This window comes from Acinetobacter sp. YH01003 (assembly GCF_013420525.1).
GTDB lineage: Bacteria > Pseudomonadota > Gammaproteobacteria > Pseudomonadales > Moraxellaceae > Acinetobacter > Acinetobacter towneri.
Window position 1 is genome coordinate 115343 of the sequence record NZ_VOXY01000005.1, and the last position, 57671, is coordinate 173013.

At 40.6% G+C, this 57671-nt stretch carries 53 protein-coding genes and 1 tRNA gene (2 of these 54 running past the window's edge); 38 read left to right on the top strand and 16 right to left on the bottom strand.

Going from position 1 to position 57671, the window contains the following annotated elements:
- From cyoB to dnaB, 8 genes are all read left to right on the top strand, one after another.
- Nucleotides 1-1988, top strand: partial view of a cytochrome o ubiquinol oxidase subunit I gene (gene cyoB / locus FTT70_RS06840; RefSeq protein WP_096900904.1) — the 3' portion only. It extends 1 nt beyond the left edge of the window; the window shows 1988 of its 1989 coding nt (coding positions 2-1989); its start codon straddles the left edge of the window (only 2 of its three bases are visible, at nt 1-2); its stop codon occupies nt 1986-1988.
- Between the two features lie 3 nt (nt 1989-1991).
- Nucleotides 1992-2609 (top strand): cytochrome o ubiquinol oxidase subunit III, encoded by a 618-nt coding sequence (cyoC, locus tag FTT70_RS06845; RefSeq protein WP_096900905.1) that lies wholly within the window; start codon nt 1992-1994, stop codon nt 2607-2609.
- Nucleotides 2609-2935, top strand: coding sequence for a cytochrome o ubiquinol oxidase subunit IV (locus FTT70_RS06850; RefSeq protein ID WP_004973158.1), 327 nt, complete (start codon nt 2609-2611; stop codon nt 2933-2935). Before cyoC ends, FTT70_RS06850 begins: the two co-directional genes overlap by 1 nt.
- Nucleotides 2936-2945: 10 nt before the next feature.
- A complete protein-coding gene (cyoE, locus tag FTT70_RS06855) occupies nt 2946-3824 on the top strand; it encodes a heme o synthase (RefSeq protein ID WP_004973155.1) in 879 nt (292 codons plus the stop codon).
- A 354-nt stretch (nt 3825-4178) separates the two neighbouring features.
- The gene (gene rpsF, locus FTT70_RS06860; protein WP_004973153.1) at nt 4179-4568 is read left to right on the top strand and encodes a 30S ribosomal protein S6; all 390 of its coding nucleotides are present in this window, start codon (nt 4179-4181) and stop codon (nt 4566-4568) included.
- Between the two features lie 11 nt (nt 4569-4579).
- The gene (gene rpsR, locus FTT70_RS06865) at nt 4580-4807 is read left to right on the top strand and encodes a 30S ribosomal protein S18 (protein WP_004719336.1); all 228 of its coding nucleotides are present in this window, start codon (nt 4580-4582) and stop codon (nt 4805-4807) included.
- Nucleotides 4808-4816: 9 nt separating this feature from the next.
- The gene (rplI, locus tag FTT70_RS06870) at nt 4817-5263 is read left to right on the top strand and encodes a 50S ribosomal protein L9 (RefSeq protein WP_004973150.1); all 447 of its coding nucleotides are present in this window, start codon (nt 4817-4819) and stop codon (nt 5261-5263) included.
- Between the two features lie 233 nt (nt 5264-5496).
- Nucleotides 5497-6942, top strand: coding sequence for a replicative DNA helicase (gene dnaB / locus FTT70_RS06875; protein ID WP_004973149.1), 1446 nt, complete (start codon nt 5497-5499; stop codon nt 6940-6942).
- Between the two features lie 21 nt (nt 6943-6963).
- On the opposite strand, the gene FTT70_RS06880 is transcribed toward dnaB, so the two are convergent.
- Complete coding sequence (locus tag FTT70_RS06880; protein WP_026438364.1) at nt 6964-7530, bottom strand: hypothetical protein; 567 nt, start codon at nt 7528-7530, stop codon at nt 6964-6966.
- Between the two features lie 466 nt (nt 7531-7996).
- Here FTT70_RS06880 and alr point away from each other — a divergent pair, with 466 nt between their 5' ends.
- The 5 genes from alr to FTT70_RS06905 all read left to right on the top strand — a co-directional run bounded on the left by alr (nt 7997) and on the right by FTT70_RS06905 (nt 13905).
- Nucleotides 7997-9073 carry an alanine racemase gene (alr, locus tag FTT70_RS06885; protein WP_180168436.1) on the top strand — a complete coding sequence of 359 codons (1077 nt, stop codon included), beginning with the start codon at nt 7997-7999 and terminating at the stop codon, nt 9071-9073.
- Between the two features lie 530 nt (nt 9074-9603).
- Nucleotides 9604-10350, top strand: a complete 747-nt coding sequence (locus FTT70_RS06890; RefSeq protein ID WP_004973144.1) for a beta-ketoacyl-ACP reductase — start codon at nt 9604-9606, stop codon at nt 10348-10350.
- A gap of 51 nt (nt 10351-10401) precedes the next feature.
- Nucleotides 10402-10746, top strand: coding sequence for a phasin family protein (locus FTT70_RS06895; protein ID WP_004973142.1), 345 nt, complete (start codon nt 10402-10404; stop codon nt 10744-10746).
- 125 nt (nt 10747-10871) lie between these two features.
- Nucleotides 10872-12644, top strand: a complete 1773-nt coding sequence (locus FTT70_RS06900) for a class I poly(R)-hydroxyalkanoic acid synthase (RefSeq protein WP_180168437.1) — start codon at nt 10872-10874, stop codon at nt 12642-12644.
- 82 nt (nt 12645-12726) lie between these two features.
- Entirely contained in the window at nt 12727-13905 is a 1179-nt protein-coding gene (locus FTT70_RS06905) for an acetyl-CoA C-acetyltransferase (RefSeq protein ID WP_004973139.1), read from the top strand.
- Nucleotides 13906-14071: 166 nt separating this feature from the next.
- On the opposite strand, the gene FTT70_RS06910 is transcribed toward FTT70_RS06905, so the two are convergent.
- The gene (locus FTT70_RS06910; protein ID WP_004973138.1) at nt 14072-14671 is read right to left on the bottom strand and encodes a hypothetical protein; all 600 of its coding nucleotides are present in this window, start codon (nt 14669-14671) and stop codon (nt 14072-14074) included.
- A 398-nt stretch (nt 14672-15069) separates the two neighbouring features.
- On the opposite strand from FTT70_RS06910, the gene FTT70_RS13580 reads away from it, so the two are divergent.
- Nucleotides 15070-16068, top strand: a complete 999-nt coding sequence (locus FTT70_RS13580; RefSeq protein WP_004973137.1) for a YafY family protein — start codon at nt 15070-15072, stop codon at nt 16066-16068.
- A gap of 347 nt (nt 16069-16415) precedes the next feature.
- On the opposite strand, the gene mnmG is transcribed toward FTT70_RS13580, so the two are convergent.
- Nucleotides 16416-18296: a tRNA uridine-5-carboxymethylaminomethyl(34) synthesis enzyme MnmG gene (mnmG, locus tag FTT70_RS06920; RefSeq protein ID WP_096900911.1), complete on the bottom strand. Its 1881-nt coding sequence runs from the start codon at nt 18294-18296 to the stop codon at nt 16416-16418.
- 242 nt (nt 18297-18538) lie between these two features.
- Here mnmG and FTT70_RS06925 point away from each other — a divergent pair, with 242 nt between their 5' ends.
- From FTT70_RS06925 to FTT70_RS07000, 16 genes are all read left to right on the top strand, one after another.
- Nucleotides 18539-18895, top strand: a complete 357-nt coding sequence (locus FTT70_RS06925; RefSeq protein ID WP_004973135.1) for a hypothetical protein — start codon at nt 18539-18541, stop codon at nt 18893-18895.
- A 187-nt stretch (nt 18896-19082) separates the two neighbouring features.
- Nucleotides 19083-19994, top strand: coding sequence for a bile acid:sodium symporter family protein (locus FTT70_RS06930; protein ID WP_178319170.1), 912 nt, complete (start codon nt 19083-19085; stop codon nt 19992-19994).
- An 88-nt stretch (nt 19995-20082) separates the two neighbouring features.
- Nucleotides 20083-20964 carry a bile acid:sodium symporter family protein gene (locus FTT70_RS06935; protein ID WP_004973133.1) on the top strand — a complete coding sequence of 294 codons (882 nt, stop codon included), beginning with the start codon at nt 20083-20085 and terminating at the stop codon, nt 20962-20964.
- 255 nt (nt 20965-21219) lie between these two features.
- Nucleotides 21220-22122: a 50S ribosomal protein L11 methyltransferase gene (prmA, locus tag FTT70_RS06940; RefSeq protein WP_004973131.1), complete on the top strand. Its 903-nt coding sequence runs from the start codon at nt 21220-21222 to the stop codon at nt 22120-22122.
- A 16-nt stretch (nt 22123-22138) separates the two neighbouring features.
- The gene (locus tag FTT70_RS06945) at nt 22139-22993 is read left to right on the top strand and encodes a DUF3426 domain-containing protein (RefSeq protein ID WP_180168438.1); all 855 of its coding nucleotides are present in this window, start codon (nt 22139-22141) and stop codon (nt 22991-22993) included.
- 389 nt (nt 22994-23382) lie between these two features.
- A complete protein-coding gene (fis, locus tag FTT70_RS06950) occupies nt 23383-23652 on the top strand; it encodes a DNA-binding transcriptional regulator Fis (RefSeq protein ID WP_001086304.1) in 270 nt (89 codons plus the stop codon).
- Nucleotides 23653-23744: 92 nt separating this feature from the next.
- The gene (gene purH, locus FTT70_RS06955; RefSeq protein WP_004973127.1) at nt 23745-25319 is read left to right on the top strand and encodes a bifunctional phosphoribosylaminoimidazolecarboxamide formyltransferase/IMP cyclohydrolase; all 1575 of its coding nucleotides are present in this window, start codon (nt 23745-23747) and stop codon (nt 25317-25319) included.
- 170 nt (nt 25320-25489) lie between these two features.
- On the top strand, nt 25490-26773 hold the full coding sequence (gene purD / locus FTT70_RS06960; protein WP_180072547.1) for a phosphoribosylamine--glycine ligase: 1284 nt from the start codon (nt 25490-25492) through the stop codon (nt 26771-26773).
- A gap of 785 nt (nt 26774-27558) precedes the next feature.
- On the top strand, nt 27559-28431 hold the full coding sequence (locus tag FTT70_RS06965; RefSeq protein WP_096900915.1) for a MetQ/NlpA family ABC transporter substrate-binding protein: 873 nt from the start codon (nt 27559-27561) through the stop codon (nt 28429-28431).
- A 74-nt stretch (nt 28432-28505) separates the two neighbouring features.
- Entirely contained in the window at nt 28506-29531 is a 1026-nt protein-coding gene (locus tag FTT70_RS06970) for a methionine ABC transporter ATP-binding protein (protein ID WP_004973123.1), read from the top strand.
- Nucleotides 29528-30223 (top strand): methionine ABC transporter permease, encoded by a 696-nt coding sequence (locus tag FTT70_RS06975; RefSeq protein ID WP_004973122.1) that lies wholly within the window; start codon nt 29528-29530, stop codon nt 30221-30223. Before FTT70_RS06970 ends, FTT70_RS06975 begins: the two co-directional genes overlap by 4 nt.
- A gap of 244 nt (nt 30224-30467) precedes the next feature.
- Nucleotides 30468-34031 (top strand): DNA polymerase III subunit alpha, encoded by a 3564-nt coding sequence (gene dnaE / locus FTT70_RS06980; RefSeq protein ID WP_180168439.1) that lies wholly within the window; start codon nt 30468-30470, stop codon nt 34029-34031.
- Nucleotides 34032-34059: 28 nt separating this feature from the next.
- Nucleotides 34060-34908 carry an RNA methyltransferase gene (locus FTT70_RS06985; protein ID WP_004973119.1) on the top strand — a complete coding sequence of 283 codons (849 nt, stop codon included), beginning with the start codon at nt 34060-34062 and terminating at the stop codon, nt 34906-34908.
- Nucleotides 34901-35698 carry a serine O-acetyltransferase gene (gene cysE / locus FTT70_RS06990; protein ID WP_004973118.1) on the top strand — a complete coding sequence of 266 codons (798 nt, stop codon included), beginning with the start codon at nt 34901-34903 and terminating at the stop codon, nt 35696-35698. Before FTT70_RS06985 ends, cysE begins: the two co-directional genes overlap by 8 nt.
- A gap of 174 nt (nt 35699-35872) precedes the next feature.
- Nucleotides 35873-36775, top strand: a complete 903-nt coding sequence (locus FTT70_RS06995) for an ABUW_2363 family tetratricopeptide repeat lipoprotein (protein WP_154320674.1) — start codon at nt 35873-35875, stop codon at nt 36773-36775.
- Nucleotides 36776-36903: 128 nt separating this feature from the next.
- Entirely contained in the window at nt 36904-38898 is a 1995-nt protein-coding gene (locus FTT70_RS07000; RefSeq protein ID WP_004973116.1) for a triacylglycerol lipase, read from the top strand.
- A gap of 74 nt (nt 38899-38972) precedes the next feature.
- Here the strand turns inward: FTT70_RS07000 and FTT70_RS07005 are convergent, their stop codons facing one another.
- Complete coding sequence (locus FTT70_RS07005) at nt 38973-40040, bottom strand: maleylacetate reductase (RefSeq protein WP_180168440.1); 1068 nt, start codon at nt 40038-40040, stop codon at nt 38973-38975.
- A gap of 235 nt (nt 40041-40275) precedes the next feature.
- On the bottom strand, nt 40276-40455 hold the full coding sequence (locus tag FTT70_RS07010; RefSeq protein WP_096900920.1) for a hypothetical protein: 180 nt from the start codon (nt 40453-40455) through the stop codon (nt 40276-40278).
- Nucleotides 40456-40698: 243 nt separating this feature from the next.
- Here FTT70_RS07010 and FTT70_RS07015 point away from each other — a divergent pair, with 243 nt between their 5' ends.
- From FTT70_RS07015 to FTT70_RS07050, 8 genes are all read left to right on the top strand, one after another.
- A complete protein-coding gene (locus FTT70_RS07015; protein WP_096900921.1) occupies nt 40699-41106 on the top strand; it encodes a rhodanese-like domain-containing protein in 408 nt (135 codons plus the stop codon).
- Between the two features lie 149 nt (nt 41107-41255).
- Nucleotides 41256-41690: a DUF2946 family protein gene (locus FTT70_RS07020; protein WP_096900944.1), complete on the top strand. Its 435-nt coding sequence runs from the start codon at nt 41256-41258 to the stop codon at nt 41688-41690.
- A gap of 145 nt (nt 41691-41835) precedes the next feature.
- Entirely contained in the window at nt 41836-42093 is a 258-nt protein-coding gene (locus tag FTT70_RS07025) for a DNA-binding transcriptional regulator (protein ID WP_004973099.1), read from the top strand.
- Between the two features lie 236 nt (nt 42094-42329).
- Nucleotides 42330-43589, top strand: coding sequence for an OmpP1/FadL family transporter (locus tag FTT70_RS07030; protein ID WP_180062295.1), 1260 nt, complete (start codon nt 42330-42332; stop codon nt 43587-43589).
- A 549-nt stretch (nt 43590-44138) separates the two neighbouring features.
- Nucleotides 44139-46778: a DNA mismatch repair protein MutS gene (gene mutS, locus FTT70_RS07035; RefSeq protein WP_180037649.1), complete on the top strand. Its 2640-nt coding sequence runs from the start codon at nt 44139-44141 to the stop codon at nt 46776-46778.
- A 213-nt stretch (nt 46779-46991) separates the two neighbouring features.
- Nucleotides 46992-47315, top strand: a complete 324-nt coding sequence (fdxA, locus tag FTT70_RS07040) for a ferredoxin FdxA (protein WP_004973093.1) — start codon at nt 46992-46994, stop codon at nt 47313-47315.
- A gap of 142 nt (nt 47316-47457) precedes the next feature.
- The gene (locus tag FTT70_RS07045) at nt 47458-48177 is read left to right on the top strand and encodes a D-Ala-D-Ala carboxypeptidase family metallohydrolase (RefSeq protein ID WP_004973092.1); all 720 of its coding nucleotides are present in this window, start codon (nt 47458-47460) and stop codon (nt 48175-48177) included.
- 151 nt (nt 48178-48328) lie between these two features.
- Entirely contained in the window at nt 48329-48994 is a 666-nt protein-coding gene (locus tag FTT70_RS07050; RefSeq protein WP_180168441.1) for an O-methyltransferase, read from the top strand.
- A gap of 180 nt (nt 48995-49174) precedes the next feature.
- On the opposite strand, the gene FTT70_RS07055 is transcribed toward FTT70_RS07050, so the two are convergent.
- From FTT70_RS07055 to FTT70_RS07105, 11 genes are all read right to left on the bottom strand, one after another.
- Complete coding sequence (locus tag FTT70_RS07055) at nt 49175-50017, bottom strand: universal stress protein (RefSeq protein WP_154320670.1); 843 nt, start codon at nt 50015-50017, stop codon at nt 49175-49177.
- 126 nt (nt 50018-50143) lie between these two features.
- A complete protein-coding gene (locus FTT70_RS07060; protein WP_096900924.1) occupies nt 50144-50770 on the bottom strand; it encodes a DapH/DapD/GlmU-related protein in 627 nt (208 codons plus the stop codon).
- Complete coding sequence (locus FTT70_RS07065; protein ID WP_096900925.1) at nt 50763-51362, bottom strand: YigZ family protein; 600 nt, start codon at nt 51360-51362, stop codon at nt 50763-50765. The genes FTT70_RS07060 and FTT70_RS07065 overlap by 8 nt, the downstream gene beginning before the upstream one ends.
- A gap of 222 nt (nt 51363-51584) precedes the next feature.
- Nucleotides 51585-52352, bottom strand: a complete 768-nt coding sequence (gene lptB, locus FTT70_RS07070) for an LPS export ABC transporter ATP-binding protein (protein WP_004973074.1) — start codon at nt 52350-52352, stop codon at nt 51585-51587.
- Nucleotides 52352-52918: a lipopolysaccharide transport periplasmic protein LptA gene (gene lptA, locus FTT70_RS07075; RefSeq protein WP_180168442.1), complete on the bottom strand. Its 567-nt coding sequence runs from the start codon at nt 52916-52918 to the stop codon at nt 52352-52354. Before lptA ends, lptB begins: the two co-directional genes overlap by 1 nt.
- The gene (gene lptC, locus FTT70_RS07080; RefSeq protein WP_004973071.1) at nt 52908-53450 is read right to left on the bottom strand and encodes an LPS export ABC transporter periplasmic protein LptC; all 543 of its coding nucleotides are present in this window, start codon (nt 53448-53450) and stop codon (nt 52908-52910) included. The genes lptA and lptC overlap by 11 nt, the downstream gene beginning before the upstream one ends.
- A 40-nt stretch (nt 53451-53490) precedes the next feature.
- Entirely contained in the window at nt 53491-54030 is a 540-nt protein-coding gene (locus FTT70_RS07085) for an HAD family hydrolase (RefSeq protein ID WP_180168443.1), read from the bottom strand.
- Nucleotides 54031-54033: 3 nt separating this feature from the next.
- Nucleotides 54034-55011 carry a KpsF/GutQ family sugar-phosphate isomerase gene (locus tag FTT70_RS07090; protein ID WP_004973067.1) on the bottom strand — a complete coding sequence of 326 codons (978 nt, stop codon included), beginning with the start codon at nt 55009-55011 and terminating at the stop codon, nt 54034-54036.
- 403 nt (nt 55012-55414) lie between these two features.
- Nucleotides 55415-55490: transfer RNA gene (locus FTT70_RS07095), tRNA-Gly, on the bottom strand.
- 65 nt (nt 55491-55555) lie between these two features.
- Nucleotides 55556-56977: a cysteine--tRNA ligase gene (cysS, locus tag FTT70_RS07100; RefSeq protein ID WP_004973064.1), complete on the bottom strand. Its 1422-nt coding sequence runs from the start codon at nt 56975-56977 to the stop codon at nt 55556-55558.
- 199 nt (nt 56978-57176) lie between these two features.
- On the bottom strand, nt 57177-57671 hold the end of the coding sequence (locus FTT70_RS07105) for a beta-ketoacyl-ACP synthase III (RefSeq protein WP_154320667.1). Its footprint extends 618 nt past the window's final position; 495 of the gene's 1113 nt are visible here — the last part of the coding sequence; its start codon lies beyond the right edge, outside the window — the gene reads right to left on this strand; its stop codon occupies nt 57177-57179.

Sequence of the window (57671 nt, forward strand, 5' to 3'; positions counted from 1 at the left end):
TGAGCTTATTAGGTAAGTTAGGTCCAGATGCAATTCCTTACGATCCAATCGTATTGGTAACTGTTGCAGCGATGATCTTAGGTGGTCTTGCAGCGATTGCTGGTATTACCTACTTCAAAAAATGGGGCTACTTGTGGAACGAATGGTTCACATCTGTAGACCATAAAAAAATTGGTATCATGTATATCTTTGTATCTGTAGTCATGTTACTTCGTGGCTTCGCAGATGCGATCATGATGCGTCTTCAACAGTTCCTTGCGAAAGGTGGTGGTGAAGGTTATTTACACCCAGAACACTATGACCAGATTTTCACCGCACACGGTGTGATCATGATCTTCTTCGTGGCAATGGGTCTTGTTGTTGGCTTAATGAACATCTCTGTACCATTACAGATTGGTGCTCGTGACGTAGCCTTCCCGTTATTAAACTCTTTAAGCTTCTGGTTATTCGCTGGTGCTGCAGGTTTAATGATGGTTTCACTTGCATTAGGTGAATTCGCTGCTACAGGTTGGATGGCTTATCCTCCTCTATCTGGTATCGAATATTCTCCAGGTGTTGGTGTTGACTACTATATTTGGGCACTTCAGGTTTCTGGTCTAGGTACGCTTCTTACTGGTGTTAACTTCTTCGTTACCATCATCAAAATGCGTGCGCCTGGCATGAAACTTATGGACATGCCTGTTTTCACTTGGACAACATTAGTTACTGCGGTACTTATCATTGCAACATTCCCAGTTTTAACTGCGACAATTGCAATGTTAACGCTTGACCGTTACTTCGGTTTCCACTTCTTTACGAACGACATGGGTGGTAGCCCAATGTTGTATGTAAACTTGATTTGGACATGGGGTCACCCAGAAGTTTATATCTTAGTATTACCAGCATTTGGTATTTACTCAGAAGTAACTGCGACTTTTGCTCGCAAAACATTGTTCGGTTACAAATCAATGGTGTACGCAACTGTTGCAATTGGTGTGTTATCACTTGTTGTATGGGTTCACCACTTCTTTACCATGGGTGCAGGTGCCAACGTTAACGCGTTCTTCGGTATCATGACCATGATTATTGCGATTCCTACTGGTGTGAAAATCTTCTCTTGGTTATTCACCATGTACAAGGGTCGTATTACCTACACTACCCCAATGCTTTGGACACTTGGCTTCCTTGTGACTTTTGGTATCGGTGGTTTAACAGGTGTATTAATGGCAGTTCCACCAGCGGACTTCCTTGTACACAACTCTTTATTCCTAATTGCTCACTTCCATAACGTAATTATTGGTGGTGTAGTATTCGCGATGTTCGCAGGTATCATTTACTACTGGCCAAAAATGTTTGGTTGGAGACTCAATGAAACTTGGGGTAAAGCAGCATTCTGGTTCTGGTTCTTCGGTTTCTACTTTGCATTCATGCCACTTTATATCCTTGGTTTCATGGGTATGACTCGTCGTTTGAATACATATGACAACCCAGAATGGGATCCATACTTGGCAATTGCGTTCTTCGGTTCTGTGTTAATTGCTATTGGTCTATTCTGCTTCGTTATGCAGATTGTGGTTGGCTTCCTACAACGCAACCAACGCTTAGACCTTACTGGAGATCCATGGGATGGCCGTACGCTTGAGTGGGCTACTTCTTCTCCAGCACCGTTCTATAACTTTGCTCACCTTCCAAAGATCAATGGTATTGATACTTTCTGGACTGACAAAGAAAATGGTGTTGCATACGCTCGTCCAACTAAGTATGAAGATGTCCATATGCCAACTAACCGTGCAGCTGGCTTCATAATTGCAATGTTTATTACAACTATGGGCTTCGCATTAATCTGGCATATTTGGTGGCTAGCAATCGTTACGTTCATTGCGGCAATCATCAGCTTCATCGTGAGTTCTTTCACGAAGAAAGTGGACTACTATGTTCCTGCTGCTGAAGTTGAGCGTATTGAAAACGAACGCTATGCGATCCTTGAAAAACACTTGAAGAAGGACTAAGACATGGCTGAAGTACTTCATCACGACAACCACGGACATGATGATCATCACCACGATGATACGGACATCACCGTCTTTGGTTTCTGGACCTACTTGATGAGTGACCTTGTAATTTTCGGTACACTCTTCATCGCGTTCGCTGTATTAAGTAGCCACGTTCCAGTAGGCACTCCAACAGCTAAAGATTTGTTTGGCGAGTCATTAGGCTTCGTTTTAACAGAAACTTTTGCCCTGTTGATTTCTTCTGTAACTTTCGGTTTTGCCGTTTTAGCTGCTTACAAGAAAGATGTTGCTAAAGTTCTAACTTGGTTAGGCGTGACTTGGGTTTTCGGTGCGATCTTTATTGGTATGGAACTTTATGAGTTCAACCATTTAGTTCACGCTGGACATGGTCCAAGTACGAGTGCGTTCTTATCTGCGTTCTTTACTTTGGTTGGTACGCACGGTATTCACGTAACTTCAGGTTTAGTTTGGATGATCGTGTTAATGGTTCAAATCAAGAAATATGGTTTGACTATTCCGAACATGCGTCGTTTAGCTTGCCTAAGCTTGTTCTGGCACTTCCTTGACATCGTTTGGATCTGTGTATTCAGCGTAGTTTACTTGATGGGAGTTCTCTAATGAGTCACGATCACAACTCTGCTGGTGCATCACACGGTAACACTAAGCAATATACGATTGGCTTTATCCTTTCTGTTATCCTTACCATTATTCCTTTTGGTATGGTTATGGCAGGTGGTTTTGGCCGTGGTATTTTGATTACTGTTATTTCGATTACAGCAGTTGCTCAGATTCTTATTCAATTAATTTATTTCTTGCATATGAATTCTTCTTCAGAGCAACGTTGGAACGTGATTGCATTCGTGTATACCATTCTGACCATTGCCATCCTTTTGGTTGGTTCTGTATGGATCATGAACTACCTACACTACAACATGATGATCTAAACTGGTTGTCATGCTGAAAAAGTATTTATTCCTGACAAAGCCAGGAATTCTCTTTGGTAATTTTATTACCACTTTGGGTGGCTACTTTGTAGCTGCCCAAGGTTCTGTAGATTTCCTTCTCCTACTGCTTACTCTGCTTGGTACAACGCTTGTTGTCGCCTCAGGATGTGTGGTCAACAATATTATTGACCAAGACATCGACCAAAAAATGCAACGCACACAAAACCGTGCTTTAGTGAAAAAAACTGTTTCTGTTCCTATTGCGCTGATTTATTCAGTGGTATTGGGCATAATTGGTTTTAGCATTTTATGGTTTGGAGTTAACGCATACGCTTTTCTTTTTGCACTGATTGGTTTCGTGGTTTATGTCGGCTTTTACAGTCTATGGACCAAACGCACAACAATTCATCAAACCATTATTGGCAGTATTTCAGGCGCAAGCCCACCTGTCATTGGTTATACCGCTGTTGCAAATCAATTTGACTTAGCTGCACTACTTATCTTTTTAGGTTATGCACTTTGGCAAATGCCCCACTCTTGGGCGATTGCAATTTACCGTTTTGATGATTACAAAAATGCGGGGATTCCAATTTTGCCAGTTGCTCGTTCAATTTTACGAACGAAAATTGAATCACTAATTTATGTGGTGTTATTTACCGTTGCCATGAATGGACTGTTTGTATTTGGTTATGCAAACTGGCTATATCTGGTTATTTTGAATGCACTTTGTATTTATTGGTTCTATATTGGCGTCATTGGCTTCAAAGCAGAAAATGATCAATTATGGGCAAAACGCTTTTTCCTATTTTCGGTTATTTTAATTACTGTTGTGAGTTTATGTTTTAGCTTTACAGCAACCGCACCAAGCACGCAAATCATACTTTTTTAAAAGATAGAGTTTAGCTCTATCTTTTAATGGAGTGCCTACCCTCTCCACACTTCAATATTTAAATAATAACAATTTATCTGTCTTTGAATTATTCGTCCTTAATAATTTTTGCATTAAACACTCTAAAAGTTAGTGACATACAAATACAAAGTATAAAATTTAAATTCCAATCATAGATGCAAAATATTACATTCCCTTTTTACCCAAGCCGATCTTTTCTTAGACCAAGCCTTGTATTTACTTGGTAAAAGCTCTAAAATTCACGCTTCGCAATTTTGCGACACAACTTCGGTTGTGACTCCTTGCTTCTGGCTCAATTTAGTCAGGGGCTGCATAAACCGTAAGGAGCTGACAATGCGTCACTACGAAATCGTACTTTTGGTACACCCAGACCAAAGCGATCAAGTTGTGGGTATGGTAGAACGTTACCTAACTCACATCAAAGAAGCTGAAGGTCAAATTCACCGTTTAGAAGATTGGGGCCGTCGTCAATTGGCTTACCCAATTAACAAAATTCACAAAGCGCACTACATTCTTATGAACGTTGAATGTGGTCAAACTACGCTTGACGAGTTAGAAGAATTGTTCCGTTATAACGACGCGATCCTTCGTAGCTTGATCATCCGTCGTGAAAACGCTATCACTGAAGAGTCATTATTGGCTAAGAGTGCTGAAGAAAAACGTGCGCGTAAAGCTCAACGTGAAGAAGCACAACACGCTAACCAAGACTCTGCTGAAGCTTAAGGAGAACATCAATGGCACGTTTTTACCGTCGTCGCAAGTTCTGCCGCTTTACAGCTGAGAACGTTACGTACATCGACTACAAAGATATCGATACACTAAAACAGTACATCACTGAAAATGGCAAGATTGTTCCTAGCCGTATTACAGGTACTAAAGCTCGTTACCAACGTCAATTAGCGCTTGCTATTAAACAAGCTCGCTACTTAGCGTTGATCCCTTACACTGACAATCATAAGTGAGGTTGAGCTGTGGATATTATCTTATTACAACGCATTAAGAACCTTGGTAAATTAGGCGATAAAGTTTCAGTTAAAGCTGGTTACGGCCGTAACTACTTGATCCCTCAAGGTAAAGCAGTTGCTGCAACTGAAGCAAACACTGCAGCATTTGAAGCTCGTCGTGCTGAACTTGAGAAGCAAGAAGCTGAAATTTTAGCTGCTGCTCAAGCACGTGCTGACCAATTGAACGAAGTTAACATCGTAATCACTGCTAAAGCTGGTGATGAAGGTAAACTTTTCGGTTCTATCGGTACTCGTGACATCGCTGACGCGTTAACGAATGCTGGTCTTGAAGTTGACCGTGCAGAAGTTCGTTTACCAAACGGTGCGCTTCGTCACACTGGTGAATTCAACATCGCAATCCAATTGCACCATGATGTTGTTGCTGAAGTTCTCGTTACTATCGTATCTGAGTAATTTTCTGCAAAAGAAAAGAGCATGCCTAATCGCATGCTCTTTTTTTGTCTTTAGAATATACAGTTAGTACAATTTTCCTAAATCGATCTATACGCTTTGACTTATCCTTCACCAAAATCTACTCGCTTTTTTTTCTAGAGGGCGTATCATCGGGAAGTGGAAAGAATATGAGTTTCAAGTTCTATCCCCCGTGCATTATTCAGCATTTACTGTTTTAAAAATCAGGGATTTATATGTCACAGGCGACTGCTAGCGCAAAGCAACATACTGCAAAGTCTGATCTAAAACCAAATGAGAACAGCCCGCTTAAAGAGTTTCGTACCCCACCGCATAACTTAGCCATCGAACAAGCTGTTTTGGCTGCGTTGATGACTGTAGCCGAATCTTTTGAACAAGTGGGTGATGTATTACAAGAATCTGATTTTTACGCGACACGCCACAAATATATTTTCCGCGCTATTGATTCTTTATCTAAAGAAAACTCACCTTATGATGCTGTTTTGGTGAATGACTGGCTGATTAAACAAAATTTACTCGAAGCTGCGGGCGGTGAAGAATATTTAATGCAGCTCATGGCAGACTCACCTTCTAGTTTTTATAACCTAGAAACCTATGCCACGAAAATTAAAGAATTCTCAACCCTCAGAAACATGATTAAAGTCAGTTCTGAAATTTTACAAAATGCCTATGACACCAAAGGGCGTAGTGTAAGTGAGATTTTAGATTTGGCTGAAACTAATATTTTCCAAATTGCCGAACAACACAATAACAATGCCAAAGCGCAAGGCCCAAAAGCCATTTCGAGTGTGGTTGCCGATGTATTCGATAAACTTGATGAACTTTCTAAAATGGAAGGCAATATTACAGGTTTAACCACAGGCTTTGTGGAGTTAGATAATAAAACTTCGGGCATGCAAGCGGGTGATTTGATTATTGTCGCTGCGCGTCCATCTATGGGTAAAACCACCTTTGCCATGAATTTGGTTGAAAGTGTTTTGTTTAACAATGACTTACCTGCCCTTGTCTACTCTATGGAAATGCCTGCAGACTCAATTGCAATGCGTTTGATTTCTGCATACGGCAAAGTGCATCAAGGGAACTTACGTTCAGGTAAACTCAGTGGCGATGAATGGTCAAAAGTCACAGGCACGATTTTACAACTGCAAGAAAAGCATTTGTATATTGATGACTCATCTGCCCTACCACCTACGGAAGTACGTGCACGTGCACGACGCATTGCCAAACAACATGGCGGTAAAATTGGCTGCATCATGGTCGATTATTTGCAGTTAATGAAAGTTCCAGGCATGGGCGATAACCGTGTCGGCGAAATCTCAGAAATTTCACGTAGCTTAAAAGCCTTGGCCAAAGAGATGAACTGCCCTGTGATTGCTTTGTCACAGCTCAACCGCTCATTAGAGAACCGACCTAATAAACGCCCTGTGATGTCTGACTTGCGTGAATCTGGTGCAATTGAGCAGGATGCGGATTTAATCATGTTTATTTACCGCGACGAAGTTTACAATAAAGAATCTAAAGAAGCAGGTACTGCCGAAATTATTATTGGTAAACAGCGTAACGGCCCAATTGGTACGGTACGTCTTGCTTTTGAAGGGCAATATACGCGTTTTAGTAACTTATCTCCTGAGTATTATGCTCAGTATGATGATGAAGAGTAATGCTTGCATTGCTCTTTTTTATTAAAACCATGTTTTAATCTGACTTATTAACTTTGCCCACCATAGTTTCCAACTTGAGAGTAAATTATAATCTTGACTATTTTCTTCCATTTCAAGTGATGGAAATGCTTTATTTAATTGCTTGCATGTCGGATACTTTTGTTGCAGTTGCGCCAAATAATGTGTCTGATCATAGTCTATAAAACCATCTAAAATCCCAACCTCTGATCTATCGACTGTAGAACAATTTGAGGTCTGCTTATTCCAAGCTAAAAATGGGACAATCGGTTTAGATAAAACAAGCTGGTCATTCTTACAGTTTAATGTTGCAAATGAAACTACTTGATATTGCTGGGGTTTAGCACCATCTGGTGCATAAGCTAAACCAATAATTAATTGGTTTTTAGCTGTACTTTTACCTGAAAATCCACTGTACCATTGAGTAGGCTTTTTATATTTAACCTCATCTAGTATTGAGCGAAAAATAAATTGACCTGAACTGAGTTCAAAAATGAAGTCTGAACTCTCCTGTACTGCCAGTGAACCTTGGTAACGGGCAATAAAAACGTCATTGGGTGAATGTGGCATACAAGCCATAACTGACTGACAAAAAAATAAAGTACTCCATCCCAGATAACAAAATATTTTCATCATTTATTCAACATATCCAAGTTTAAAATGCATTGTTTAATCTCTCTTTGAGTTCATTTAAATTACGAACCCACTCTCCACAATCATCTGAATCTTGCCATAACTCGTACAGTTTAGAATTTCCTGAGTGAGAGCATCTAACACCATAATAGCTTTTAGAACGTATAGTTTTATATGAAAAATAAAGTCTGAAACTTTTACAAATTATTTGCAATCAATAACCTAATAGATTTTTCGATCTTAAATTAATTTATGATCAAAAACTTAAATGTTCATGTCTATTTGAGGTTGATAGGTCTACAATAGTGAATATTTTTAAATAGAACTATTTTTAGTATTTATTTATCACTCCACAGTGTATCTAACACAAATTACCAATTGTCATTCCCAAGGAGTATTTAGGGTGCGCCAAGCAACAGTTTATATTGACAGTCAGGCACTGCAATATAATTTAAACCGTGTCAAACAACTTGCCCCAACAGCAAAAATTGTTAGCATGGTCAAGGCCAATGCTTACGGACATGGTGTAAAAGACTGCTTAGCAGCTTTAAAAGACAGCGATGCCTTTGGTGTCGCTTGCGTTGAAGAAGCCTTAGAAATTCGTGAATTGGGATATACGCAGCCCATCACCCTGATTGAAGGTGTTTTTTCTGCCGATGAAATGCAAAGTGTGTTGGCACACAAATTGGAATGTGTAGTGCATCATCAAGCACAGCTCGATTGGCTACTACAACATAAAGCTGATTATATCGCACAAGGCTTAAAAGTCTGGGTCAAACTCAACAGCGGCATGAATCGTTTAGGTTTTAAAATTCCTGAAATTATTGATGTGATTCACATGCTCAAAGCCGAAGGTTTTACCTGTGTGTTGACCATGCATTTTGCCAATGCCGATGGCGACCATGCTTTGAATGATCAACAAGTCGCACAATTTTTGCATATCAAAGACAATTGCAGCCCTATTCTTGCTTCTTGCTGCAACTCTGCTGCAATCTATCGTTATCCCGAATTGCATTTTGATTATGTACGCCCAGGCATTATGCTTTACGGTGCAACGCCTTTTGCCGCACATAATGTGCATACACTCGACTTAAAGCCTGTGATGACTTTAAGCGCAGAAGTGATCGCACTAAATGAAATTGATGCAGGCGAACACGTCGGCTACGGTTCAACCTTTACTGCAGAACAAGCCATGCAAATTGCGATTGTTTCAATTGGCTATGGCGATGGTTATCCACGTACATTTGTTCAGCCAAATTTTGTTGCGATTGGTGCAAAATTAACGCCTGTGCTTGGTCGTGTGTCTATGGATATGATTGCCATTGATGTCACAGGTTTAGACGTTGAATTAGGCACACAAGTTGAACTATGGGGCAAACACCGTTTGGTGGATGATGTTGCCACAGCCAATGGTACCATTGGCTATGAGTTGTTGTGTCGTTTAAGCCCTCGCCCACAGCGCAAGGCAACCAGCATTTAACTTTCTTTTTTCGATCTGTTGCATGTAGCAGTTTTGCTGCATGCAATCGTCTAAGCCATTCTCTTTTTCTTTCTTATATTTTTCTTTTCGCTTTTTATTTTCTTAAATTCACTTTATTTCCATTCATATTGATAAAAATTTGTGGTCACCCACATTTGCATTTAGCGCTTTACAGTCATCCAAATATTTAGCTGAAAATCACACTCAAAATCTCAAGAAAAAACAATATGCTCGCGCACTGTCTTTAAACTGCCACATCGCTTCAAATTCATGGATTAATCACATTTCACCAGTTCTCAGAAGTTTGTGCTGCGCGCTACGATGAATCAATGACTTCACGACTATTTAAGCCATTTATAAAAGCATCCACATGATAAGAAAATAATCTATTACCAATATTTGTTTACTTTTGACTTCAAAGCATCATCAAACTGCAGCCTCTTTGAAATATAAAACGCTTAATTTCTAAACAAGAATAAAGAGGAAAAACTCCTTAATTTTTATAATCTTATTCTGCTTAGGAAAAGAATATGTCTGAACAAAAAGTAGCTTTAGTGACGGGTGCATTAGGTGGTATTGGCAGTGAGATTTGCCGTCAACTGGTTACAGCAGGCTATAAAATTATTGCAACGGTTGTACCAAGAGAAGAAGATCGCGAAAAGCAATGGCTTAAAGACGAAGGCTTTACAGAAAGTGATGTGCGCTTTGTTTTAACCAACTTAAATGAGCATGAAGCGGCTACAGCAGCCATTCAAGAAGCAATTGATGCTGAAGGTCGTGTAGATGTGTTGGTCAACAATGCTGGTATTACCCGCGATGCAACTTTCAAAAAAATGAGCTATACGCAGTGGTCTGAAGTGATTGAAACCAACTTAAAAACACTTTTTACCGTGACTCAGCCTGTATTTAACAAAATGTTAGAACAAAAGTCTGGTCGCATTGTGAACATTAGTTCGGTGAACGGTTTAAAAGGTCAATTTGGTCAAGCCAACTACTCTGCAACTAAGGCAGGCATCATCGGCTTTAGCAAAGCTTTGGCGCAAGAAGGCGCACGTTCAAATATCTGCGTGAACGTCGTTGCACCAGGTTATACCGCAACCCCGATGGTCACAGCCATGCGCGAAGAAGTAATTAAAAGCATTGAAGCACAAATTCCTCTGCAACGTCTTGCCGCCCCTACCGAAATTGCGGCAGCAGTTATGTATTTAGTGAGTGATCATGCTGCATACGTAACAGGCGAAACCTTATCAATCAACGGCGGCTTATACATGCACTAAGCGTGTAACACCTCATTTTAATCTACAAGTTTATTTACTGGAGTGACACCCATGCTATACGGCGACTTATTTTCAAACATGAATGCTCAATACAAAAACGTGTTTGAACCGTACACCAAATTCAACAGTATAGTTGCAAAAAATTTTGCTAACTTAACCAACCTACAATTAGAAGCAGCACGCAACTATGCCAACATTGGTTTAGCACAAATGTTTGCCAATAGCGAAGTGAAAGACATGCAAAGCATGGTGAACTGCACCACCAAGCAATTAGAAACTATGAACAAACTCAGTCAGCAAATGATTGAAGATGGCAAAAAATTAGCAACACTGACTTCAGAAGTCAAAGCAGAATTTGAAAAGTTAGTCAGCGATTCAATGCCAAATAATAAATAAACACTGCTCTGAAAACCATGCGTTATCAGGACGAATGTTACGGGGAAGTGTGAAAATTTCCCCGTTTTAGTTTCAGCCTTGCACTCAATTTGATTGCTAAAAGCCATGTGCCATGGAGCGATGAAATGAAACAGAACTCATTTCAATTCAAAGAAAATATATTACAATTTTTCTCTAGCCACGATGATATCTGGAAAAAACTACAAGAATTTTATTATGGGCAAAGCCCTATTAATGACGCCTTAACACAGCTCAACAAAGAAGATATGTCGATGTTCTTTGAAGCTTTGTCTAAAAATCCAGCACGCTTGATGGAAATGCAATGGAGCTGGTGGCAAGGTCAAATGCAAATCTACCAAAATGTGATGATGCGCAGTGTGGCAAAAGACATCGAACCATTCATTCAACCTGAAAGTGGTGATCGTCGTTTTAACAGCCCATTATGGCAAGAACAACCCAATTTTGACCTGTTATCGCAGTCATATTTGTTGTTTAGCCAACTGGTACAAAATATGGTGGATGTCGTAGAAGGCATTCCAGACAAAGTGCGTTACCGCCTTCACTTTTTTACCCGCCAAATGATTAATGCTTTATCACCAAGCAATTTTCTTTGGACTAACCCTGAAGTGATTCAGCAAACCATTACCGAACAAGGTGAAAACCTTGTCCGTGGCATGCAAATTTTCCATGATGATGTGGTCAATAGCGGAAAATATTTATCTATTCGCATGGTCAATAGTGACTCTTTTAGCTTGGGTAAAGATTTAGCCTACACGCCAGGTGCAGTGGTATTTGAAAATGAAATTTTCCAGTTGTTGCAATATGAAGCAACCACAGAAAATGTATATCAAACTCCGATTCTAATCGTGCCGCCATTTATTAATAAATATTATGTGCTGGATTTACGCGAACAAAACTCATTGGTGAACTGGTTACGTCAGCAAGGTCATACGGTCTTTTTAATGTCTTGGCGTAACCCAAATGCTGAACAAAAAGAACTCACTTTCGCTGATCTGATCACCGCAGGTGCGGTTGAAGCTTTGCGTGTTATTGAAGAAATTACAGGAGAAAAAGAAGCCAACTGTATCGGCTATTGTATTGGTGGTACTTTACTTGCTGCAACGCAGGCTTATTACGTGGCAAAACGCCTGAAAAGTCATGTGAAATCTGCCACGTATATGGCAACCATTATCGACTTTGAAAACCCAGGCAGCTTAGGCGTATTTATTAATGAACCTGTGATTAATGGTTTAGAAACCTTAAATAATCAATTCGGTTATTTTGATGGTCGCCAATTGGCAGTTACGTTCAGTTTGTTACGTGAAAATACCCTGTACTGGAACTACTACATCGAGAACTATTTAAAAGGCAAAGAGCCTTCAGATTTCGATATTTTGTATTGGAACAGCGACGGCACCAATATTCCTGCCAAAATTCATAATTTCTTATTGCGTAATTTGTATTTGAATAATGAATTGATTTCACCAAACGCAGTGAAAGTAAACGGTGTTGGACTCAACCTTTCTCGTGTCAAAACACCAAGCTTCTTTATTGCAACGCAGGAAGATCATATCGCACTTTGGGATACAAGCTTCCGTGGTGCAGATTACTTAGGCGGTGAATCTACACTGGTACTTGGTGAATCTGGACACGTGGCAGGCATTGTGAATCCGCCAAGTCGTAATAAATACGGCTGCTATACCAACTCTGCCAAGTTTGAAAATACCAAGCAATGGCTAGATGGTGCAGAGTATCATCCTGAGTCTTGGTGGCTACGCTGGCAGGCTTGGGTTACACTGTATGCAGGCCAACAATTCCCTGCCCGTGCCTTAGGTAATGCACAATATCCAACAATAGAAGCAGCACCAGGTCGCTATGTTTTGGTAAATTTATTTTAATCAGTCATATAACATCAGTAATGCACATGCTATATATCATGTGCATCCACAGAAACGTGAACATAAGATTTAAGGATATAAAATGAAAGATGTTGTCATTGTTGCTGCAAAACGTACTGCAATTGGTAGCTTTTTAGGTAGCCTCGCTTCTTTATCTGCACCACAATTGGGGCAAACAGCAATTCGTGCGGTATTAGACAGTGCCAAAGTACAGCCTGAACAAGTCGATCAGGTGATTATGGGCAACGTACTCACTACAGGTGTAGGACAAAACCCTGCACGCCAAGCCGCAATTGCTGCAGGTATTCCTGTGCAAGTACCTGCATCAACGCTTAACGTGGTGTGTGGTTCAGGTTTACGTGCCGTACATTTGGCTGCACAAGCGATTCAGTGTGATGAAGCAGAAATTGTGGTTGCTGGTGGTCAAGAATCAATGTCACAAAGCGCACACTATATGCAATTGCGAAACTGTCAAAAAATGGGGAATGCCCAGTTGATCGACAGCATGGTGGCTGATGGTTTAACCGATGCCTATAACCAATATCACATGGGTATTACTGCAGAAAATATTGTAGAAAAACTTGGTTTAAACCGTGAAGAACAAGACCAATTGGCACTGACTTCACAACAACGCGCGGCTGCAGCACAAGCGGCTGGTAAATTTAAAGATGAAATTGCGGCTGTAAGCATTCCACAGCGTAAAGGCGACCCAATTGTATTTGCTGAAGATGAATACATCAAAGCCAATACTACCCTTGAAAGCCTGAATAAATTACGCCCTGCGTTCAAAAAAGATGGCAGCGTAACCGCAGGTAATGCTTCTGGTATTAACGATGGTGCAGCAGCAGTGTTGATGATGAGTGCAGACAAAGCTGCAGCCTTAGGTCTACAACCTTTAGCACGTATTAAAGCCTATGCAATGTCGGGTATTGAGCCTGAAATTATGGGTCTTGGCCCTGTTGAAGCGGTAAAGAAAACCCTGAATAAAGCAGGCTGGAGCTTAGATCAAGTTGATTTGATTGAAGCTAACGAAGCCTTTGCCGCTCAGGCTTTAGGCGTTGCCAAAGAACTAGGCTTAGACTTAGATAAAGTAAACGTGAATGGCGGTGCAATTGCCCTCGGTCACCCGATTGGTGCTTCTGGTTGCCGTATCCTTGTGACGTTACTACACGAAATGCAACGCCGTGATGCAAAAAAAGGCATCGCAACGCTTTGCGTCGGCGGTGGTATGGGTGTTGCACTTGCGGTTGAACGCGACTAAGTAACCGAGCCGAAAGTACTGCACGAGTCAAAGCTATTGAATTTGATAGCTGTTCAAAGCCAGTAATAAGTTAAGACATAATGGGAGCTTCGGCTTCCACTATTTTTTAACTACACAGAGCTTAAAATAATATTGTTGTCGATTAATTTGACATGACAAGTTCTGCTTAATCCACCGAAAGTAAGTGCTGAATATGATCACTAAAGTGATAAAAATGCATGGTATCGGGTTGCTGTTTCAGCTGTTGCCATGCGTCTACAAACGACGTCCAACCTAAATCTTTTAGGCATTGCACAATCATTTCCAATTGCGACAAAGTCTTTTCAGTCGATTGTTTTAACCGAATTTGTCGGTCTAATTGTTCAATTTTTTGCCCCAATTGGAAAAATAAATATATCTGCTGTGGTTCTGCATCTAATAGTGCTTCGCAGTCTTGTACCACATCACAAATATAACTCGCGTTATCGCACGCATTTTGAATACATTGCTGTAATTCAACATAAGTAGCTTTAGAAAACACCTGTGCCAAGTTTTGAATTTTTGTCCGTGTTTGCTCAAACTGCATCGCAAATGAAGCAGGCTGTTCTTCGTTTAAAATCAATTCATTTAAAGAAGCTGCATCAAATGCAGGCAAACAAAAGGCATGTGCATAAGTCAAAGCAGCATCATTTTGTTTAAATGGAAATTGCTGACATACATATTGAATACGGGTTAAATATCGGGCTAACCAAAAAATTTCTCGCGCATCGCTGCTAGATAAATTCACGGTTGTTTCATCCTCCTAACTCTAAGGTCTGTTGATAATTCATCGCGATAAAGCACCTCAATCGCCTTGCCCAATTAACCTACAGCACTCATCCACTCAGACCGCTTTTATTTACATAAACCTGTATCTACCATACAAAACAATGACGGGTTTTCACTTAAACACAACTATTCAATCTTGCTTTTCTAATTGATCCAAGTATGGCTTGAGGTCATAGTTTCTGATTCACTTCTATTATTTGATTAACTTTGCCCGTCCAAATTTTGTGATATTTACTGCAAAATCTGCGGTTATATTTTGCCCTTTTTCAGTAAAAAACTTGCTAATCATTCCGAGTTTTCTTATTGTGTGGAAGAACAAGTTTTCATCCGTATGAATTGACCTAGTAAATATTGAATATGTCTATACAAGAAAAAGAAACATCGAATAGTTTATATCGCCAATGGCAAATTTTATCGCGCCTTTCTACAGGTAAATGGATGGGCACACGTGAATTACACGATGTCCTGCAACGTGAAGGTATCGACATTAGTTTGCGTACGATTCAACGTGACTTAAATCAAATTTCTCAGCGCTTTCCAATTGAAAGTAATGGTACCGTACCACAAGGTTGGCGCTGGCGTTCAGATGCACCGATTCAAAGTTTACCGCACATGACCAGCTCTCAAGCGGTAACGTTTATGATGGTCGAGGAACATTTAAAACATCTGCTGCCGCCAAGTTTGATTGAAGAAATGAACCCATGGTTTGATTTGGCACGACGCAGTCTATCGACCCAAAACAATGTCCGCCAATGGATTAATCGTGTGCGAATTGTGCCTGCAACACAACCTTTAATTCCACCAGTCGTAGACCGCAATGCACAACAGGCGATATATGAAGGCTTGCTCCAAGACAAACAACTAGAATGTATTTATCAATCACGCAGCAATTCAGGCGAAGAAAAAACTTATGTGCTGAATCCTTTGGCTTTGGTGCAAAAAGGTGCGGTGATTTATTTAATCTGTACTCGATTTGACAAAACCGACATTCAAACCTTTGCCCTGCATCGTTTTAAAGCAGCCAAAGTTTTAGATTCACGCGCCTTGCATCCTGTTAATTTTGATATTGATGCCTATATTGAATCTGGCGAATTAGGTTTTAGAGTCGATTTCAGTAAAGCTACTGAAAATATTCAGCTCAAACTTACCATGCAAAAAGCTGATGCCATATACTTCGATGAAAGCCAATTAAGCAAAGATCAAACTATGGAAACACTGGAAAATGGTAATGTGTTGGTGACTGCCACTGTGCCGTTTACCTCACAATTGGTTTGGTGGTTGCGTAGTTTTGGTAAAAAGCTAATTCAGATTGAACCTGTAGAAGTTGCCAATGCGGTGCATCAAACTCAGGAATAAAAAAGCCCCAAATATATTGGGGCGATAGCATTATCGTTCTCTTTTAAATCAAATTATTGTGATTGCTGATTGAAGTTAAAATTAAAATTGACTCGGCATCGTTCAGCGTGGGCATGCCAGTTCAGCTGTACTATAACGAATGCTTTTTAAAGTCATATTTTGCTCCTATCTATGTTGATAAGTGTCACTTTAAATGCTCCTGATCTAGCTGTGAAATCATAAGATATGCAGTCGAAATCAGATTTATTCTTATACGCAACTTCTTCTTTGCTTAGCATCTGATTTACTTTGGCGCATAAAAAAGCCCGCAATTTAAATTGTGGGCTTCTTCATCAATCCATCAAACCTTAAGCAGATTTACGTGACTGTGCATTTTTACGAATGGTGATCATCACCAATTGAACTGCGGCAGGTGTCACACCTGGAATACGACTGGCTTGTGCCAAAGTTTCAGGCAAAACATGCTTCAATTTTAGCGTGATTTCACGCGATAAACCTGACACTGCATCATAATCAAAATCGGCAGGGATTTTGGTTTCTTCCAAGCGTTTTAATTGTGCGACATCTTCATGCTGACGGTTGATATAACCTGCATATTTCACTGCAATTTCAATTTGATCGCCCACTTGTGCAGAAACGTCTGAACCCGTTAATTCTGCGATTTGCGCAAAACTGATATTTGGACGTTTTAACAGATCAATCGCAGAACATTCTTTGGATAAATCTGCACCTGTCATTTCAACAAATTTTTTACCCATTGGGTTGTTTGGTGCAGCCCACAAATGTTGTAAACGCCCTGTTTCACGTTCTACTGCTTCCATTTTTTCACAGTAAGCTGCCCAACGAGTGTCATCCACCAAACCAAGCTCACGACCAATTGGCGTCAAACGCTGATCGGCATTATCTTCACGCAACATCAAACGGTATTCCGCACGTGAGGTAAACATGCGGTACGGTTCTTTGGTACCTAGCGTGATCAAATCATCAACCAATACACCAATATAAGCTTCGTCACGTTTTGGTGTCCATTGTTCCTGATCCCAAGCGCGACGTGCCGCATTCAAACCAGCTAACACACCTTGCGCACCCGCTTCTTCATAGCCAGTCGTACCATTAATTTGACCTGCAAAATACAAGTTATTAATGGCTTTGGTTTCCAAAGTGAATTTCAAGGCTTGTGGATTGAAGTAATCATATTCAATCGCATAACCTGGACGCAAAATATGCGCATTTTCCATACCACGAATTGAACGAACTAACTCGAACTGCACATCAAACGGTAAAGAGGTTGAAATCCCGTTTGGATACAATTCATGTGTATCTAAACCTTCAGGCTCCAAAAATACCTGATGCGAGTCTTTATCAGAAAAACGGTGAATTTTATCTTCAATCGATGGGCAGTAACGTGGGCCAACACCTTCAATCACACCTGTATACATCGGTGAACGATCTAAACCACCACGAATAATTTCGTGAGTACGTTCATTGGTATGGGTGATATAGCAGTTCACTTGTTCAGGGTGCATCGACACATCACCCATGAATGACATGGTTGGTGATGGGAAATCACCTGGCTGCGGAATCATGACCGAAAAATCGACTGAGCGTGCATCAATACGTGGTGGCGTACCTGTTTTTAAACGCCCAACAGGCAAATTTAATTCACGTAAACGTGCCGCCAAAGCAATTGATGGAGGATCGCCTGCACGACCACCGCTCGATTTTTCTAAACCGATGTGAATCACACCACCCAAGAATGTACCTGTGGTCAATACCACGGTTTTCGCATCAAAACGAATCCCCATTTGAGTGACTACACCTTTTACAGTATCGCCTTCTACAATCAGGTCATCGGCTGCTTGTTGGAAAATATCTAAATTGGCTTGGTTTTCTAAAGTGGCGCGAATCGCAGCTTTAAAGCGAACTCGGTCTGCCTGCGCACGTGTTGCACGAACAGCAGCACCTTTACGCGAGTTTAAAATACGGAATTGAATCCCGCTTTTATCGGCAGCCAATGCCATTGCGCCGCCTAAGGCATCAATCTCACGTACCAAATGCGACTTACCAATCCCGCCAATTGCAGGGTTACAGCTCATCTGCCCTAAAGTCTCAATGTTATGAGTTAAGAGTAAGGTTTGACGACCCATACGTGCTGCTGCAAGCGCCGCTTCGGTGCCTGCGTGACCGCCACCAATAACAATGACATCGTAAACTTTAGGATAGTGCATAATGGTCAATGAGAGATAAAAAATAAAGACGGAATATTATAGCAAAACTTGTGGCATAAGTTGACAGATTCAGTCGATTTTATTGGCTTAACCGCGCTACAAAATTAATATTTTGTAATCCAAATTTGCATTTTTACTGTACATAAAAACATTTAGACCTAAAAATTAACCAGATCACCGTTGTTTTAATTTGTCTATTTTTTATCCTAATAGCACAGATATGAGAAACAAAGGGAAACATCATGAATAAGAAAATTTTGCTGTCCTCTATGCTTTGTGGCTTATTTTTCAGTCCATTTGCAGTGCAGGCAAATGATAAAGTAGAAACCGTCTATAACGCGCAAAAATTCCAGCAAGTCTGTAAAGGTAAAACTCAGGGCGCACCAGTAAGCTTTGCTTATCGTGGGATTATCTGGAATGGTACCTGTGAACCACAATTCTTTAGTTCATCTAAAGCAGTGCAATTACAAGGCAATGAGCCTGAATTATACCGTTCTTGTATGGCAGATGCGCAAAGTACCGTCATTACAGTCAATGGTACTGAGTTAAAAGGCAAATGTGCCTTAGGCTTTACGCCACCACGCCCTGCTGCCATGTGATCAATCACTTAATCTATATTTTCATGAACAGATCGGCTTGTATTCATTCAAACTGAAAGCATGAAAATAACACCAAAGCAGTCATTTATAAGAAGTGACTGCTTTGTTTATTGCACAAGCTCAAAAAACAATTACACTGCAAAGAGAGGGAAAATTATACCCATAAGAAAAAAATAAAGGATGTGCTATGGATTCAGGCTTTTTTACCTTTTTTCTACCACTGACCTTGGCTGTGATGATGATGGGCTTAGGCTTACAACTCACGCCTAAAGACTTTATTCGGGTCAATCAATTTCCTAAAGTCATTTTTTTAACGCTTTTTTCACAATTGGTCATTTTGCCTGTTTTAGCATTTTCAATTTGTTTATTTTTAGAATTGCCACCGCTATTGGCAATTGGCTTAATGCTGCTTGCTGCCTCACCAGGGGGGCCTACTGCGAACTTATTTAGCTATGTCTATAAAGGTGACGTTGCCCTAAATATTACCCTAACCGCAATGAACTCTGTGATGGCAACCTTTACCCTGCCTTTTATTGTTAATTTGTCTTTTCTATATTTTATGACCGATCAACAACAAATTGGCATGCCTATTGAAAAAATGGCACAGGTTTTTTTACTGATTATTGTGCCTGTATGTGTAGGAATGGCGGTGCGTAATGCGATGCCACAAATTGCATTACAGTTGGGCAAACCTATGCGTTTGATGTCCATTTATTTCATTTTCGCTTTATTCTTTTATGCGCTTTTCCGCGAACGCGCCAATGTCTTTGACTATTTCAGTGCAATTGGCATCGCAACTGCACTATTTTGCTTTTTAAGTTTACTTATTGGTTATCTGGTGCCGTATTTGGCGGGTGTGCCTGATCAACAAGCACGCTCCTGTTGTTTTGAAATTGGCATTCATAACACTGCCGTTGCTTTAACCATTGCACTATCAGTTTTGCAAAGCACTGAAATTGCCATTCCTTCTGCGATTTACACCATTTTTATGTATATGTTCAGCTTTATTTTAGGGAGTATGTTAGCTAGACAATCTGCCAAACTTGCCCTTCAAAACAAACAGGAGCAGAGTTTAAACCACAATAAAAATACAATTTAAGATGTGAGCAATATTCAATTAACCACAGATTAAACAAATAGTTAGATATTAAATAGATCATTATAGATGTAAAAACAAAGGAGTGTTTATGGATTCAGGATTAATCACAATATTTTTGCCGCTGGCTTTGGCCGTGGTCATGGCTGGACTTGGCTTAGAACTCACTCCTAACGACTTTAAACGGGTGAGCAAACACCCCAAAGCAGTGTTTATTGCTTTATTTTGTCAATTGGTCGTCCTGACAGCAATTGCATTTTTTATTTGTAAACTGCTGAATTTACCACCATTGCTTGCAGTCGGACTCATGCTACTGGCAGCATCTCCTGGCGGGCCAACAGCCAACTTGTTTAGCTACTTATATAAGGGCGATATTGCCCTAAACATCACCCTTACTGCCGTCAATTCCGTGATTGCAGCATTTACCTTACCACTGATTGTCAACTTTGCCATTCAGCATTTTATGCAGGATGGGCAACAAGTTGGCTTACAATTTGCCAAAGTATTGCAGGTGTTTTTAATTATTATTATCCCTGTCACTTTAGGGATGTTAGTACGCCATTTTAGCCCTCAAACGGCAGACCGCTTAAACAAACCTGTGCGTATTTTTGCTGTGGTTTTTCTAATTGTGATTATTATTGGCGCAATTGCCAAAGAGCGAAACAACATCATGCTTTATTTGGCAGATGTAGGACTTGCCACTGCCCTGTTCTGTGCCTGCAGTTTATTGATTGGTTATTTTGTCCCGCGTTTCTTTGGCGTAAATAGCCAACAAGCCCGAGCCTGCGCCTTTGAAATTGGCATTCACAACAGTACCCTTGCAATGACTATCGCCCTAACCGTTATGTCAAGCTCAACCATTGCCATGCCTGCTGCGGTTTATTCTATTTTCATGTATATTTTTGCCGCAATTTTAGGCACATTACTAAATAAATTTGTGCCGACACCTGCATCGGAGCAATCTGCATCCTAAAACAAGTCTCTCAATCATCCCCAATCCAGCAATTTGACTGTTTTGGGGATGATTGAGCGATGATGGTTCAAACAAATTCTTAACTTATATTTTTTAGAGTTATATTTTTGTCACATTATTCGACTATAAGCATAAAGCGAATTTGAAACTTCCAATCGTATAGAGTTTTCCCTTTCGCAATCCGAATAAAAAATAACAGCGTCTGCAGCAGTTCAGTTACAATAGCGCTTTCGCATTAAATTTTAGGTTATCTCCGTGAAGTGGTTACAAATACATATTACTGTTGATCAAGCGCAAGTCGATTTTACTGAAACCCTGCTCAGTTCATTGGGTGCAGTCAGCGTAACCTTAGATGATGCGGAAAATCAGGACTTACTTGAGCCACTGCCAGGTGAAACACCACTTTGGAACAAAGTCATTGTGACAGGTATTTATGCACAAGACGAAGGTGAAGAAATTGATGTTGCAGCCTTAGAAACCTTTATTCGTGCGCAAATGCCAGATGCCCCTTTACGCAGTGAATTTTTGGAAGATCAGGTTTGGGAACGCTCATGGATGGATTACTACGAGCCAATCCAGATTGCAGAGAAATTCTGGATTGTACCTGAATGGTTAGAACCACCTGAGGCAGATGCAGTCAATATTAAACTTGACCCAGGTTTGGCTTTTGGTACAGGTAACCATGCCAGTACGTTCCTGTGCCTGCAATGGTTAGGTAAAACCAATGTAAAAGATAAAGTCGTGATCGACTACGGTTGTGGTTCAGGTATTTTAGGAGTAGCGGCTTTGTTGCTCGGTGCAAAAAAAGTCTATGCGACTGATATTGACCCGCAAGCAGTTTTAGCGACCAAACAAAATGCAGAACTCAACGGTGTACTTAAAAACTTATATGTGGGACTTCCAGAAGAGTTCAATGAAACCATCGGTAATGAAAAAGCAGACATTTTAGTTGCCAATATTTTGGCAGGCCCATTGATGATGCTTGCGCCAGAGTTTGCAACTTTAATTAAATCTGAGGGCGAGTTCGCACTTGCAGGTGTAATTGAAGAGCAAGTTGCTGAAGTTTCTAGTGTTTATTCTGAATTTTTTGATATAGTACAAGTCGAAAAACGTGAAGAAAACTGGTGTCGAATTTCTGGGAAACGCCATCCCCACTAACTGTAATTTTTGAGTTATGAGTGACAAGCAAACCAAGTGCCCTGAATGCCAAACTGTTTATAAAGTATCCGTTGCGCAGCTGACCGTTGCGCAAGGGATGGTTTGTTGTCCTAAATGCGACAATACCTTTAATGCTCTTTCGCATTTGGTATTTGCCTTTCCTCAAAATAAAAACTCAGTCACATCACAATTACATCACATTCAAAACCGCAGTTTTATGCAGGCAACTGCTGAACTTGCGCAACCGCAACATATTTTAGATATTTTTCAGCGTAAAGTTGAACATTCCAATATTGATCTGAAAACCTATCTGAATAACCTCAATTATTTCAGTACTGAACCGATTGGCAACATTCCTGCCATGAAGTTGTCTGCGCCTGATCTTGAAAGTGAAAAAAAGCATGGCAATGGTTACTACTTACTTTGGGGAATTATTAATCTTTTATTGATTGGCTTGTTGATCTTCCAAATTTTGTGGTTTAACCCAAAGTTTTTAAACAGCAGCCCTGCACTGAATTCTGTGTTTACCCAAGTCTGTCAATTTTTTAACTGTAGCAGTTTAGAAGAACGCTATAGCTTAATTTCAGCAAATCGCGTGAAGGTTAAACGTGTAGATCGTATGAATACACAATTTACGGGTGAGCTGATCAATTACTATGATAAAAGCTTGGCTTTGCCTAATATCAAAGTCACTTTAAAAGAAAAACAACAAACATTATCGACTTACATCTATTCCCCACACGAGTATTTGGTCGAAAGTCTTTCGAGCATTCAACGTATTCCTAAAAACAGTCCATTTAAGTTTGACATTTTAGTTCCAATATCACGAAACGACTTCGATGCCTATACTTTAGAAATTATCAAGCCTTAATTCACAAAAAAATAGTGAAAAAATAGCGAAAAAAATTAAAAAAATTGCAGTTTTCTTGCTCACTTTTTCTCATACAATGGTATCATACGCGCCACGAAAGCTTTGTGCTGCAAACTCCTCGCAAGATTCACAACAAATATAGATCTGTCTAATGCGCTTTATTTTTATATATCGCGTACAGAGTAGATTTTTTGTTTTGATTTTGGTCTGTAACAATTATTAATGTATTGTTACGCTTAAATTTCGACCAATGCCTAGAGTTGTGGCAAGCTAAATGTTCCAGTTTTAGAACTTCCCGTTTTAGGATCTAAAACGGAGTTCATTTAATTTATAGACCACATTGATATATCACTTTATCCCAGTGATATCTGATTTTCGGATTAATTCGCATGAATAGCAAATCTCCTATTTTTACTGCACAATCTGATGTTGCTTTACGTATTCACGTAGATCGCGCAGTTCGCCATTATTTTGCACAACTACAAGGTGAACAACCTTCACAAGTGTATGACATGGTGTTAGCAGAAATGGAGAAACCTCTTTTATCTGTTGTTCTTGAATACACTCGCGGTAACCAAACACGCGCTGCTGAAATTCTTGGACTAAACCGTGGTACTTTACGTAAAAAGTTAAAAGCTCACGGTTTAATGAGTGAATAAGTGATAAAATGCTTGCGACCTCCGCAGGCATTTTTTTTACCTGCATTTTGCTAGTTTGTTTTAATCTGTAATTGAAAACTGTGACGAAGATCATGACTATTAAACGCGCTTTAATCTCTGTTTCTGACAAAACAGGTATTGTTGAATTTGCACAAGACCTTGCTGCTCTTGGGGTAGAAATTTTATCTACTGGCGGTACTTATAAGTTGCTTAAAGACAACAATATTGCTGTCGTAGAAGTATCAGAGCATACTGGTTTCCCTGAAATGATGGATGGTCGTGTAAAAACGTTACACCCAAAAATTCATGGCGGTATCTTGGCTCGTCGTGGTCTAGACGAAGCAGTCATGGCAGAACACAATATTGATGCCATCGACTTGGTTGTTGTTAACCTTTATCCATTTGCTGCGACTGTTGCAAAACCAAATTGTTCACTTGCAGATGCGATTGAGAACATCGACATTGGTGGCCCTACTATGGTTCGCGCTGCAGCGAAAAACCATGCTTCTGTAGGTATTGTAGTAAATGCTTCTGACTATGCGACTGTTATTGCAGAAATGAAAAGCAACGGTGCATTGTCTTACGAAACTCGTTTTGATTTGGCAGTGAAAGCATTTGAACACACTGCACAATATGACGGCATGATCGCCTCTTACTTAGGTGCACGTGTAGGTAAAGAAGAAGGTACTGCTGACCAATTTGCACGTACATTCAATACACAATTGAACAAAGCGCAAGATTTACGTTACGGCGAAAACCCGCATCAATCTGCAGCGTTCTATGTAGACCCTGCTGCAACTGAAGCTTCTGTTTCTACAGCGAAACAGCTTCAAGGTAAAGAATTATCTTATAACAACATTGCAGATACTGATGCCGCACTTGAATGTGTGAAATCATTTGCAAAACCTGCTTGTGTGATCGTAAAACACGCGAACCCATGTGGTGTTGCTGTATCTTTAGACGGTATTCAAGCGGCTTATGACCTTGCTTATGCAACTGACCCTGAATCTGCATTTGGTGGCATCATTGCGTTTAACCGTGAGTTAGACGTTGCGACTGCACAAGCGATTGTAGACCGTCAATTCGTTGAAGTGATCATTGCACCAAGCATTGCTGATGGCGTACTTGAAGTGACTGGCGCGAAGAAAAACGTACGTGTACTGGTATGTGGCGAACTTCCTGCGATTGATGCACGCGCTCCACAAATGGATTACAAACGTGTCAACGGCGGTTTATTGGTTCAAGATCAAGACTTGGGCATGATCACTAAAGATGACTTAAAAGTTGTGACCAAACGTGCACCAACTGAACAAGAAATTGACGACATGATCTTTGCTTGGAAAGTTGCGAAATACGTAAAATCGAACGCAATTGTTTATGCAAAAAACCGTCAGACCATTGGTGTTGGTGCAGGTCAAATGAGCCGTGTAAACTCTGCTCGTATTGCTGCCATTAAAGCAGAACATGCAGGTTTAGTGGTTGAAGGTGCAGTAATGGCATCTGACGCATTCTTCCCATTCCGTGATGGTATTGATAACGCAGCTAAAGCTGGTATCAAATGCATTATTCAACCGGGTGGTTCTATGCGTGATGAAGAAACGATTGCAGCAGCAGATGAAGCTGGTATTGCAATGGTCTTCACTGGCATGCGTCATTTCCGTCACTAATTAAACTCATTAATTAGAAGTCGTATTTAATAATCCTCCGAAATCCCCCTTTTTTATAAAAGGGGGACTTTTCACGTAAGGGAACTGTGTTTTATACACAATCCCCTTCCTTTTCAAGGGTGAAAAGCATAACTTCGCTAGGGGGATTTTATTCTTTGAGGGATTTTTAGATGAACATTTTGGTTTTAGGTAGCGGCGGTCGTGAACATGCGTTAGCATGGAAAATCGCACAAGATGACAAAGTCGCTAAAGTCTTTGTTGCACCGGGTAATGCGGGTACTGCAACAGAAAACAAATGCGAAAATGTAGCGTTAGATATTCAAAATAACCCTGCAATCATCGACTTTGCCAAAAATAATGCAGTTGATTTAATCATTGTTGGTCCTGAAGCACCACTGGTCAATGGTGTGGTAGATGCCTGCCGTGAAGCGGGTTTAAAAATTTGGGGCCCAACCCAGTTTGCTGCGCAGCTTGAAGGTTCTAAAGCCTTTGCCAAGCATTTCTTAAAACGCCACAACATTCCAACTGCATTCTATGACGTATTCACTGAAGTTGATGCGGCAAAAGCATTTGTTGAAAAAAATGGCGCGCCAATCGTGATCAAGGCGGACGGTCTTGCTGCAGGTAAAGGCGTGATCGTAGCGATGACCAATCAAGAAGCATTCGATGCAATTGATGACATGCTAGCAGGCAACAAATTTGGTGATGCGGGTTCGCGTGTAGTTATTGAAGAATTCCTTGCAGGTGAAGAAGCTTCTTTCATTTGTATGATTGATGGCGACAACATCCTTCCTATGGCAACTTCACAAGACCACAAGCGTATTTTTGAAGGCGACCAAGGTCCAAACACTGGCGGTATGGGTGCTTACTCTCCTGCCCCTGTCGTGACTGCAGACGTATTTGAAAAAACGATGAATGAAGTAATGCGTCCTACCGTTGAAGGTATGAAAAAAGACGGTCATGTTTATACAGGTTTCTTATACGCAGGCTTAATGATTGACGACAAAGGTCAACCAAAAGTGATCGAGTTTAACTGCCGTTTTGGTGACCCAGAAACACAACCAATTATGATGCGCTTAAAGTCATCTTTGGTAGATTTAGTTGAAGCAGGTATTGCAGGCAACTTACCTGCCGAAGCAGACTGGGATGAACGCAAAACTGTCGGGATTGTATTGGCGACTGCGGGTTACCCTGAAACTTCAGGCAAAGGTGATGTGATTTCTGGTTTAGAAACACAAATGGCAGATGCGAAAGTATTCCACGCAGGTACAGCAAGCAATGCCAAAGGTGAGATTGTGACCAATGGTGGTCGTGTACTGTGTGTAACTGCGCTCGGTAATACCATTGGCGAAGCGCAAGCTAAAGCCCTTGAACTGTGCGAAAAAGTTACCTTTGATGGTGTGCAATATCGTAAAGATATTGGCTATCGTGCCATTGCTCGTGAAAATGCTTAAAATTTTTAGTTTAGCCTAAAAATTTAAGTCCATAAAAAAGCTCGTCACTGTACGAGCTTTTTGTTTATCAGGTTGTAACCCATGTACATTGTGATGATCTACGTTTATAAAATACTTTAGATCAATAAACATGCAAAAAATAAAAAGCTTCAAAGAATTTTTAATTTCAATATTCGTTGAGTTTACATTGCAAATACTTTTTATTTTTGCAGGATTAATATATTTGGCTTATGTTTTTATAGGGATAGGTTCATTGTTACTCTGTTTGCCTTATATATGGGCGATATATTATCGTTGGAAAAATCATTCATAACTTCTTTTATGTATTTACAGCCATGTTCTGATTCTTGTAACTAAGCCGATTTCATACCGACAATTTCATATCTCGTTTTTTACTATCGATTGCAGAATAAATTTTAAAGCACCTAAATATTTAAACACTTGTTCAAATCCTTAATCTTTACAGAATATATTTATTTATAAGAACTTATTTTGACTTATTCGCTTTCTGTTGTAAAAACAGTGATATGCATAACATACACAGCACTATATAGAATTATTTTTTATTGTTATGATGGTGCATCTTTTGAAAAAGTGAATTGCCCATCCATCTCAAAATTATTGATTGAGCTGTGGGCTGACTTTTTCAGTACTCAAACAATACCTACAACATATTTGAGAAACATACAAAATCATCATCATGCGATTCCATCCATCGTGCTGATTTGATTCTTCTCAATCATTGGCAACTTTAGGCACGGCTTAAACTTGCTCGGGATATATTCATGAAAAAGCTCCTTGGTCTTGTACTTGGTCTTTCAGTTGGCTTGGCTGGCTGTGGCAAACAAGAAGCGCCTGCGACTGACGCGGCACAAAAAGATTCTTCTGCTCTACACACTGTCACTATGGCATCGACTGGTTCAGATGCAGATATTTGGCGTTTTATTGCCGACTTACCTGAAACCAAAGCAGCAGGTATTCAACTTGAAGTGAAAAACTTCACCGATTACGTGTCAATGAACACGGCGGTAGCAAATAAAGAAATTGATCTTAACGCATTCCAATCTTATGCCTATATGGTGGCATTTAATGCCAACAATAAAGATCAAATTGCACCAGTAGCGACAACTTACTTAGAGCCAATGGGTATTTACTCAAGCAAAGTGAAAAAGTTGGATGAGTTCAAAACAGGTGCAACGATTGCTATTCCAAATGATGGTGCCAATGAATCACGTGCGTTGTTATTACTTCAATCCGCTGGTTTGGTTAAACTGAAAGATGGTTTTGACAATGTTCAAGGCACGCCTGCAGACATCGTAGAAAATGCGAAGCAAATTCAAATCAAACCGATTCAAATGGCAACGGCTGTACGTGTAAAAGATGAAGTCGATGCAATTGTTTTGGGCAACACTCTTGCAATGGAAGGTGGTTTGAACGTACTTAAAGATTCAATTTATTACGAGCCAATTGACCAGAGCACAAAAATGAATGTCAACATTCTCGCGACTGCTGCAGATCGTCAAAATGACCCAATCTTGCAAAAAGTAGGTGCGTTGTATCATACCGAAGCGGTGAAGCAATATATTGATCAGCACTTTGGCGGAACAAAAGTTGCGGTAAATAAACCTGTCAGCTATTTCACTGAAGCAGCAAAATAGTAATATAATGCGTTAAACAAAACAGGCAAAGCGAACTTTGCCTGTTTTTTCATTTATGGACATTTCTTGACGATATGATTGAATTTAAAAACATTTCAAAGCACTATCAGCTCAAAGGTCAAACACTGCGTGCGTTGGATCAAATTAACCTACAAATTCCAACAGGCAGTATTTTTGGCATTATTGGCTATAGTGGTGCAGGTAAAAGTACGTTAATCCGCTTGATCAATTTGTTGGAGCGTCCAAATGCTGGGCAAGTCATCATTCATCAAAAAGATTTTACTGCACTCAATGCCCGCGAATTACGTCAAGAACGTGCCCATATTGGAATGATTTTTCAGCACTTCAATTTATTGCAGACCAAAACTGTTGCTGCCAATATTGAAATGCCGATGAAACTGTTAGGCTGGAACAAAGCCGAACGCGAAAAGCGTTTAAATGAATTACTTGAGTTTATTGATTTAAAACATAAAAAAGACGCTTACCCTGATGAACTTTCAGGCGGACAAAAACAACGTGTCGGTATTGCGCGTGCGCTAGCCAATCATCCTAAAATTTTACTCTGCGATGAAGCAACTTCAGCACTTGATCCACAAACCACCAAATCTGTGCTGGAATTACTGAAAAAAATTAACCGCGAACAAGGCATTACCATTGTAATGGTCACACATGAAATGGATGTGATTGAATCGGTTTGTGATTATGTGGCGGTGATGGAACAAGGCAAAGTCATTGAAACAGGTTCAACCCTAGAAATATTTAGTCAACCGCAACATCCGACCACCAAAAGCTTTATTCAAACCGTGTTGCAGCAGCAATTGCCTATCAATATTTTGAATAATCTGGAAAATCAAAATCAGCACAGCATTTATTGTCTGAAGTTTTTAGGTAAATCAGCTCAGGAAACCGTAATTCAAGCCGTCATTAAACAGTTTGATATCAGCCTGAATATTTTATTTGCCAATATGACCGAAATTGATGGCGCTGTGATTGGGCAAATGTTTATACAATTGCTCGGTGATGCAAGCGTCATTCAACAAGCACTTGAATTTCTGCAAGCCAATGGTGTTGAAGTTGAACAGTCAGGAGTACAAGCATGAGAGATTTAATTGTACAGTGGCTGACCTCAGTAACTGCGCCTTTCTGGAAAAGCTCTTTATCTATTGACCAGTTTGTTACAGCCTTACAAGAAACCTTTCACATGGTGTTCTTTGCCATGTTGTTTGGTTGTATCTGGGGCTTTATTCAGGGCATTACCCTTGTAGTGACTCGTCCGACAGGTATTTTGCCAAACCGTGTGATTTATCACGGGCTTAACCCGATTGTAAACGCACTGCGCTCCCTACCCTTTATTATTTTATTGATTGCGGTGATTCCGCTGACTAAATTGTTAGTGGGTACATCCATCGGAACTTGGGCAGCCATTGTTCCACTGACCATTTATGTCGGCCCGTATATTGGTCGTTTGGTAGAAACTTCACTGCTTGAAGTCAATGAAGGGATTGTCGAATCTGCACAGGCAATGGGTGCTACACCCTTACAGATTATCTTCAAATTTATTTTACCTGAAGCACGTAGCTCACTCATTTTGAACCTAACCACAGCCACCATTAGCTTAATTGGCGCAACTGCTATGGCAGGCGCAGTCGGTGCAGGCGGCATTGGTGACCTTGCTATTTCTTATGGTTATCAACGCTTTGATAGTAGTGTCGTGATGCTAACCGTGGTGGTCTTATTAATTTTAGTGCAATTGGTGCAAAGTTTAGGCGATTGGTTATCTAAACTCAGATAAATCTTTCATCTACACATCAGAAATAGATTCACCATTTAACTCCTTGCTACTCGTATGAGTGTGTAAGGGGTTAAAACCACACTCCTTCTCCATGCATACGTGATTCACGCCATATCAACATCCAAAAAACTGAAATTTTGATATACGGTCAAGATCATCGAAAACCGTAGGAAAAACTTTGCAGCATGTTTTGTCTTGAGCAGAGCATGCTAAACTAACCCGTGATTTTTTAAGGGACTGATTCATGCGCTTTGTTCATTTAGGTATACATACAGAATTTTCGATTACCGAGTCGATTGTACGCATACCTGACTTGATTAAAGCTGCAGTCAATGAAGAAATGCCTGCTTTGGCATTGACCGATCTCTCTAACCTACACGCTGCCGTAAAGTTTTATGGCAAATGTTTGGGACAAGGCATCAAACCGATTTTAGGTTCAGTGCTGCGTTTAAATGATGCCGATCATCGTGTGACGCTATTGTCGATGAACAATCACGGCTGGCGCAATCTGACCGAACTGGTGTCGCGTGGCTATATTGAAGGTCAGCAACTCAATATCCCTTGCGTCAATAAAGCATGGATTTTAGAACAAGCCGATGATCTGATTCTGTTACTCGGCATTCAAAGTGATGTCGGCAAAATGCTGATCACGTCCAATCCACAAAAAGCCGAACCGTTGCTAGAAGAATGGATAGAAAAATTTGGTAATCGGGTCTATTTGGCGCTGACCCGTACAGATCGTCCCGATGAAGATGCTTTTATTGCCGAAGCGGTTAAATTAGCTAAAAAATATAATATTGGCGTGGTGGCACATAATGATGTGCACTTTGTCCGCCGTGAAGATTATGAAGCGCACGAAGCGCGAGTTTGTATTGCCGATGGTTATGTTTTAGGGGATAACCGTCGTCCTAAAACGTATAGTCCTGAGCAATATTTTAAAACTACTGCAGAAATGACGGAATTATTTTCCGACATTCCAAGTGCTATTGAAAACAGCTATCACATTGCCAAACGCTGTAACGTCACGCTGCAATTGGGTAAATATTTCCTTCCAGATTATCCAATTCCAGACGGACACACCATTGATACCTACTTCGCGCACCTATCCAAACAAGGTTTAGAAGAACGTCTAAATGTGCTCTATCCTGTCACACAGCGCGATGAAGACTGGGCAGAAATTCGCAAACCTTATGATGAACGAATTGAATACGAAATTAATATTATTAACTCGATGGGCTTCCCGGGTTACTTCCTCATCGTCATGGACTTTATTCAATGGTCTAAAAATAATGGCGTACCTGTTGGGCCGGGTCGTGGTTCAGGCGCAGGCTCATTGGTCGCTTATAGCTTAAAAATTACCGACTTAGACCCATTGCGTTATGAACTACTCTTTGAACGTTTCTTAAACCCAGAACGTGTATCCATGCCCGACTTTGACGTCGATTTCTGTATTGCAGGACGCGATAAAGTCATTGATTATGTGGCACGCACCTATGGACGTGATGCGGTATCACAAATTGCCACTTTCGGTACTATGGCCGCCAAAGGTGCGATTCGAGATGTCGCACGGGTTTTGGGCAAGTCTTATGGTTTGGCAGACCGTATTTCTAAATTGATTCCAACTAAACCTTTAGGGCTTAGTTTGGAAGAATCAATTGAAGCCGAACCACAGCTGAAAGATGTGGTGACCAATCCATCTAACCCAGACTATGACGATGCTTCAGAAATTTGGGAAATGGCTTTAAAACTTGAAGGCATTACCCGCAACACAGGCAAACACGCAGGTGGTGTGGTCATTGCACCAACCAAAATCACCGACTTTTCTGCGGTTATGTGCGATGCTGATGGAACCGCCCGTGTTGCACAATACGATAAAGACGATGTTGAATCGGCAGGTTTGGTCAAATTTGACTTCTTGGGTTTACGTAACCTGACGGTTATTGAAGATGCAGTACAAAATATCAATAAACGCATCCAAGCCGATACACCGCTAGATATTGCCCATATTCCATTGGACGATAAAGACGCCTATTTAGTCTTTGCCAATGCCAACACCACAGCGGTATTCCAGTTTGAATCCGTGGGCATGAAAAAGATGCTGAAAGAAGCACGCCCAAGCAAATTTGAGGAAATTATTGCCTTCGTGTCCTTGTATCGTCCTGGCCCGATGGATCTCATTCCAGACTTTATTCACCGTATGCACGGTGGCGAGTTTGAGTATCTGCATCCTTTGCTAGAAGGTGTGCTTGAACCAACCTACGGCATTATGGTTTATCAGGAACAGGTAATGCAGGCGGCACAGTATTGTGCAGGCTATACCCTCGGTGGTGCGGACTTACTACGTCGTGCTATGGGTAAGAAAAAACCTGAAGAAATGGTGAAACAGCGCCAAATCTTTATTGAAGGTGCTGCGAAAAAAGACATTGATGCCGCCACAGCCAACCATATTTTCGACTATATGGAAAAGTTCGCAGGCTACGGTTTTAACAAATCCCACGCGGCTGCTTATGCCCTCGTTGCCTATCAGACGGCATGGCTGAAAGCACATTACCCTGCCGAATTCTTGGCTGCGGTAATGTCGTCGGAAATGCAAAACACCGATAACGTGGTGTTCCTGATTGATGACTGTCGCCACAATGGTCTGGAAGTTTTACCACCTTCGGTAAATATGTCTTTGTATCATTTCCACGCCAGCGATGAACGCACCATTGTCTACGGACTTGGCGCAATTAAAGGCGTGGGCGAACAAGCCATGCAATCAGTGATTGATTCTCGCCAAAAAGAAGGTCCATACCGCGATTTATTTGACTTCTGTCATCGTATTGATTTGAAAAAAATCAACAGACGAACCCTTGAAGCCTTAATTCGTGCGGGTGCATTAGACTGTTTAGGCATCGAACGCTCAAGTTTAATGGCACAATTGCCAGAAGCGGTACAAGCGGCGGAACAAGCACGTTCCAACCGTGAAACAGGCATCATGGATTTATTTGGTGAAGTTGAAGAAGTACAACGTAAGCCTGCCAAACCTGTAAAACCATGGTCAGATGAAGTCCGACTTAAAGGTGAAAAAGACACACTTGGACTTTACCTCACTGGTCACCCGATTGATGTCTATCGCAATGAATTAAAAGCCTTTATTCCAAGTAAAATTAATGAACTGACGCCAACCCGTCGTGGCGTGACCACCGTCTTTGCAGGCTTGGTGGTGGATGTCGCCAACTTCCCAAATCGGATGGTGGTCACTTTAGATGATGGTACGGCACGTATTGAAGTATCTGCCAACCATGAGCGCTTCCAACGCTTTAAAGATATTGTACAAACTGAAAAAGTGGTGGTGATTGAAGGCGAAATTTACGAACGTGAAGGTTTTGACCGCCCAATGGGACGCTTAACCAAAGCGTTTAGCTTGAATGAAATTCGTCAAAAACGCGCCAATAGTATTCAAATTCACTTGCATGCAGAACATTTAAGCAAGACCTTGAGTCAAGACTTACAAAATATGTTGCTGCCTTATTGTAATGTGGATTTATGCACGCATATTCCTGTTTTATTGCACCTTGACTATGCTTATGCCACTGCAGAATTACATTTGGGCATTCAGTGGAAAATCGCACCCTTAGATGAAGCCTTGGTCAAATTGCGTGACTATTTTGGTAAAGAAAGCCTGCATATCGAATATCAAGTGAAATCCAAAGCCGCGAAAGCTGTCGATGTGGCGAAACCTGCATCGATTGCTCCACCACCTGCTGATATGAGCATGGATGATGCTATAGATTTATACCATACCGAAGTTGATCAATATTCTTAATTAAAAATTTAACCCATCTGGATTTGTTATGAGTCAAACCGACAATGCAGCTGTTGCCGCACACCTCTCCCACGTGCGTATTGTCATGGTGAATACCACCCTGCCTGCCAACATCGGTAGCGCCTTACGCGCCATGAAAACCATGGGGCTATGTAAATTGGTTTTGGTTGATCCAAAAACCTATCCGCATCCAGATATTGATGCTTTGGCGGCAGGTGCAACCGATTTAATTGAACAGATTGAAGTGGTTGAACAGCTCGAAGATGCAATTGCCGACTGCCATTTGGTCTTTGGCACCAGTGCACGTAGTCGTACTATTCCTTGGCCACTCTTAGATGCACGCCCTGCGGCAGAAAAGTCGTTAAATGCTGTGGCACAGCATGGGCAAAATGTTGCCATTATTTTTGGACGTGAAGATCGTGGTTTAACCAATGAAGAGCTGGCTTTGGCGAATTATCACGTGACGATTCCTGTCAATGAAGAATATGGTGTGCTCAATGTTGCTCAAGCCATTCAAGTGATTTGCTATGAAATGCGTATGGCTGCCATCGATATTGTCGGAAAAATTGCCGATCCTGCAGCGACGATGCAAGTGACAGATTCTGAAGCGATGCAATGGGATGAACCTTTGGTCAACCATGAACAAATGCAACAGTTCTATCCACATTTAGAAAAAATGCTGGCAGAAATTGAATTTATGGATCCAAAAAATCCACGATTATTGCCTTTGCGCTTGCGTCGGCTTTTCGGACGTATACAATTAGATCGTATGGAATACCATTTACTTCGCGGTATTTTTAGCCGCGTACAAGCAATGAATAACGGTTCATGGAAAAAATCTACATCAACACAGGACGAGGATCAAACTAATGCTTAAACAGCTCAAAGAAGACATTCAAGCTGTCTTCGCGCGCGATCCTGCTGCTCGAAATACACTTGAAGTCTTAACCACTTATCCAGGAATTCACGCTTTAATTATGCATCGTGTGGCGCATGAATTATGGAACAAAGACTGCAAGGGGTCGGCACGTCTACTCTCGTCATTTAGCCGTTTTGCTACAGGAATTGAAATTCATCCCGGTGCAAAAATTGGTCGTCGCTTTTTTATTGACCATGGCATGGGCGTGGTGATTGGTGAAACTGCTGAAATTGGTGATGATGTCACCTTATATCATGGCGTGACTTTAGGCGGCACAACGTGGAATAAAGGCAAACGTCATCCAACTTTGGAAGATGGCGTAGTAGTCGGTGCAGGCGCGAAAATTCTAGGCCCATTCACCGTACATAAAAATGCCAAAGTTGGCTCTAATGCGGTTGTGACCAAAGAAGTACCTGAAGGCGCAACTGCTGTGGGTAACCCTGCGCGCTTTATTATGAAAAATAAACCTGCCGATGATCAGGAAGCACGTCGTCGTGATTATGCTGCCAGTATTGGTTTCCAACCTTATGCAGCAACGCAGGACCAATCTGACCCAGTATTGGACGGCATGCGAGTATTACTAGATCGCTTGGAACAAAATGAAAAACGTATGAATTTATTATGTCAGCGTCTCTCTTTACTTGACCCAAGCTTTAAAAACCCACAGCAAAATGAACAACCTTATAGTGCAGAAGAATTAAAAATAATTGAAGATGTTAGACGTGAGTGTGAAGCACAAAGTAAATAGGGCTGTTTATTTGATCAATCCTACATACTTAAAAAAACTTCGTATCACTGTGTAACTAAGCCCCCTCAATTGTATTGCATGTTCGGAACAGATTTCTTAGACTGACCGACATGCAATATTTTAATCCGACACAATCACCTCTCACTTTTAAAATAAATTGAACGGAAGAACACCATGACTCTTAAGCCTTTGGCACTCAGTATTCTAGCCGCAACGCTCGTTAGCGCCTGTGTTGCACCACCAAAACAAGAAGTAAAACCACCTATCGTATTTACCGAACCTGAATTAAGTGCACCATTCTATGCCTTAAATCCATTTAATTATGATGCCCCACCACCATTTGAAATTAACCTACAAAAAGCAGCAGCACAGCCTGTGACTAAAATGGTGGTTACTAACCCAAATGATCCAAGCAAAAGCATTACCTTAGATCAAAACAAATTGATTGTACCTACGGTCAATAACAATGCCCGTAGCTTGAAGTTTGCAGTTTTGGCAGGTGAAAACGAAATTGACATCACCGAAATTGATGACTTCTTACAATTGGTCGAAGGCAAAGCACGTCACTATCCACCACGTTTTAGCGAACGTCAGGAACGTCGTGGTTTCGAGGCAAAGCTCAAAGAATTGACTCAACAATTAGACACTTTGGCAGCCAATGAAAATGCCTCTTTTGATATTTTGATGCGTGCATTTAAAGCCAGTGTTATGGCACGTAATCTAGACTTAGGCTCTGTTTACACCACACGCTCACTTAACTATGCGCAGCGTATCTTAAAAATTAATCAGGAAGATGCCGAAGCGAATTTCTGGTTTGGTTTCGGTCTGTCTGAAGGTGGCGGTCATCGTGAAGCCATTCCTTATTTAGACAAAGCCATGAAAGCAGGTGTGCAGGAAGCTTATTTGTCTGCGGCAAACAATTATATTGCCATGGAACAAAAGAAAAATGCAGTACAAACTTTGAAAAACTATAAAATCAAATACCCGCAAGAAGCCGAAGTGGCTGACCGTTTGATTGCTGAAATTGAAAAGCAAGGTCGCTGGAATGTGTGGCAAGTGATCGCACCACGCACTTAATAAAAAATCGATACAAAAATACCTAAAAATAGACCGTTTCGACGGTCTATTTTGCTTTCTACGCAATTGAAAAAGCTTTAAAAAAACGTATGATGGAAAAAAATCTTAAAAATTAAGCCAGACTTTCCATGAATAAAATTGTGATTGCTGCATTGCTCAGTACAACACTGCTGTCTGGTTGTCAGGTGGTCAGTGTTAAAAATCAGGCGTTAAAAGTTAGTATTGCCAATGAACGTGATAGTATTTTATCGCGCAAAAAACTGAGTGAAGCCAGTTTAAATGTCTTGTCGATGACAGGACGTGAAGCCAATATTTGTGCCGAAAAACCTGAAGAATGTGTGAGTGCACTCAAGCAAATCCCACAAATTCAGGATGAACAACTGCTCTCAACCGCCAGTGAATTATATTTAGCGAAAGCGATTGAACTGGAAAATTCATCGTCCTGTAAAATCAGTATTCTGAACAGTAAAAGATCGGAAGAACAACAAAAAATTCATCAGGCCAATTATGAACAATGTTTAGATCAGCAATTGCACATGCTCGATCAAAGTATTCGTTATAGTTACGCCTACATGTTTAAAACCAAACGTGCGCCGCAAGACCGTCTTTTTGATAACAGACAAGTCCAAATTCGGGATTTTTATAATCAGGCGATTGCCAAATTGGTCAGCAGCTATGCGCTGCGCTATAAACACGATGAATTGCAACAACAAATTCGTGTTGGCAACAGCATTTATGACATTGATTTTGAGTACTACCCGCAGCTGAAACAACAAAAAATTCAGCAGTTGATGTCAACCTATAACCTGAACTTTTCGGGTTTGCGCTCGGTCACGCGCCGTGATGGTTTTGGGTCTGAATTTCTGGTGGTATTGCCTGAAAATCCAAACGATGATCTGAGCAAAAGCAAATATATTATTGATCCGCTAAAATATGATTATCCTGCAGGAAAAAATCCAAATATTCACCAAGCTCGCTATTTAGCCGCGACAATCACTGCAGAACCACATAGCGCCAATTCCATTGAAGATATTTTGAATCGGCCGCATTTTAAGCTCAAGGCTTATGATCCGTATAAATATGAATCTGCCCAAATTGCACAAAAGAACTACCCGCTTGCAGCTAACTTTTCTGCACCTTATGGCTTGTGGTTAGCGCAAAATAATTTAGGTAAATCGGCTTATTTATCCTTAATTGATCGTGAAGAACGACTCAGTATGCCGCATTTGTACTTACTTGAGCCGTATAATCCGAATAAAAAAGTCATTGTCCTCATTCATGGTTTGGCCAGTAGCCCCGAAGCGTGGATTCGCTTAACCAACGATATTATGGGCGATCCTGTATTGCGGGAAAACTTTCAAGTCTGGCAAGTGTTTTACTCGACCAATATGCCAATTTTAGAAAGCCGTTTCCAAATTTATGCCTTGCTTCAACAAGGCTTTAAACAGGTCAGTCCTTCTGCTGCAGCCAAAAAAGATGCTGTAGTAATTGGACACAGCATGGGTGGTATTTTGGCACGTTTGTTGGTCAGCGATACTGATTTAACTCAACCTGCCATGCAAATGCTTAAAAACCGACGTCTGGAACGCTTTAAATCTGATCCTTTGTTGCAAGCACGTTTGCGCCTTAAACCCATCACCAATTTTAACCGTGCAATATTCTTGGCTGCACCGCATAAAGGTACAGAGTTTGCAGACCGCTGGTTCACCCTTGCAGCACGTAAAGTCATTCGCTTACCGACTGCATTTTTAAGCGCGTTTGCGGATACCTTGCAGCAACATGAAGTCGATTTAAAAAATCTAACCAAAGAAATTGGGCATGGCGTCATTCAAAATGGACCGAGTGATTTAAGTAAAAATTCCAAATTTACGGAATTAACTGAAGATATTTTGCCTGTCAAAGGATTTAAATATCACAGTATTATTGGCAATAATACCGACAGCACTGAGCATCTGTTAATGAATGACGATGTGGTGCATTACAACAGTGCCCACTTAGATGGCGCTGTTTCAGAAAAAATTATTAAAGGCGGACATTCCATTCAGGAAACGCCAGAAGCTGTATTGGAACTGCGACGTATTCTTAGATTACATTTGCAAGATTTAGGCTTGTATAAACCGTAATCCGTCACGGCAAATAAAAAACCGAAGTCTAAGTGGCTTCGGTTTTTTATCTATCATGCTATTTCTCAGCAGTATTAGATTGGTGCTTGTCCCCAATAAGCTTTGGTCAATAAGGCCTCTAATTCGGCATAGTCATATTCGCGTGGATTATAATATGGACTATCGCAGATAATACGTGCCACTTGGGCAGGTGCTGTTTCGGGTAATCCTAAATCTTTAAGTGCCATTGGAATATTCAATCTTTGGTTAAGCTGATAAATCGCCAAGCCCAACTGTTCCCGATCTGACACATTTAAAGCCGCTGCCAGTTGATTCATTGCAGCAATATCTGCATGTCGGTTGTAATACACTGAATACGCCAACACAATGGCGTGGGTTTGCGCATGTGGCAACTGATAACGTCCACCTAAGCTATGGCAAATTTTATGATGAATTGCCATCCCCACCGAACCCAAACACACACCAGCCAACCATGCACCATATAAAGCGTGTTCACGTGCCTGCATATTATGAGGCGCTTGCACAATTTCAGGTAAAGCCTGTGCCAGTTGAGTAATCGCCTCTAGCGCCATTAAACTTACAATGGGATTTTTATCCTGTGCATATAATGCCTCAACTGCATGTGCCATCGCATTCATGCCCGAACATGCCGAAATTTCAGTGGGTAAGTTGAGTGTCAATTCAGGATCATAAATCACAACTTTAGGCAAAACTTGAGCTGCTTTGCCTGTGGTTTTCAGCTGGTTTTCGGTGATGCCATACACCGCTGTCATTTCACTACCTGCATAAGTGGTCGGAATTGCAATAATCGGCGAATGAGTTTCTAAGGCAATCGCTTTGGCTAAACCAATCGCAGAGCCACCGCCTAATGCCAAACAGCAATCTACTCCTAAACGCTGCACATCTTGAATGGCCTGATCTGCAACCTCTTTTGGCACATGCATCACCGCATGAGGATAGACCGCTACAGCCATGTCTTGGATTTGTGCCAATAAACGCTCGCCTGCGGCTTGTTGCCCTGCAGTAGTAATAATTAAAATACGCTGATAGGCATAAGGACGTAAAATCTCTTGGATTTTTTGCAGATGACCTACGCCAAAGTGAACATCGATTGGCAATGCCTGATAATGGAATGCTTGCATGTTATTGAGCTTAAATATTGTCGTTACATTTTAATAGCATATAACTATGACTAGGCTACTGAACAGCCCAATTCTGCAACGCTGCTTTGCAAATATTCACATAAAGACTCGAGATAAACTATTTTGCTATAAATACAAAAACCCATGATCTCATGGGTTTTTGTATTATTAAAATCAAATGCGATGAATAAATCAGCTATCAATTTTAATGTAAAGAAAACTTGTACTTTTGTGCTTAGTCAATTTCTTTTAGGCACACTGCAGATAAAATTGGCACACCGAAACATGGAAGCAACAATAAAATCCAGTATTCCACGACGGTAGCTTCACCACTGATCATATTGATGAATAATCCACCAATGATTAATACCGCTGCAATTAAACCCAGAAAAATTCCAAAAAATCTTGCAGGCATTTTACGTCCCCTGAACAATCGAACAAAAGTGTTAGATCTAGTATATACCTTATAGTTGAATAAGATATGACTTTTTGATCAATTGATGGCTTAAATTTTATTAGGATTTAAACACCTGATTTAAAATGTTTTTTATAGAAAATCACAACGATATTCGATCAGACACATTTCCTAACAATAATAAAATCTTATTAAATATATAAGATTATATTATATAGACTCAAAATAAATGAGTGTGGATGAATGAAAACACCAGATCAACTAATCACTGAAGCCAAAAGTGAAATTACAGAAATTAGCGTGCAAGAATTGCATGAAAAATATTTGCAACATCCCGATATTATTTTGATTGATGTACGAGAACCTGAAGAACATCAGGCTTGTGCAATAGACCGTGCAGTGAATTTTCCACGCGGCATGTTAGAAATGAAAATTGCACAACACCCTGTAGTAAACCACTATTGCGATGTTGAACGTGCCCTTACCAATCTGGCTGAACGAGATATTTACTTACTTTGTGGTACTGGTGCGCGTTCTGCACTTGCCACTCAAGCCTTACAAAGAATGGGTTTCGAGAAAGTCTATTCAATGCAAGGTGGTATGCAAGCTTGGCTGGAAGCAGGTTTTCCGACAGTTTCTTTTACAAGATGATACTAGGGTCTGTTGAATGCTTAAATAACGCTCAATATTAAGGTTAAATATTAATTAAAACTTCGTGTAATACTTCAATATTTATCATTGGCATTTTTGTTATAGTATTACATGAATAAATTGAATAAAAGATTGATACAGTGTTTATGATGTTGGGCAGATTGCTAGGATTATTTGCAATCTTGTTACAAGTCGCTGTGTTCCTACAGCCTTTATTGCCAGAGAAACAACATTTTTCCTCTGTCTGTGAAACTATTGCCCAAGCATTATTTTTAGAACGCACCGCACCCCATTCTTCGTATTCATCTACACACCATGAAACTGCGACTCATGTTGCATTGGAACTTGAAAGTTCACACGAACATGCATCATCTGAAGATGCGGCGCATACAGATCATGAATGTGAATACTGTCTAGTTTATAGTTTTGCACTACCATTATTTGAAAACAAACTCAGACCAATTTTAGTCCGAACGCAAATTCGGATTTTGTCTTTTAAAACATCGTTTACACCAACACTATTTCAAACTGAGCCGCTTTTTATTCTACCACAAGGTCGTGCTCCGCCTCGTTTTGACTCTTGAATTTTCTTATCATTTCTTACAGTGTTGCCATCTTTGCTTCACTCTAAAGTGTAAATTTTGCAGTATCAAATTTATGCAGCTGTAGGACAATACTTATTTTAATAACTCATTGACTTGTTTATTCGACCCTAAGGAGGAGATAACTATGCATCTGCTTCAACACAGTCATAATCATGTGAATCATACTGTAGAGCAAACGGCTTGTTTGGATTTAGCACAACAGATCATTAAAGTTCGGCAAAAAATGAATATTTCACAAACTGAACTTGCGGCAAAATTGTGTATCTCTGCCCGAACTTTAGAAAGTTGGGAACGTGGTGTTCGTCAACCCTCGAGTTCTGCTCAAGCATTAATTCGATTATTTATTAAATCGCCACAATTTGTGTTAGAAAATTTGGCATAAAGCACTTGATAATTATGAATTAAAGCAATGTAAATCAATAAAGAAGCTCCCAAGGGAGCTTCTTTGGTCAAAAGATTTGAAGCATCATTTTGATATACATATAGAATGAATACCCTTGCTGTTTTCATAGCTCTATATTCAAAAATATAATAAAGATATGAATTTATATTCAAATACAAGAATATAACTTTTCAATATACTGCCGCATATATTGTTTTTACTCGATCTATATTCTCATGAAATATCTATCTTCTTTTATCTCAATTGCTGTTATCGCACCTTTGTTTTCAACATCTGCTTTTGCAACAACAGGATATTTCATGCATGCATATAGTGCGAAATCTCAAGGAAATGCAGGCACAGCCATTGCCAATTTTCAGGACAGTCTGACTATTGCAAGCAACCCAGCGGGTTTGAGCTGGTTAGATAAGCGTGTTGATGCAGGTTTAACTATTTTCTCTCCAGATCGTGAGTCTGAAATTACAGGAAATGGTTATGGAGCAAATGGTCAGTATGATGGCAATAGCCGTAAATACTTTGTAATTCCAGATGTAGGTTATGTTCACCCAGTGAATGAACAAGTCACTGCGGGTATTGCGGTTTATGGCAATGGTGGCATGAATACCAATTATAAAAATAATCCTTATGCAGTTTATGATAATACAGGAAGCGCAGGTATTTCATTAACCCAAGCCTTTATTTCACCTGCTTTATCTTGGAAATATGCAGAAAATCAATCTATAGCTTTGGCTGCAAATATTTTATATCAACGTTTTAGCGCACAAGGTTTTGCTGGTGATGTATTTGGTGGTGCTTCGTCCAACGATGCAGCAATTAGCGACCGTGGCAATGACGATTCATACGGTGTAGGTGCACGTATTGGCTGGTCTGCAAAACCAAATGAGAAACTGACCCTTGGTGCAAGCTATTCATCTAAAATTAATGCCAGCCGCTTTAAGAAATATGAAGGTTTATTTGCCAAACAAGGTGATTTTGACGTACCTGAAAGCTATGGTGTAGGTTTAAATTATCAACTTACCCCTGCTTTATCAGTCGCGACAGATTACTTACGCATTAATTATTCAGATGTAGATTCTGTTGGCAATAAACTGGATCAATTATTCGCAAACAATAAATTTGGCACAACACAAGGTCCTGGTTTTGGATGGGATGACATCAATGTCTATAAAATTTCAGCGACTTATCAAGCCTCAGAAAAACTGACTTTACGTGCGGGTTATAGCTATAACGATCAGCCTGTTAAAAATGATCAAACCTTCCTAAATATTTTGGCACCAGGTGTGGTACAAGAGCATTTAAGTGTTGGTGCAACTTGGCGACTCGATGATCAACAAAATGTAAGTGTGGCTTATACACACGCACTCAAAGAAACAGTGCAAGGTAACAACTCTATCCCCGCTGATTTTGGTGGTGGCGAAGCCAATTTAAGCATGAGCCAAAATATTTTGGGCGTGTCATATAGTTTGAATTTTTAAATTCTACATAGCTTGAGTTTGAATAATAGCTTGCCATGATCTGAAAAGATGATGGCTTTTTTTACTTTGATTGTGATGAAGTTTTTCCAAAGTACGGCTTTAGCTAGAAATAAGACCATGCAAAGCATAATGTTACAACATGCACTACTTTCTAAATGAATCCATAGAAAACAATCAAATTTCGATGCTTTTTATAACGATGAATTACACGAAAAACTCAGTAAAATTCAGCCAAATGACACAATAATTTTCACTTTTAACTTCGCAAATCATACATTTTCAACAGCTAAGCTCTTTGAGCTATGCGATATCATTTTTGAAACTGTCGGTTTAGATTTTATGGGCGATATTTTTTATGGCTGTGTGCTCACTAACACACCAGATCAATTGAATATTATCCATTTAAAAGCTTAAACCGCTCGATGTTCGACTCGTTAGAGAGCGAGCAACAATGACATGCAGGTTCACTAATTTGACTAAGATGGCGTAAAATAAGCTAGTCACATACTTACACTTAAATTACGCTTCAAATTAAAGGACTTCAACTGCATGAACATGACAGAAATCATGGCTGATCTATCTTCACACACTCCAATGATGCAGCAATACTTACGGGTGAAGATGGAACATCCACATTCTTTAATGTTCTATCGCATGGGCGATTTCTACGAATTATTTTTTGATGATGCACACAAAGCCGCCAAACTCTTAGGCATTACCCTCACCCATCGAGGTAAAACCAGCGGCAAACCTATCCCAATGGCAGGCGTACCGTATCATGCTGCCGAAGGTTATCTCGCTCGCTTGGTTAAAAAAGGCGAAACCGTGGTAATTTGTGAGCAAATTGGCGAGGTAACAGGCAAAGGTCCTGTAGAGCGTGGAGTGGTACGGATTATCACCCCTGGTACGCTCACCGATGATGCCCTGCTCAACAGTCATCAATCTTCCAACTTGGTCTCTTTATGCTTACAGCAAAACCAAATTGGTATCGCGTTGCTGGATTTAAGTGCAGGGATTTTTAAAGTTCAGCAAATGGATTATTTGCCTGAACAACTCGCGATTGAACTTTCTCGTTTAATGCCAAGCGAAATTGTGGTCGATGAAGATATTGTCGATCCGAATATTATTGAACAGGTTAAAAAGCAACTTGACTGCCCTGTGACCAAACGCCCAAATGTCGATTTCAACCTAAACAATGCGCAAAAAACGCTTTGTGATCAGTTTGCTGTATCGACACTTTCAGGTTTTGGTATTGATCATTTGCCCTTAGCCAAAGCAGCAGCGGCAGCGTTAATACACTACGCCAAAGAAACCCAAAAAACGGCTTTACCACATATTCGCAGTATTCAATTAGAACAAAGCAGCAATTTTATTGCGCTTGATCCTGTGACCCGACGTAATTTGGAATTGGTTGAACCATTATTTGAACACGGCACTTCTTTATTCCAACTGATTAACGATTGCCAAACTGCCATGGGTAGCCGTTTACTGAGTCGTACCTTGATGCAACCTTTGCGTGACACGGCATTGTTAGATGCAAGACTGGATGCAATTCAAGCCTTAATACAAGGTTACCATGAGTCGCCTGTGCGTTTGGTACTGAAAGAAATTAGTGATATTGAACGTGTGCTGAGTCGTGTCGCACTCGGTAGCGCACGCCCACGTGATTTGGTACAACTACGTCAGGCCTGTGCGCAAATTCCCTATTTGCGTCATGCCTTACAGCCCATTGTTTCTGCACAACAATCCGCACTCATTCAAAACCTGAATGAAGAACTGGGCGATTTTCATGGACTGCATCAACGGCTGATGCAGGCAATTGTAGAAAACCCACCTGTACTATTGCGTGATGGCAATGTCATTGCAGAGGGTTTTGACAGTGAACTCGATGAACTACGCAAAATCCGTGATCATGCGGGGCAATTCCTGATTGATTTAGAAGTCAAAGAGCGCCAAGAAAGCGGTATCCCAACGTTAAAAATTGGCTACAACCGTGTCAGTGGTTACTACATTGAACTCACTCGCGCCCAAGCCGAGCAAGCACCTGAACACTATATCCGTCGTCAAACTTTAAAAAATGCAGAACGCTACATCACCCCAGAGCTAAAAAGTTTTGAAGATAAAGTCCTGTCTAGCGAGTCCCGTGCTTTAGCCCGTGAAAAGATGCTATTTGAAATGCTATTGGATGAATTACGCCAAGACATTGCTCAATTACAAATGATGAGCAGCGCGATTGCACAAATTGATCTATTGGCAAACTTTGCCCATCAAGCACGTTTACGCAATTGGGCACGCCCTGAATATAGCCCTGAAATTGGAATTAAAATTACTGCAGGACGTCATCCTGTTGTTGAGGCCTTGAGTAAAACCGCCTTTACACCGAATGATACTTTACTCGACTACAATCATCGTTTGGCAATTATTACTGGCCCGAATATGGGCGGTAAATCAACGTATATGCGTCAAACCGCACTCATTGCCCTACTTGGCTATTGTGGTAGTTATGTGCCTGCCCAAACAGCCGTATTAGGTCCTATTGATCGCGTGTTTACCCGTATTGGTTCTGCCGATGATTTATCGACAGGTAAATCGACCTTTATGGTCGAAATGACTGAGACTTCACAAATTTTACACCATGCAACCTCACAGTCTTTGGTGCTGATGGATGAAGTTGGTCGCGGAACCAGTACCTACGATGGCTTATCTTTGGCATGGGCATGTGTGTTGGATTTAAGCAAACGCATCAAATGTTTATGCCTATTTGCAACGCATTATTTTGAATTGACCGAATTAAGCAAAGAATCTGGGGTGGATAACTACCACGTAACCGCCAAAGAAATGAATGGCAACCTGATTCTCTTGCACAAAGTTCAACAAGGTCCTGCAAGCCAAAGTCACGGTTTGCAAGTGGCAAAATTGGCAGGCATTCCAGCCAATGTGATTAAAGAAGCGCAAAACCGTTTAAGAATTTTAGAAAAACAGCAGCACAAAAATGTCAATTTAGCCGTTCAAGATGACCTATTTGCACCAGCAACAAGCTCAGCTGAACCAGAAGTGATTGAACGTGTAATAGAGGTAGAAAAACCATCACCTGCTTTAGATTTATTACGCAGTATAGATGTCGATAATTTAACGCCACGACAAGCGCTGGAACAATTGTATGCTTTAAAGGAACAATTGAACGCTTAGCCGCTGTTATTTCTAAAATATTTGAGCTAAACAAAGACTCTCAATTGAGAGTCTTTGTCATTTATAAGTTTTTTTGATGATTTTATCCCCCTTTTATCAAATTTAGCAGCACTGTCTATATCAAATATCAGTAAAAGCGATTGTTAGTTGTAGTGATTTTTGCCTAAAATAGACTATTCTGAATTAGAACCATATTTTTAGGTAGCTGTCGCCATGACATTTGTTGTCACTGAAAACTGTATTAAATGTAAATATCAAGACTGCGTTGAAGTTTGTCCTGTAGACTGCTTCTACGAGGGTCCGAACTTCCTTGTCATTAATCCAGACGAATGTATCGACTGTGCATTATGTGAACCAGAGTGTCCTGCCAACGCTATTTTCTCTGAAGATGAATTACCAGAAGGTCAGGAAGTGTTTATCGAGCTAAATGCTGAACTTTCACAGACTTGGCCAAACATTACACAAATTGGCGATCAACCTGCTGATCGTGAAGAATGGAATGGAAAACCAGACAAATTACAATACTTAGAAAAGTAAGTTCGTCTTGTTGTGAAAAAGATCAGTCCTGTGCTGATCTTTTTTTATACCTAAAACACACATTTGATTGCAATATTTTCAAATTTTAACCAGCATTTTCGATTAGAATACTGCCACTTTAAATAAATATCTGATTTGCCTAATGAAGAAATTTTTCAAGGCGCTGTTTTCGTTCAGCATTGTTCCCGTTATCTTGGTTGCCTGTAGTTCAACCCCAAACAGAACAACAACGATCACCACGCCCGATGGAAAACGAATTTTCATTCCTCAAGAAAAAATCACCTATGAGCGTCAGGTAGCACCTAAAATTGTGCCTTATTCGTATAATGCATGGGTGGCAGTGAGTGACAATTTACGCCAAGTTCGTGAATATGAACGCTTCTTGGAACACAACGGTGTTGGCAATATTATTCCAAGTTTTGAATTAATGCGTACCGCACGTGACTGGCAACGCTGTGGACGTTCGCAATTTATGATTCCAAGTCGTGAATTGTGGCAAAATCAGGTGCCTACCTTGCGTGTATTTAAATATTTGGTCGCCTCTAAAGTCTTAACTGATTTTGAAGTCACTTCTGTCTATCGAGATTTACCACTGAATCAATGTGCAGGTGGTGCGAACTCATCGCGTCACTTATTTAACTCAGCCATTGATTTTAGAATTGGGCCACAATTCCCGAATGCCGAAGACTATGCCTATATTGAAAGTACCAAATACAGACTGTGTCAGTTCTGGCAGCAATATGGTCAAAGTTTAAACATGGGCTTAGGCTTATACGCTTCAGGACAAATTCATATTGATACACAAGGTTATCGAACTTGGGGGCCAGATTTAAGCCGCCATTCATCTATGTGTAATTTCTAATTCAGTGTTGTTTAGAATTAAATCCTAAAGAGGTCAAATTGACCTCTTTTTTTATTGCGAAATAGATTATCACCTGCTCCATTCCGCGAATAAATTGCACTCTGAGCAGAAAAGTTTACAATGCACACATCGCAACAAAGGTGAGCACGCTATGCAACAAATGTGGACGGATATCGATCACTATATCGAATCACATTTAATTCCCGAAGACCCAGTTTTGACGCAAACTTTAGAAAATACCGATGCCAAAGGTTTTCCAGATCACCTTGCAGTTGCGGCAAATCAGGGCATGTTGCTACAAATGCTCATTCAAATGAATCAATGCAAACGTGTGTTGGAATTGGGCACATTCGCAGCTTATAGCACAATGTGGCTAGCACGTGCGCTGCCTGAAGATGGTTATATACTCACGATTGAAGGACGTGATACCCATGCAGCTTTGGGACAGGAAAATATTGACCGCGCTCAATTAAAACAAAAGGTTGAATTAAAAGTTGGTCGTGCTGCAGAAATTCTAACAGCTCTGCCAGAAGATACTGAAGCTTTTGATTTTATTTTTATTGATGCCGACAAACAAAGCTATCCTGAATATTTGGAACTGAGTCTTAAACTTTCACGCTCAGGTACAATTATCTTTTTAGACAATGTAATTCGTGCAGGGGAAATTTTAAATCCTGACAATCACAAACCAAGCATTGAAGGGATTCGTGACATGTTCAAAGCCATGCAAAATCATTCGCGAATTTTATCGTGCACAGCATTACAAACTGTAGGCAGCAAAGGACATGATGGCTTTGCTTTAGCGATTGTAAAGTAAAGTCCACACAAGGTTAAAAAACAACCTAAAGCAATTTTACATTATATATTATAATGTTACATATACTGTCCATACAGTTATCCACAAATTATGCGGATAACCATGGACAGTCAGCAAGCATTTACATCAGTTCAACTAAACAATCTTTTGAAATGATCTTTTTTGAATCATTTACGATTTTTACTTTGCCACCAACAAAGGAACAGTTGAGTTACGGAAAATATTGGTGGTAATGCTTCCCAAGAAAAATTGATGAATTTTACTGTGGCTAAATGCCCCTAGTACAATCAACTGGATACCATGTTCACGTTGATAATCTAAAATATTTTCAGCTACATCACCATAACGATATTCAACCACCACATCTAAACCCGCTGCTGTTAAAAAATCTGCAGGTTCATTTAAAACTTCAGGATGATCGCCCACATAAAGCAAATGACATTGCAGTAATTTAAGCAAATCACTTTGTGCAATTCGCTTCATCATTTTGATGCAAGTTGGGGAATATTCATAAGCAAAAATAAAGCGGGTTGGTGCTTTAAAATGCTCTCCCACAGTCATCACGGTACAATTTGCACCACGAATAAAGTTTTCGACATTACTCCCTAAAGCCTTATTGCGTTCAGCAGATTTTTCGCCCACGCGTCCAATCACCACAATATCGTCTTCATTCAACACACTGAAGCTTTGTTCTAGAAAATCGCCTTTTTCTTGAATTTGAGTAGGTACAATTTCATATTTTTCCTGAATCATATTGGAAATGTGCTGCAATAAATTGTTGCTATAGTCGAGTGCTAATTCACTTTGTTTTTGTTCCAACTCAGCTAATTCTTTGAGTAACATCGCATTACTTTCAAAACCAATCACGCCACTAATTTCCCCCAAATGATAACTGGCAGGGTAATAATCCAAAACTTGTAATAACACCAATTCACGTTGAGTTTGTGTTGCAATCCACGCAGCAGCTTCAGCAAGCGCATTAATACAAGGCGAAGAATCAATACAAGCAATTACACGTTTCATTATTGCCTCTCTTACTGCCTTTTGCAGGCTATTTTTTAGTTGTTATTTTTAACTTAACACAACTCGTGTTGCAGGGACATGAAAAAATGTAATGAAGTTTAAAGATTTAGCCTTGCTGCATCGTATTTACTCACGATAACGAATCAATTTGGCAGGGTTTCCTACCACAATTTCCCGCTCCTGAACATCTTTGGTGACCATGCTATTCATACCAACGACTGCATGTGCCGCAATCTTCACCCCATCTTTAACACCAACATGCGCACCTAACCAAACATCCTTACCAACTTCAATGCCCTGTGAACGCACCGCTTGCTGATAAATGGGCTGATCCAAAGCCATGCCATGATCAAATGCATATAAATGACAATATGCTGCGATACGCACCTGATCATGAAGCTTAATTCCAACTCTGCCACCATCTAAAATACAGTGGTGATTAATCGCGACTTCATTGCCAATTTCTAAAGGGCCATGCAAAGTACAATCGGCTGCAATAAAGGTATTATCGCCAATACTGATTTTACGTCCTGGTTCTGCAAAAATATGTGCCAATGGTGAAATAAAACAGTTTTTGCCAATTTCTACCGTTTCCATTGCCATTAAATAAGCTTGATATTCCTGCTGCCAAGCTTCTGCCCATACACGATGTTTAGGTTTTAATGACCAATATAACCACGGCATGTAGTTTAAACGGTGTTTATGCTGCTCACGGTACTTCGATAATGGATCAGGTGAATTTGCTTCAGTCATCTTGATCATCCTCAAGGATTTTGAGTTGTTCACGCCCACGGCTAATATCTTGTAATTTTAGTTTTAAAGGGTCTATTTGATCGACTTGCATGAATGCCTTTACCAACACGCCTTCGGCGGTGTAGTCTTCGCTGTACTCAATCTGCTGACTATTTAGCTCGTATTGTAAAATTGCCCACTCATTAAAATGACAGGAAAATTGCACGGTCTTTTTTTCAATCAGTTCTATTTTTTCTGCTAGAGCCAAACATTGCCCTGCACATCCCCCATAGGCACGTACCAAGCCGCCTGTGCCCAATTTAATGCCGCCGTACCAACGATTCACCAACACCAAAACATTAGTCAACTCATTGCCTTCAATCGTGGCTAAAATAGGACGTCCTGCCGTACCTGAAGGTTCGCCATCATCATTAAAACGTAATTGATGCCCGATTTTCCATGCCCAACATTGATGTGTGGTAGATGAATCACGCTGCTGTTCCAAAAAAGTTTTTACCGCTTGCTCATTATCTACAGGCACAGCAATTGCCTGAAATCGACTTTTTTTAATTTCTTCTTCAAAAGTGATGGGCGCAGCAATGGTAAATGGCATAACACTCCAGATCAATCAACCAGTTAAATAAAAACTTGATAATTATAACGTGTTTAGCGCTCTAACGTATTTAGAGTTATAGCTTATTTGGACTGATAACCACCATGAAAAAACCTTCTATCCTCAAAGGTATAGAAGGTTAAATAATGTTTACACGACTTTCTGTTCTACAACTTATGCAGTAAGCATACGAAAACCAATAACGGTTAGAACATTCAAGCTTTAAACAAAAAAGTCTTCACCCAAATAAACTTCACGCACAATTTCATTTTCCAGAATTTCTTGCGGTGTACCCTCTGCAATGACTGAACCTTCGCTAACAATATAAGCACGTTCACAAATGGCTAAAGTATCACGGACGTTATGGTCGGTAATTAATACGCCAATGTCACGATCTTTTAAGGTACGAATGATATCTTTAATATCACCGACAGAAATAGGATCGACCCCTGCAAAAGGCTCATCTAACAACATAAATTTAGGGTCTGCTGCCAAAGCACGGGCAATTTCTGCACGACGGCGTTCGCCACCCGACACACTCATCCCTAATGAATCTTTAATATGCGTGATTTTAAAATCTGCCAGCAATTCTGATAAACGCTGCTGACGTTGCTGTTTATTTAAATCTTTGCGGGTTTCTAAAATAGCCATAATATTTTCAGCGATGGTCAGCTTTCTGAAAATAGAGGCTTCTTGCGGTAAATAACCAATCCCCTTACGCGCACGTTCATGCATGGCAAGGTCAGATAAATCCAGTTGATCTAAATGGATTTCGCCTTTATCCATACGCACCAAACCCACAACCATGTAGAAACTGGTGGTTTTGCCCGCACCGTTCGGCCCAAGTAACCCGACAATTTCACCACTTTTCATTTCAAATGAAACGTCTTTAACCACCCAGCGCTTATTATAGTTTTTGGCTAAATGCTTAATACACAAAGTCTGCTGACCGTGCTGGACGCTGTCCTGTGCTGCGCTCGTTTGATCCATTAATCACGCGCTCCCGGGAATGATTTTGAACTTGATGGTGGAATCACAATTTTTACACGACCCGCTTCAGAACCAGTTTTGTTCGGTGTACCAATCGCTTCAACATCGCCTCTGTTCATACTATAACGCAAGGTATTACCACGAATACTGGCTCCATCTTGCTCTAAAAGTGCGCCACCCGTTAAGGTGATAATGCCTGTTTCAGCATTGTAAACAATCTTTTGCGCCTGACCTTTGGCAAGCCCTTTGGCTGGATCAGTCTTTTGCTGGAATTGCGCAGGTCTGCCCGTTGCCGTAATGACACTAATTTCTTTTTTGCTGTTCAGATTAGCAACAATCGAATCTGCCTGCAGTTTCATGGTGCCCTGTTCAATCACCACATTGCCTGTATAAGTGGTGACGCCAGTACGTTCACTAAAGGTCGCACGGTCTGCCAATAAAGTAATAGGCTGACTGCGGTCTGACGGAATTGCCCATGCACCTGCCGATGAAAGCACCGCCAAGCCCACAAGTGCTGCTTGTTTTATCAACGCTTTAGGAGCTGTAAGCTTAGATTTATGGTTCATACTTTCCTCGAATATTAAAAAATTCGTATTGCCCGTCATTTAAATTGGCTTTTAAGCCCTGACTGATAAAATCAGCCTGTGGAGATTGTACAGTCACTTGTTTTTCGGTACTGATTTCACGTGTTTTAGGAAACACATTCAACTCGACTGTTTCAAGCGTCAGTTTGCCTTGAGCGAGTAACTTGGTTGCTAGCACTTGATCTGACAACACAACCTTTTCATTGTCATTAAAACCTTGTGCCTGTTTAGCAAAAAAAGTGGCATCCACCGCGCCCGCTTTATACATAGAGGCATTCAAATTTTCCAGCTTAGAGGTTTTTTGCTGCATGTCTTGCTCTAAACGGTCAATTTGCGCACGCACATATAAATTGCCCTGCTCATCTGTTTGGGTCAGATGAATTTGCTCTGCACTATAAGTCATAGAGCGAGCAGCGTCAGTTTCCAGTTTTTTGCCTTTACCGCTGTAATAGTAATAACCACCACTTACAGCTGCAATTGCAATCGCAGTAACGTATAAAACTTTAGTATCCATAAGTGGGGCTGTAACTCAAACCTTTGAATGTATGACTTAATTAATGAGGGATGCTGAGATATTTTTCAAGTAAGCTTTGGTACACACCTTTGGCGGTTAAAATCATATCGCAGATTTCACGTACCGCACCGCGCCCACCCATGGCCTGTGTGACTAAATCGGCACGACGACGCACTTCAATATGTCCATTTGGCACTGTGACTTTCATCCCTGCAATCGCAAACGCTGAAAGATCAGGCCAGTCATCGCCCATATAGAGACAATCTGCAGGTGATAAACCTAACTTGGCACAGGCTTCCTGCAATGCAGTGCCTTTATCTTCACGTCCTTGGTAGACCAAATCTACACCTAAATCGGACATGCGTTTTTCGACAATATTACTTTTACGACCCGTGATGATAATGACTTTAACACCTGCTTGTTGCACCAGTTTCATACCTAAACCATCACGAATATCGAATGATTTAATTTCATCACCGCTGTTGGTTAAGGTGACAAAACCATCACTTAGAATTCCATCGACATCTAAAACCAAAGCTTCAATATGACGCGCTTGCTCTAATAAAATATAAGATGCCATTGTTTAGTTTACCCCTGCTTGAATCAAGTCATGCATACTGATCACACCAATGACTTTATTGGCATCATCCACCACCACAAACTGATTGATTTTACGGTCACGTAATTGCTCTAAAGCTTCAACTGCACGTGCTTCTTGTGAAATCGTTGCAGGATGTTGAGTCATCACTTGCCCAACTTGTAAATTCACATCAAAGCCCTGTTGTTTATCAATTAAACGTCGTAAATCACCATCGGTGAAAATGCCTAACAAGACGTCATTTTCATCGACAATTGTGGTTAAACCTAGACGTTTGTTTGAAATTTCGTATAACACTTTGTTCATTGGTGTATCTGGTGCAACTTTAGGTAATTCTGTACCGGTATGCATCAAATGTTTCACATGCAATAACAGGCGCTTACCCAAAGCGCCTGCAGGATGTGAACGAGCAAAATCATCGGCAGTAAAACCACGTGCATCAAGTAACGCTACAGCCAATGCATCACCTAATGCCAAGGTTGCAGTCGTACTTGAGGTTGGTGCTAAACCAAGTGGACAAGCTTCCTGAATATTGCCTAATGTTAAAGCGACATCAGCATTTTGTGGCATCGGCCCGCGATCATCACCGCTAATTGTGATTAGAGGAACTTCCAGATGTTTGATGAGTGGCATCAACATCATAATTTCATCACTTTTGCCGGAGTTGGAAATGGCAATTAAAACATCACCCCGTACCAACATTCCCAAATCACCATGCCCTGCTTCACCCGGGTGCATAAAGAAAGACGGCGTGCCTGTAGAGGCAAACGTCGCAGCCATTTTACGACCAATATGACCTGATTTTCCCATACCTGTGACCACAACACGCCCTTTGCAATGCAACATGATTTCGCAGGCACGGCTAAAACGCTGATCAATTTGCGTCGCCAAGACTTGTAATGCTTGTTCTTCTATTCTTAAAGTGTCTAAGGCTACAGATTGGAAATCAATGGTATTTGACATGTTTGGCATTCAACGTTCAACTTAAATTGAGTATTTTCTACACCTCAATAAAAGCGATTTATTGAAGCACATTTAATTTTCGCAATTTTAGCATATCTATGCAATTCTACACTTTGATTCTGCGTGTGTTTTTTGTTTTAACGCATTTTTGTATGCTGTTTTAATTAACTCGCTTTTTGACTCGAGTTTCAAATGAAAAACAATCATATTTGAGCTTAGGCTATTTATTTTATTGATTCAAAGTTGCAGATAAAGCTAAAGATAGAACTAGCTCAGAAGCATATTTCAACGAAAATGCTCTAAAAATTATGGATCAAACCCATCTATAAAGCTGACTGCAAGCAAGCTATAACAAACAGCCATAAAAAAACGCTTATCTTTCGATAAGCGTTTTTTAAAATTTTGGAGCGGGAAACGAGACTCGAACTCGCGACCCCAACCTTGGCAAGGTTGTGCTCTACCAACTGAGCTATTCCCGCAATATGGAAGTGAATTATAGAGAATTTCATACAACTGTCAACTCTCTATGCTCCCAAGTGCTCAATTAATCAGCACGACGCCATACTGTACCTTGACGGGTATCTTCCAAGACCACACCTTGATCGAGCAAAGACTGACGAATTTCATCAGCACGGGCGAAATCTTTGGCTTTTTTGGCATCCTGACGTTGCTGAATGAAGTCTGCAATGGCTTGTTCAGATAAACCTAAAGCGTCCTGACCAATATCAGATTTCAGGAATTCATCGACATCATGCTGCACCAAACCTAAAATATTGGTCAAATGACGCAAGGTCGAATAGTACACCGCCGCCTGATCTGCCTGCTGCTCTTTTACCGCACGGTTCAGCTCTTTATTGACTTCAAACAGCACTGCAATTGCTTCGGCTGTATTGAAGTCGTCACGCATTGCAGCATTAAAGCGCTCCACCAAAGTCTCATCTAACTGCTCAACTGTTTGCGTACCGTACGCTTGTTGATAAGCTTTAAATGAGTGATAGAAACGTGATAATGCGGTTTTGGCTTCTTTGAGTGCTACATCGGAGAAGTTTACAGGGCTACGATAATGCGATGACACAATAAAGTAGCGGATCACTTCAGGATGGAATTTTTCCATCACATCACGAATGGTGAAGAAGTTACCCAATGACTTCGACATTTTTTCGCCATCGACATTAATAAAGCCAACGTGCATCCAGTAATTTACATACTGCTCACCTGTTGATGCTTCAGACTGGGCAATTTCATTTTCATGGTGTGGGAACATTAAGTCTGAACCACCACCATGAATATCAAAATGATTACCTAAGCAGCAAGTCGACATCGCAGAACATTCAATGTGCCAACCCGGACGTCCATTGCCCCACGGCGAAGCCCAAGATGGTTCATTTTCTTTGGCATGTTTCCACAAAACAAAGTCAAATGGATGCTTTTTGTCGACTTCAACATCAACACGCTCAGACGCGCCCGCCTGCATGTCTTCTAGCTTGCGACCTGAAAGACGGCCATATTTGTCAAATTTTTCAACCTGAAAATAAACATCGCCATTACTTGCAGGATAAGCTGTGCCTTTATTGACCAAATTACCAATCATATTTTGCATTTGATCAATATATTCAGTGGCACGTGGTGCAGCATCAGGTTCAACACAGCCTAAGTTTGCCGCATCTTCATTCATGGCTTGAATAAAACGATCTGTTAAAGCTTGAATGCTCTCGCCATTTTCATTGGCACGTTTAATAATTTTGTCGTCAATGTCGGTAATGTTGCGGACATATTTCACATTCCAACCTTGACTGCGCAAAAAGCGAATGATGTAGTCAAATGCAACCATAACCCGCGCATGCCCGATATGACAGTAATCATAAACCGTCATGCCACAGACATACATGTCGATATGTCCTTCTTTACGCGGAACAAATTCAACTTTTTTTCGTTGCTCTGAGTTATATAGAACAAATGGTTGCATAGGTTTTCAAAATAGGTCTATTAAAAGATGCTCCATCTTAACCTAAGCATTATTTTTCATAAAGTTTTTCGATGTTTTTATTCTGTATGTGTCTGTGTGAAGAGAATATCGCGGATGATCCAAGCCTTCTCCCGAAGGAGAAGGAACTTTTTAATACCTGTACTTAGGCGTTTGCTGATCTTATACGGTTTGGCAAAGCTTATGCAGCATCACGTTTTTGTACCAAAATCGCGCCAACTGAATAGCCTGCGCCAAATGAACACAAGACACCATATTCACCGTTTTCGACTTCGTGTGCAGTACGGTGTAAAGCGATAATTACCCCTGCCGAAGAAGTATTGGCAAACTCATCTAAAATAATAGGTACTAAACCTGGTTGTGCTGCTTCTTTACCAACCACCAATTTCAAAATGAGTTCGTTCATGCTGGCATTGGCTTGGTGCAACCAGAAACGCTTCACCTCGGTTGGCGCAATCTGATTCTTTTCTAATTGCGCAGTAATCATTTTGGCAACTAAGGGGCAAACTTCTTTAAAGACTTTGCGACCATCTTGATGGAAGCGTTTATCGTCAATATCTGCATTTTCACTTAAGTTTAAAAAACCGAAATTATTACGGATATTATTCGAGAACTGAGTAAACAGGTTCATGTCCAAAATTTCAAAACCTGCTTTGGTTTCAGTGTCTTCCAAAAT

What these genes read in the sequence shown, in the direction of transcription:
- cyoC (WP_096900905.1), top strand. Translation starts at nt 1,992, where the DNA reads ATGGCTGAAGTACTTCATCACGACAACCACGGACATGATGATCATCAC.
- FTT70_RS06850 (WP_004973158.1), top strand. Translation starts at nt 2,609, where the DNA reads ATGAGTCACGATCACAACTCTGCTGGTGCATCACACGGTAACACTAAG.
- cyoE (WP_004973155.1), top strand. Translation starts at nt 2,946, where the DNA reads ATGCTGAAAAAGTATTTATTCCTGACAAAGCCAGGAATTCTCTTTGGT.
- rpsF (WP_004973153.1), top strand. Translation starts at nt 4,179, where the DNA reads ATGCGTCACTACGAAATCGTACTTTTGGTACACCCAGACCAAAGCGAT.
- rpsR (WP_004719336.1), top strand. Translation starts at nt 4,580, where the DNA reads ATGGCACGTTTTTACCGTCGTCGCAAGTTCTGCCGCTTTACAGCTGAG.
- dnaB (WP_004973149.1), top strand. Translation starts at nt 5,497, where the DNA reads ATGTCACAGGCGACTGCTAGCGCAAAGCAACATACTGCAAAGTCTGAT.
- FTT70_RS06880 (WP_026438364.1), bottom strand. Translation starts at nt 7,530, where the DNA reads ATGCCACATTCACCCAATGACGTTTTTATTGCCCGTTACCAAGGTTCA.
- FTT70_RS06890 (WP_004973144.1), top strand. Translation starts at nt 9,604, where the DNA reads ATGTCTGAACAAAAAGTAGCTTTAGTGACGGGTGCATTAGGTGGTATT.
- FTT70_RS06895 (WP_004973142.1), top strand. Translation starts at nt 10,402, where the DNA reads ATGCTATACGGCGACTTATTTTCAAACATGAATGCTCAATACAAAAAC.
- FTT70_RS06900 (WP_180168437.1), top strand. Translation starts at nt 10,872, where the DNA reads ATGAAACAGAACTCATTTCAATTCAAAGAAAATATATTACAATTTTTC.
- FTT70_RS06905 (WP_004973139.1), top strand. Translation starts at nt 12,727, where the DNA reads ATGAAAGATGTTGTCATTGTTGCTGCAAAACGTACTGCAATTGGTAGC.
- FTT70_RS13580 (WP_004973137.1), top strand. Translation starts at nt 15,070, where the DNA reads ATGTCTATACAAGAAAAAGAAACATCGAATAGTTTATATCGCCAATGG.
- mnmG (WP_096900911.1), bottom strand. Translation starts at nt 18,296, where the DNA reads ATGCACTATCCTAAAGTTTACGATGTCATTGTTATTGGTGGCGGTCAC.
- FTT70_RS06925 (WP_004973135.1), top strand. Translation starts at nt 18,539, where the DNA reads ATGAATAAGAAAATTTTGCTGTCCTCTATGCTTTGTGGCTTATTTTTC.
- FTT70_RS06930 (WP_178319170.1), top strand. Translation starts at nt 19,083, where the DNA reads ATGGATTCAGGCTTTTTTACCTTTTTTCTACCACTGACCTTGGCTGTG.
- FTT70_RS06935 (WP_004973133.1), top strand. Translation starts at nt 20,083, where the DNA reads ATGGATTCAGGATTAATCACAATATTTTTGCCGCTGGCTTTGGCCGTG.
- FTT70_RS06945 (WP_180168438.1), top strand. Translation starts at nt 22,139, where the DNA reads ATGAGTGACAAGCAAACCAAGTGCCCTGAATGCCAAACTGTTTATAAA.
- fis (WP_001086304.1), top strand. Translation starts at nt 23,383, where the DNA reads ATGAATAGCAAATCTCCTATTTTTACTGCACAATCTGATGTTGCTTTA.
- purH (WP_004973127.1), top strand. Translation starts at nt 23,745, where the DNA reads ATGACTATTAAACGCGCTTTAATCTCTGTTTCTGACAAAACAGGTATT.
- purD (WP_180072547.1), top strand. Translation starts at nt 25,490, where the DNA reads ATGAACATTTTGGTTTTAGGTAGCGGCGGTCGTGAACATGCGTTAGCA.
- FTT70_RS06965 (WP_096900915.1), top strand. Translation starts at nt 27,559, where the DNA reads ATGAAAAAGCTCCTTGGTCTTGTACTTGGTCTTTCAGTTGGCTTGGCT.
- FTT70_RS06970 (WP_004973123.1), top strand. Translation starts at nt 28,506, where the DNA reads ATGATTGAATTTAAAAACATTTCAAAGCACTATCAGCTCAAAGGTCAA.
- FTT70_RS06975 (WP_004973122.1), top strand. Translation starts at nt 29,528, where the DNA reads ATGAGAGATTTAATTGTACAGTGGCTGACCTCAGTAACTGCGCCTTTC.
- dnaE (WP_180168439.1), top strand. Translation starts at nt 30,468, where the DNA reads ATGCGCTTTGTTCATTTAGGTATACATACAGAATTTTCGATTACCGAG.
- FTT70_RS06985 (WP_004973119.1), top strand. Translation starts at nt 34,060, where the DNA reads ATGAGTCAAACCGACAATGCAGCTGTTGCCGCACACCTCTCCCACGTG.
- cysE (WP_004973118.1), top strand. Translation starts at nt 34,901, where the DNA reads ATGCTTAAACAGCTCAAAGAAGACATTCAAGCTGTCTTCGCGCGCGAT.
- FTT70_RS06995 (WP_154320674.1), top strand. Translation starts at nt 35,873, where the DNA reads ATGACTCTTAAGCCTTTGGCACTCAGTATTCTAGCCGCAACGCTCGTT.
- FTT70_RS07000 (WP_004973116.1), top strand. Translation starts at nt 36,904, where the DNA reads ATGAATAAAATTGTGATTGCTGCATTGCTCAGTACAACACTGCTGTCT.
- FTT70_RS07005 (WP_180168440.1), bottom strand. Translation starts at nt 40,040, where the DNA reads ATGCAAGCATTCCATTATCAGGCATTGCCAATCGATGTTCACTTTGGC.
- FTT70_RS07010 (WP_096900920.1), bottom strand. Translation starts at nt 40,455, where the DNA reads ATGCCTGCAAGATTTTTTGGAATTTTTCTGGGTTTAATTGCAGCGGTA.
- FTT70_RS07015 (WP_096900921.1), top strand. Translation starts at nt 40,699, where the DNA reads ATGAAAACACCAGATCAACTAATCACTGAAGCCAAAAGTGAAATTACA.
- FTT70_RS07020 (WP_096900944.1), top strand. Translation starts at nt 41,256, where the DNA reads ATGTTGGGCAGATTGCTAGGATTATTTGCAATCTTGTTACAAGTCGCT.
- FTT70_RS07025 (WP_004973099.1), top strand. Translation starts at nt 41,836, where the DNA reads ATGCATCTGCTTCAACACAGTCATAATCATGTGAATCATACTGTAGAG.
- FTT70_RS07030 (WP_180062295.1), top strand. Translation starts at nt 42,330, where the DNA reads ATGAAATATCTATCTTCTTTTATCTCAATTGCTGTTATCGCACCTTTG.
- mutS (WP_180037649.1), top strand. Translation starts at nt 44,139, where the DNA reads ATGAACATGACAGAAATCATGGCTGATCTATCTTCACACACTCCAATG.
- fdxA (WP_004973093.1), top strand. Translation starts at nt 46,992, where the DNA reads ATGACATTTGTTGTCACTGAAAACTGTATTAAATGTAAATATCAAGAC.
- FTT70_RS07045 (WP_004973092.1), top strand. Translation starts at nt 47,458, where the DNA reads ATGAAGAAATTTTTCAAGGCGCTGTTTTCGTTCAGCATTGTTCCCGTT.
- FTT70_RS07050 (WP_180168441.1), top strand. Translation starts at nt 48,329, where the DNA reads ATGCAACAAATGTGGACGGATATCGATCACTATATCGAATCACATTTA.
- FTT70_RS07055 (WP_154320670.1), bottom strand. Translation starts at nt 50,017, where the DNA reads ATGAAACGTGTAATTGCTTGTATTGATTCTTCGCCTTGTATTAATGCG.
- FTT70_RS07060 (WP_096900924.1), bottom strand. Translation starts at nt 50,770, where the DNA reads ATGACTGAAGCAAATTCACCTGATCCATTATCGAAGTACCGTGAGCAG.
- FTT70_RS07065 (WP_096900925.1), bottom strand. Translation starts at nt 51,362, where the DNA reads ATGCCATTTACCATTGCTGCGCCCATCACTTTTGAAGAAGAAATTAAA.
- lptB (WP_004973074.1), bottom strand. Translation starts at nt 52,352, where the DNA reads ATGGATCAAACGAGCGCAGCACAGGACAGCGTCCAGCACGGTCAGCAG.
- lptA (WP_180168442.1), bottom strand. Translation starts at nt 52,918, where the DNA reads ATGAACCATAAATCTAAGCTTACAGCTCCTAAAGCGTTGATAAAACAA.
- lptC (WP_004973071.1), bottom strand. Translation starts at nt 53,450, where the DNA reads ATGGATACTAAAGTTTTATACGTTACTGCGATTGCAATTGCAGCTGTA.
- FTT70_RS07085 (WP_180168443.1), bottom strand. Translation starts at nt 54,030, where the DNA reads ATGGCATCTTATATTTTATTAGAGCAAGCGCGTCATATTGAAGCTTTG.
- FTT70_RS07090 (WP_004973067.1), bottom strand. Translation starts at nt 55,011, where the DNA reads ATGTCAAATACCATTGATTTCCAATCTGTAGCCTTAGACACTTTAAGA.
- cysS (WP_004973064.1), bottom strand. Translation starts at nt 56,977, where the DNA reads ATGCAACCATTTGTTCTATATAACTCAGAGCAACGAAAAAAAGTTGAA.